Genomic DNA, 57,120 nt, shown 5'->3' on the forward strand with positions numbered 1-57,120 from the left:
GCCCGGATCATCGCAGCCGTTGTTGCCAATGTGACTGGGCGACTCGATGGCGGTCTTTGTGAGCAGCCATCTCACAAGGAGCCGAACCAGCCCATCGCCCCTGCGCCCACTATCGCGATTTGCGCCGCCGCTAGGAGGGCCAGGACTATGATTACGAAGGGAATCCACTTCCTGCTGATATTCATTTCCGCGTCCACTCAAGCTACTGTTATTCTTTAAAGTGAAGGGCCGGACGGCCGCAAAGATCGCGTGGCGACTTTCCCCAGCGTCAGCCCCTGGACCACGATCGTGAAGATCACGACGGCATAAGTGGCGGCAAGCAGAGGCGCCTTGAAGGGCGTTTCTGGAAGGGACAGCGCCAAGGCGATCGATATGCCGCCCCTGAGACCTCCCCATACGAGGATGATCACGGTTCCGCGGACGAAGTCGTATTGTCTGCGCAGAAGGGTCACGGGGATGATGGTCGACGCGAAGCGGGCCGCGAGCGCCACCGGTATGGCGGCGAGGGCGAGCGGCAGGATCGACGCCTCGTAGCGAAGAACAAGTACCTCAAGTCCGATAAGGAGGAAGAGCACCGAGTTCAGGATCTGGTCGACCAACGTCCAGAAGCCGAAGAGATATCGCTGCGTCACGTCGCTGAGCGCGTCCTTCGGTCCGCGGTTGCCAACGAGGATTCCGGCGACCACGACGGCGATCGGACCGCTCATAAGCAGTGCGGAGGCGAGGGAATAGCAACCCATCGCCAGCGCGATGGAAATCAACACCTCGACGGGATAGTCGTCGATCGCCCTCATCGCCCGGTATGCGGCATAACCAGATACCAGGCCAATCACTGCCCCTCCCAGTACCTCGACCACGAAGAGCTCCGCGACCTTCGCCGCGCCGACGTCTGCGCCCCCGCTCGCCATTGCGAGCAGGGCGGTGAACACGACGACGCCGACGCCGTCATTGAATAGCGACTCGCCCGCCATGTCCGTCTCGAGCGCTTGCGGGACCTTGATGGCCTTGAGCGTCGAGAGAACCGCCACCGGATCCGTCGGGCTGATCAATGCGCCGAACACCAGCGCCCACAGGAATGGCAGCTCTAGGCCAAGGAGGGAGGCCAGGGCCCACATCGCGACGCCTACGATCACCGTGGAAAGCAGCACGCCCATGGTGGCCATCGCACCAACAACCGCGACTCGAGACCGAAGAGCGGAAAAGTCGACGTGGAGCGAGCCAGCAAACAGCAGGAAGGCGAGAAGCCCGTTCATGACGGTCGTTTGAAAGTCGACCTGTCGCACAAGAGCTGCGACGTCCGCGTAGATGGAGACATTTGGAACGGAAAGCTCTAGCAGGACCAGCAACGCCGACGCCGCAAGTCCCATCACAAGGATCCCGATCGAGGGGGGAAACCTCAAAAAGCGATGGTTGACCCAGGAGAACCCGGCAGTGAGAACCAGAAGCAGCGAGATGAGATCGAAGACGGACAAGATCGGCGTTCCTCGCAATGTGACGGAAGATCGGCGCTCATCGGCAGCCGCTAGATGGTTGTCTGCAGGCCGAGTTCGACCACTCGCCCCGACGGCAGCCCGAAATAGTCTGTCGCATTGCTGGCATTCTCCGCGAGCGAGATGAACAGCCGGTCCTGCCAGAACGGCAGGCCGCCCTTCTTCGACGGGAGGATCGTTCGGCGGGAAAGGAAGAACGAGGTCGACATGATGTCGAACTTCAGACCAAGCTTGCGGGCGAGAACGAGCGCACGAGGGATGTTTGGCGTCTCCATGTAGCCGAACGTGATCACCAGGCGACTGAAGTGGCGATTGAAGCTTTCGAGAAAAATTTTCTCGTCGTCCGGGACGAAAGGCGTGGTCGAGGTCACGACGCTGAGAATGACGTTCTGCTCATGGAGCACCTTGTAGTGCTTCAGGCTATGGAGAAGTGCGGTCGGCGCGCCTTCGATGTCGCTTGTCAGGAACATCGCAGTCCCAGGCACCGTGGGCGGCTTCTTCCTTGCCAGGTTGTCGATGATCGCCGAAAGTGGGATTTCGTCGGCCTTGGTGCGGGCGGCAAGCAGCCGACGTCCCGCCGTCCATGTCTGCATGATGAGCGCCATCGTTGTCGCCACAGCAACGGGAACCCATCCGCCTTCTGCGAACTTCGCGATGTTGGCGGCTAGAAACCCGGCGTCGATCAGCGTAATCGGCACGATGACTGCAAGAGCCGCCGCCAGCTTCCAGCTCCAGATACGGCGCATCACGATGAACAGGAGGATCGAAGTGATGAACATTTCGCCTGTCACGGCGATGCCATAGGCGGCGGAAAGGCCGCTCGAGTTTTGGAAGAAGAGTACCAGAGCAGCGACGAAGATGAACAGCAGGTTGTTCACCTGCGGCATGAAGATCTGTCCGGATTGTGTTTCGGAGGTGTGGAGGATTCGCAGGCGCGGAAGCAGGTTGAGGTGCATCGCCTGACGGACGAGGGAATAGGCGCCGGAGATCACGGCCTGGCTGGCGATGACCGTTGCCGCGGTGGCGAGACAGACCATAGGAATCCGCGCCCACTCCGGATGCATGCTGAAAAAGGGATGCTCAGCCATCTCCGGGTTCGCGAGCACGAACGCTCCCTGTCCGAAGTAATTCAGAAGCAGACTAGGGAAGACGAGCGAAAACCACGCCGTGACGATCGGGCGGCGTCCGAAATGTCCAAGGTCGACATACAGAGCCTCGGCGCCGGTCACGGCAAGAAAGACGGCCCCGAGCACCGCGATGGCCGAGCCGATGTTGTTTGCGATATATTGGAGTGCGTGTACCGGATTGACTGCGGCCAACACCGACGGATCGTCAAAGATGTGGATCGCCCCGCTGACGCCAAGAACGATAAACCACAGAGCCGTTACGGGACCGAACACCGACGCCACGCCGCTCGTGCCGAATCGCTGGACGAAAAACAGCACGGCAATGATCGTCAGCGTTATAGGCACGACCCAGTTGGACAACGCCGGTGCGACCACCTCGATGCCCTCGACCGCAGACAGGACTGAGATCGCCGGCGTGATGATCGCATCGCCGAGGAACAGCGAAGCGCCGATCACGCCCAGGACAAGCACCCACTTGGGGCGCCCCGTCAGACCTTCGCGGGCGAGAGTCATGAGCGACAGTGTGCCGCCTTCGCCCCGGTTGTCCGCCTTCAGCACGAACGTCACATACTTCAACGTGACGACGATCGTGAGTGCCCAGACGATCAGTGACAAAATTCCAAGCACGTTGGCACGATCCGCTCCCGATCCACCGGTGGCGTGGAGGGCTTCCCTAAAGGCATAGAGGGGGCTTGTTCCGATGTCGCCATAGACGACTCCCAGAGCAGCGAGAACGAGCGATGGCAGTCCTTGCCGGGTCTGGTGTTCCAGTTCCGGATCTGCTGATCGCAGCTTGCTATCGGTCAAATGGCATGTCCTGTTGGGTGGAGCGCTGGAAATTGCCACCGGCTAAGCGTCATTGCAACTCGAACGAACGTGAAAAGGCATAGTTTCCGTCTCACGAACATCGCTGTGGAAGGCCATGGCTTTTCTAGAAACCCGTTGCTTTTCAAGCTGACGGGGCGACACTGCATTTGGCTGGCAGTGCGCGAAATTTCTTTCGACGAGAAGTATTTGGCTGTCCCGCGCGTGCACAATCATTACAGCGTGTGCACAATCGCATGTGGCGAAACGCTGATCGCGAGAATGCGGGATCGAGGCGAGGAGGATCGGTATCTCGCGGTGATCACCGGGAGGCTCTTCGCATCCTCACCCGTTTTTTTGGACCACGGCGGCGGCCGCGCTAAACGCCGCCTTGTCGCTGGCCGACATCGCGAGGGTGAGGTTGCTGCCGTCGGCACGGGGTAGCGTCAAGTCCTCGCCCGGTTAAGACCAACTTTGGGGCCTTTTCGGGGGTGCAAAAGGACATTGTGGAGGAGCGGGGCCACTGCGAACAAACACCCCTTGACGTCTTTCTCTCTTTGAGAAATGCTAAGATGTCAGACCAATTTCAGAGGTCGGCTGCCTGATAAGAAAATGGGGAACCATGAAGGCAAATAGCAGCGACAGGCCGGTGATCCGGCCGCTTCCGGTCATGGACCGCGCGCGTCAGGTGACCGATGCGTTGGCGGATTATGTCGAGGAAGCCAGGTTGAAGGCGGGCGATCGGCTGCCGGCCGAGCGCGAACTGATGGCAGCCCTTGGCGTCGGCCGCTCGACCATTCGTGAGGCGATCCGCCATTTCCAGGCGCTCGGCGTCATCGAGACGCGCAAGGGCAGCGGCACCTATCTGCTGAAGCCGGTTTCCAGGGCGACGATCCACATGCCGCTGTCGCTCGACACGGTTCATCTGCGCGACGTGCTGCTGCAGACGCTGGAGGTTCGTCGCGGCATCGAATGCGAGGCGGGCATGGTCGCGGCACGGCGGCGCACGAGCACGGATCTCGTCGTCATCGAGGAAAAGCTGGATGCGATGGAACGTGTGCACCTGGAGAAAGGCACCTCCGGGCCGGAGGATCTGGCCTTCCATCTCGCCGTCTACGACGCCACCCACAATCCGCTGTTTCGCCAGCTTCTCGAGCAGATGCGCGAGACCTTCGAGCGCTTCTGGGAACATCCGTTCGACCGGCAGGATTTCGCGCGCCGGTCCTTTCCCTTTCACCGCACCCTTTTCGACGCGATCGCTGCCGGGGATCCCGAGGCGGCGCGCGCCGAAACATTGAAAATTCTCGATATCGTCGAGGAAGACATCAAGGAAATGTCCAAATGAGCAACGGCGCAGAACCGTTCGATCTTGCTTCCCTCATCACCGCGCATGACGAAGGCAACTTCGCCGACGCAGTCGTGCCGCCGATTTTCCAGACCTCGCTTTTCACCTTTTCCGATTACGACGACATGATCGCCTCCTATCGCGGCGAGAAGGTGCGGCCGATCTATACGCGCGGGCTGAACCCGACGGTCCGTGCCTTCGAGGAAATGCTCGCCAAGCTCGAAGGTGCCGAGGATGCGTTGGGCTTTGCCAGCGGCATGGCGGCGATCTCGTCGGCGGTCTTAAGCTTCGTCGAGCCGGGCGACCGCATCGTCGCCGTCAAGCATGTCTATCCCGATGCCTTTCGCCTGTTCGGTACGATCCTGAAGCGGATGAAGATCGAGGTGACCTATGTCGACGGGCGCGACGAGGAAGCGGTCGCCCAGGCGCTGCCCGGCGCCAAGCTCTTGTACTTGGAAAGCCCGACGAGCTGGGTGATGGAGGCGCATGACGTCGGCGCGCTCGCAGCGCTTGCCAGACAACACGGCGTCATCTCGATGATCGACAACAGCTGGGCAAGCCCGTTCTTCCAGCGGCCGCTGACGCTCGGCGTCGATCTCGTCATCCATTCGGCCTCGAAATATATCGGCGGCCACAGCGATGTGGTGGCAGGCGTCATCGCCGGCTCGAGGGCGATGATTGCGCGCGTCAAGGCTGAGGCCTATCCCTATCTCGGCGGCAAGCTTTCGCCGTTCGACGCCTGGCTCCTGATCCGCGGGTTGCGCACGCTGCCGCTGCGCATGCAGGCTCATGAGGCATCCGCTCTCGAAATCGCCAGGCGCCTGCAGAAGCTCGACGTGGTGGAGACAGTCTGCCATCCGGGGCTCGCCAACCGCCTGCCCGCCGGCCTCAACGGCACCTCGGGCCTGTTTTCGTTCATATTCCGCGAAGGCGTCGATATCCGCGCCTTCGCCGATCACCTCAAGCTCTTCAAACTGGGCGTAAGCTGGGGTGGACATGAAAGCCTGATCGTACCGGGCGAGGTGGTGCTTCAGCAGAAGGCACAGCCGAATTCCGCACATGCCTTCGGCATCCATGCGCGATCCGTACGTCTCCATGTCGGCCTCGAAGGCACCGAGGCTCTGTGGAGAGACATCGAGGAGGCGCTCGCCGCCGCTTCACAATCCTGAAACCCGAGAGAAACCTAACAAGGGGGAACTGAGCCATGAAAAAACTAATAATCTCGACGCTCTTTGCTTCGATGATGGCGGGCACGGCCTTTGCCGATACCACGCTCAAGCTTGTCGAAGTCATCACCAGCCCGGAGCGCACCGAAACGCTGAAATCGATCGTCGGCAAATTCGAAGCCGCCAATCCCGGCACCAAGGTCGACATCATCTCGCTGCCCTGGAACGAAGCGTTCCAGAAGTTCGCGACCATGGTGTCGGCCGGCGACGTGCCCGATGTGATGGAGATGCCCGATACCTGGCTGTCGCTCTATGCCAATAACGGCATGCTCGAGAGCCTGGAGCCCTACCTCGAAAAGTGGGAGCACACCAAAGAGCTGACGCCGCGCGCGCTCGAACTCGGCCGCGACGTCAAGAACACCGCCTATATGCTGCCCTACGGCTTCTATCTCAGGGCAATGTTCTACAACAAGAAGCTGCTTGCCGAAGCCGGCGTCGCCGCGCCGCCGAAGACGATGGAAGAATTCACCGCCGCTTCGGAGAAGGTTTCCAAACTGTCCGGCAAATACGGCTACTGCATGCGCGGCGGAGCGGGCGGCCTCAATGGCTGGATGATCTTCGCCGCCTCGATGGCCGGCTCGAACAAGTACTTCAACGACGACGGCACCTCGACGATGAACAGCCCCGGTTGGGCCAAGGGCATCGAATGGATGGTCGATCTCTACAAGAAGGGCTATGCGCCGAAGGACAGCGTCAACTGGGGCTTCAACGAAGTCGTCGCCGGCTTCTATTCCGGCACCTGCGCTTTCCTCGACCAGGATCCGGACGCTCTGATCGCCATCGCCGAGCGCATGAAGAAGGAGGATTTCGGCGTCATGCCGTTGCCGAAGGGTCCCGACGGCAAGTCCTTCCCGACGATCGGCTATGGCGGATGGTCGATGTTCACGACCAGCGGCAACAAGGACCTCTCCTGGAAGCTGATCGCCACCCTCGAAGGGCCGGAAGGCAATATCGAGTGGAACAAGCGCATCGGCGCCTTGCCGGCCTATACGGCGGCCGAGAAGGATCCCTTCTATGCCGGTGACCAGTTCAAGGGCTGGTTCGAGGAACTGGCGGACCCGAACACGGTACCAACAGTCATGCCGACCTACCTCGAGGAATTCGCCTTCTTCAAGGATTCGCTGGCGATCAAGACCTCGCAGCAGGCATTGCTCGGCGATATCTCGGCGAAGGATCTGGCCGACCAGTGGGCCGAATACCTCACCAAGGCGCAGCAGAAGTTCCTCGCCAAGAAATAGCGACGGATCGACGGCGGCGGCCTCAACACAGGCCGCCGCCGCTTTTTTGATGACACAGACGGCGCATGAACGCCGCGAACGGGAACTCTTGGCTGATGACTATTTCCGCCGATACGCTCGACATGCGTCGCGACCGCAGGCCATGGCTGCGTCGCGTTGCCGATGCTTCGGAGCCCTATCTCTACAGCGCGCCGTCGCTGATCCTGATCATTGCGGTGATGCTGGTGCCGCTGACGGTCGGGATTTCCTACGCCTTCCGCGATATCCAGCTGCTCAATCCGTTTTCCGGCGGCTTCATCGGGCTCGATCACTTCCGCGAGCTTGCCGGCGACGCCGCCTTCTACGGGGCGCTGAGAAACACGCTGTGGTGGACGGGCGCTTCCGTCGTCCTGCAGTTCGTTTTCGGGCTGATCCTGGCGCTGCTGCTCGACAAGCCGTTCAAGGGCAGGGCAATCGCGCAGGCGCTGGTCTTCCTGCCCTGGGCCGTGCCGTCTTTCCTCGCGGGCCTCAACTGGGCCTGGCTGTTCAATCCCGTCATCGGGCCAATCCCGCACTGGCTCTTCGCCCTCGGGCTGATGCATGAGCCGGGCAATATCCTTTCCGATCCCAATTATGCGATGTGGGGGCCGATCGTCGCCAATGTCTGGTGGGGCATTCCGTTCTTCGCCATCACCCTGCTCGCGGCGCTGCAGGCGATCCCGCGCGATCTCTATGAGGCGGCGTCGATCGACGGCGCGGGCTGGTTCCAGCGTTTCCGCTCGATCACCCTGCCGTTCCTGGCGCCAACGATCGCCATCACCGTGCTGCTGCGCACCGTGTGGATCTCCAACTTCGCCGATCTTATCGTCGTCATGACCAATGGCGGACCGGCGGACCGGACGCAGATCGTCGCCAGCTATATCTTCACGACGGCCTTCCGGCGGCTCGACTTCGGTTATGCCTCGGCGATCGCACTGGTGCTGCTCGTGCTGCTGCTTGCCTATTCGATGCTGATCATCCTGCTCCGGCAGACGCTGCTGAACAAGGATTGAGATCATGAGACGATCCGTCATTCCCACCGTCGCACACCGCCTGGCGATCCTTTGCTATATCGCCTTAGCGCTCTTTCCACTGTTCTGGCTGCTCAAGGTCTCGGTGACGCCGAACGACCTGCTCTATAGCGAGGGCGTGCGCATGTGGCCGTCGCACACGACATGGGATCACTATGCCTTCGTGCTGCGGCACAGCGCCTTTCCGACCTTCTTCAAGAACAGCCTGATCGTCTCGGCCTCGACGGCCATCACCGTGACAATCTGCGCCTCGCTGTCCGGCTACGCGCTGTCGCGCTTCAATTTCCGGGCAAAATACTGGATCGTCGCCCTGATGCTGCTGACCCAGATGTTCCCGCTGGTGATGCTGGTGGCGCCGATCTTCAAGATCCTGTCGCCGCTGCATCTGACCAACAGCCTGACCGGGCTCGTCATCGTCTACACCGCCTTCAACGTGCCTTTCGCCACCTTCCTGATGCAGTCCTTCTTCGACGGCATCCCGAGGGATCTCGAAGAGGCGGCGAAGATCGATGGGGCGACTCAGTTCACGGCGTTTCGCCAGATCATCCTGCCGCTGACGCTGCCGGGGATCGCCGCCACGCTTGGCTTCGTCTTTACCGCCGCCTGGAGCGAGCTGCTCTTCGCGCTGATGCTGATCAACGGCAATGACGCGGCGACCTTCCCGGTCGGCCTTCTCACTTTCGTTTCGAAATTCTCGGTGGATTTCGGGCAGATGATGGCGGCGGGCGTCATGGCGCTCATTCCGGCCGGCCTCTTCTTCCTGCTCATCCAGCGCTATCTCGTCCAGGGCCTGACGGCCGGCGCGGTCAAGGGTTAAACAAATGGCATCGATCGATATCCAGAATATCCGCAAAGCCTATGGCCATGTGCAGGTGCTGCACGGCGTCAACCTGGAAATCCAGGACGGCGAATTCGTCGTGCTCGTCGGTCCGTCCGGCTGCGGCAAGTCCACGCTGCTCAGGATGATCGCCGGGCTGGAGGAGGTCACATCAGGCGAGATCCGCATCGCCGGCAATAGGGTCAATGAGCTACATCCCAAGGATCGCGACATCGCCATGGTGTTCCAGTCCTATGCGCTCTATCCGCATATGAATGTCGCCGGCAATATGAGCTACAGCCTCAGGCTGCGGAAGGTGGCGAAGGAGAAAATCACCAGCGCGGTGGCCGCCGCCGCCGCCAAGCTTGGCCTCGATCCGCTGCTCGAACGCAGGCCGAAGGCGCTTTCCGGCGGCCAGCGCCAGCGCGTCGCCATGGGCCGCGCCATCGTGCGCCAGCCGAAGGCCTTCCTGTTCGACGAACCGCTGTCCAACCTCGATGCGCGCCTGCGCGAACAGATGCGCGCCGAAATCAAGAAACTGCATGGTGACCTGAAGGCGACCTCGATCTACGTGACCCACGACCAGATCGAGGCAATGACGCTGGCGGACCGGATCGTCGCCATGCATGGCGGGGTGGTCCAGCAGGTCGGCAGTCCCCTGGAACTCTACGACCGCCCCGCCAATCTCTTCGTTGCCGGCTTCATCGGCTCGCCGGGGATGAATTTCCTCGAGGCCAGCTACGATGCCGGCGGCGTGAAGCTGAAGGACGGCACGATCGTGCCGCTTGCAAAGCCTCTGCCGCTTGTCGACGGCGCAAAGGTGACGCTCGGCATCCGGCCGGAGCATGTGCTGATGAGCGACGGCGGGGCGGGGCTTGCCGCGGATGTGGAACTCGTCGAACCGACAGGCTTCGGCATCATCCTGCACCTTGCCCTGCATGGCCTGCCATTCAAGATCTTCACGCTGAATCGCGACGCGCTGAAGGCCGGTCCGAAGGTCAATGTCGCCTTCCCGGCCCAGTATCTGCATGTGTTCGACGCCGAGGGAAAACGCGTCGACTGAGAGGGTTGAGGTGGGTTGCTCGCTGCCGCTGTGGTGGCTGAGAGACGGATCGAATGGTGGAACCCTCACGCGCTGCGAGCGGAAAAATCTTTTGCCGCATCGCCCATGAGGGCTATATCGTCCGTGTGATTATGCTGGATTGGATGCCATGACCGACACTGTTCTCGACCGCTTTCTCCGTTATGTCGTTATCGACACGCAATCCGACCCTGCCTCGTCGACGCAGCCGACCACCGGCAAGCAGAAGGATCTCGGCTGGGTTCTGGTCGATGAACTGCTGAAGATCGGTCTGGCGGACGCGCATCTCGATGAACACGGCTATGTCTACGCGACCATTCCGGCCAATAGCGACAAGGCGGTGCCGGTCATCTGTTTCTGCTCGCACATGGATACGGCGCCCGATTTCAGTGGCACCGATGTCAAGCCGCAGATCATCAGGAATTTTGCCGGCGGGGATATCAAGCTTGCCGGCGACACGGGCCGGGTGATCCGGGTCAGCGATCATCCTGAACTGCAGAACCAGATCGGCAACGATATCGTCACGACCGATGGAACGACATTGCTCGGCGCCGACGACAAGGCTGGACTGGCCGAAATCATGACCGCGGCTGCGATGCTCGTCGGCAATCCTGATATCAGGCACGGGACGATCAAGATCCTGTTCACGCCCGACGAGGAAGTCGGGCGCGGCGTCAACAAGGTCGACCTGAAGAAACTCGGTGCCGACTTCGCCTATACGATGGACGGCGAGACGGCCGGCCATATCGAGGATGAGACCTTCTCGGCCGACGGCGTCGAGATCAGCATATCAGGTGTGGCAATCCATCCCGGTTTCGCCAAGGACCGCATGGAAAACGCCATCAAGATCGCCGGCGCCATCATCGACCGGCTGCCGAGGGATCTTGCCCCCGAGACCACGGAAGGCCAGCAGGGCTTCATCCACCCGACCGGCGTGACCGGCTCGATGGAGAAGGCGTCGCTGAGCCTCATCATCCGTGACTTCACCGACAAGGGGCTGACGGAAAAGGAAACGATGCTCGAAGCCATCGTCAAGGACGTGATGGCTGCCTATCCCGGCTCGACCTATCGTTTTGAGGTGAAGGAGCAGTATCGCAACATGAAGGTGGTGCTCGATCGTCATCCGGAGATCGTCGAGAACGCCATCGAGGCGGTGCGCCGAGCCGGCATGACGCCGGTGCGCGGCAGCATCCGCGGCGGCACGGATGGCTCGCGCCTTTCCTTCATGGGACTGCCGTGCCCGAACATCTTCGCCGGCGGTCATGCCTTCCACTCGCCGCTCGAATGGGTGAGCTGCCAGGATATGGAAAAGGCCGTCAAAACGATCGTGGAACTGGCGAAGATCTGGGAAGAGCGCGCCTAAAGCAATTCCAGCAAAAGTGCGCAGCGGTTTTGCGTCCCGGAATTGCGCAGAAACAAAAACGCGCTTCCATCTAACTCTTAAACCGGAAGGGCGGTTGATTAACCGCCGTTCGCCGGAAGGCTTTCACGCAGCATCACGCTGTCATAGGCGGGCCGGGGGGTCGGGATCGCGATGGGCATTCCCGGTTCGGGCTCGACCGATGTTACCGGCAATGTTTCCGGCGCGGTCACCGGCGCCGTTATCCGCATCTGCCCCGTGCTCGCCGTCGCCATGGGGTCCGGAGCCGGCAGAGGAACGGGAACCGCCGAGGGGATCAGGGCTTCGAATTGCGGCGGCAGCATGCTTTCGCCGGGCACATAGTTCATCGCCACCTCGTAGGAGGGCAGCGGCGGCGGCGTTTGAAGCATGCCGTTGGAGTCGCGTTTCTCATAGAAGGCGTTGCCGCCGGCGACCGTCACATAGTGCATGTTGTCGTAGGGGAACTTCAGTCCATTGGTGTGGAAGAACATCGCATCCTTCACCGCAGGATGGCGGGCGCCCTTGATAAGGATCGCATCGGCCGCGCTCGCAAGCTCGGTTTCCGCCTGCGGCTTGACTTCGCGCGTCATCACGCCGGGCGCGAACTGCCTTTTCTGGGCCACGACCCCGCAGATGGAAGGGGGATAGGCGCCGGAGGTGAGCCTGTTCATAACGACGGTCCCGACAGCCATGTAGCCGTCCTCGTCCGAATGCTGCGATTCGAAATACATCGCGCGCTGCAGGCAGTCGCGATCCTTGGCCGTATAATTGAACGTGACTTTTGCCGGTTGACCCTGCTTCGTCTTGGTGTTCGCCGCCGTTGCCGCCGGTTTCGATGTCGTGCAGCTTGCAGCTGCCAGTCCTACGAACAAAATCCCGATCAGGGATTTTCCAAAGGAAATCTCCGCCCTCAACGCCAGGTGCCTCCTATGGGATTAGTCCAGCCCTTTGTAATTAAGTGAAAACGTTTTACTCGTCATATGACTGAAATACAAACAACCTTAGATCACAAAAAGCCCAAGGGACTCTCGCCAAATGCGATTCCGGCGGTGACCTCCTGCATATTCCTTAAATCGGAATTGATTCAAGGATAAAATCATGCAGCAATTCAAAGTGTTACAGCTCCTTTGCTGCTGTCGAAAAGACGCGCGGCGCAGTCGATCGCCGCCCATCTCCATCAACTGCGGAACAGTTTCCAGCGGGTCGGCTTGAACGCCACCCGGTTGCGGTCGAGCCTGTCGGCCTCGCTCGGCGGCAATTCGATCTCGATATGCGGGCGATCGGCGCCGATATCCAATTCGATATGGCGGGTACCAGCCACGCGGCGGCTGGAAACCGGCTGGCCGGCGATACAGTTTTCAGCTGATTCGCAGAGCCTGACGTCATGCGGGCGGAAATAGAGCTGCGCCGTGCCATCCGGCTCGCCTTCGGCATTGAGGCCGAGCGAGCGGCCTTCGAAGCGAATGTCGCCGTCTGATATTTCGACCTCAAGGCAGTTCGACTGGCCGATGAAGCCGAAGACGAAGGGCGAATTCGGATTGTCGTAGACCTGGTCCGGCGTGCCCACCTGTTCGATCGCGCCCTGACTCATGACGACGACGCGGTCGGCAAGTTCCAGCGCCTCATCCTGGTCGTGGGTGACGAAGACGGTGGTATGGCCGGTGCGGTCGTGGATATCGCGCAGCCACTTGCGCAGGTCCTTGCGTACCTGGGCGTCGAGCGCGCCGAAGGGTTCGTCGAGCAGTAGCACGTTCGGCTCGACGGCCATGGCGCGGGCGAGCGCCACACGCTGGCGCTGGCCGCCGGAAAGCTGGGCCGGGTAGCGCTTTTCCAGACCGGAAAGCTGGACGAGGTCGAGCAGTTCCAACGCCCGCCTGCGGATATCGGCCTTCGGCGGCCGCCGCGCACTGTTTCTCACCTTCAGGCCGAAGGAGACGTTTTCGAGCACCGTCATGTAGCGGAAGAGAGCATAGTGCTGGAAGACGAAGCCGATATTGCGCTGCTGCACCGATTTCTTCGAGGCATCCTCGTCGCCGAAGAAGATCAGCCCCTCCGTCGGGCTTTCGAGGCCGGCAATCAGCCGCAGCAATGTCGTCTTTCCGGAGCCCGAGGGGCCGAGCAGGGCGATCAGCTCGCCGGAGCGGATGTCGAGCGAGACATCGTGCAGCGCCGGAAAACGCTCGAATTCCTTGCGTATATTTTGAACGCGTACTTCCATTCCAAATCCTTCAGTGCCGCCGGCTGGCGGCGATTTCAGCGCTGTAGCGCATTTCCAGCAGCGTCTTCAAAACAAGAGTTACGAGCGCGAGCAAGGCCAAAAGCGTGGCGACCGCAAAAGCGCCGGTGAAATTATACTCGTTGTAGAGAATTTCCACCTGCAGCGGCATGGTGTTCGTCTGGCCGCGGATGTGGCCTGACACCACCGAGACCGCACCGAATTCGCCCATGGCGCGGGCATTGCAGAGCAGGACCCCGTAAAGCAGGCCCCATTTGATATTCGGCAACGTCACGTGCCAGAAGGTCTGCCAGCCGCTGGCGCCGAGCGAAAGGGCTGCCTCCTCGTCGGCCGTTCCCTGTTCCTGCATCAGCGGGATCAGCTCGCGGGCGACGAAGGGGAAGGTGACGAACATGGTGGCGAGGATCAATCCCGGCACCGCAAACAGGATCTTGATGTCATGCGCGCTGAACCATTGGCCGAGCCAGGTACTGGAACCGAACAGCAGAACGAAAACCAGGCCCGATATGACGGGTGAGACCGAGAAGGGCAGGTCGATCAGCGTCGTCAGGAAGGCCTTGCCCTTGAACTCGAACTTGGCGATCGCCCAGGCGGCGGCGACCCCGAAGACGAGGTTGAGCGGCACGCTGACGCCGGCAACGATCAGTGTCAGGCGGATCGCCGAGAAGGTCTCGGTGTCTGCGAGCGCCTGGAAGAACGGGCCGGCCCCCTTGCGGAAGGCTTCCACGAAGACGGCCGCGAGCGGCAGAAGCAGGATCAGCAGCAGGAAGACGAGCGAGAGGATGATCAGGGCGAAGCGCGCGATCCTGTTTTCGGTGGTCACCGAACGCAGCTTTGCCGGTTGAGCGGTCGCATCAAGCGCCATAGCCGTACCTCCGCCTGCTCCAGCTCTGGATGAGATTGATGACGAGCAGCATGGCGAACGAGATGATCAGCATGATCGCCGCAATGCCGGTCGCCGCGGCGTAATTATACTCTTCGAGCTTGATGATGATCAGCAGCGGCGCGATCTCCGATTTGAACGGCAGATTGCCGGCGATGAAGATGACCGAGCCGTATTCGCCGACGCCGCGGGCAAAGGCGAGCGCAAAGCCGGTGAGCACGGCGGGCGCCAGCCCCGGCAGCAACACGCGGAAAATCGTCTGGAAGCGATTGGCGCCGAGCGTTGCCGCAGCTTCCTCCACTTCCTTGTCGATCTCCTCCATGACCGGCTGCACGGTGCGCACCACGAAGGGCAGGCCGACGAAGATCAGCGCCACGACGATGCCGGCCGGCGTGAAAGCGATCTTGATGCCGAGCGGCGTCAGGAACTGGCCGATCCAGCCGTTCGGCGCGTAGAGCGTCGTCAGTGCGATGCCGGCAACGGCGGTCGGCAGCGCGAAGGGCAGGTCGACCATGGCATCGATGATGCGCTTGCCGGGGAAACGGTAACGCACCAGCACCCAGGCGAGGATGATGCCGAAGACGACATTGACGATCGCGGCGATCAAGGCGCTGCCGAAGCTGATGCGCAGCGCGTTCAGCGTGCGTGGATCGAGCGCGATCGACCAGAATTTCTCCCAGCCGAGCGCGCTCGACCGGACGGCAAGGCCCGAGAGCGGGATGAGGATCAGAAGGGTGAGCCAGGTCAAGGTAAGGCCGAGCGCCATTCCGAAACCCGGAATGACGCTCGGCCGTTTGAACCGCCACCGCGTGGGGCTATGTGCTTTCATGAAATCTATTATTGGGCCGGCTTGTAGATTTGGTCAAATACGCCGCCGTCGCCGAAGAATTTCGGCTGTGCGTCTTTCCAGCCGCCGAAGTCGTCGATGGTCGCGAGCGTCAGCTTCGGGAAGCGGGCGATGTCAGCCGGATCGGCGGCTTCCGGCTTGGTCGGCCGATAGTAGTGCTTGGCAGCAATCTTCTGGCCTTCGTCCGAATAGAGGTAGTTGAGATAGGCTTCGGCGACCTTGCGCGTGCCCTTCTTGTCGACATTGCCGTCGACGATGGCGACCGGCGGGTCGGCGCGGATGGAGAAGGCCGGGGTGACGATCTCGAACTGGTCGGGACCGAGTTCTTCGAGCGAAAGATAGGCTTCGTTTTCCCAGGCGAGCAGCACGTCGCCGAGGCCGCGCTGGACGAAGGTGGTCGTGGCGCCGCGAGCGCCGGTGTCGAGGACCGGGACGTGCTGCAGCAGTTTTGCAACGTAGTCCTGCGCCTTGGCTTCGTCGCCGCCATTGGCCTGCTTGGCCCATGCCCAGGCGGCAAGGAAGTTCCAGCGGGCGCCACCAGATGTCTTCGGGTTCGGGGTGATCACCTGCACGTCGTCCTTGACCAGGTCGCCCCAATCCTTGATGCCCTTCGGGTTGCCTTTGCGGACGAGGAAGACGATCGTCGACGTATAGGGCGTCGAATTGTTGGGGAACTTGGTCTTCCAGTCGGCCGGGATCTTGCCGGTCGCCTTGGCGATGGCGTCGATATCGCCTTCCAGGGCAAGTGTCACGACATCGGCGTCGAGGCCGTCGATGACGGAGCGGGCTTGGGCGCCGGAACCGCCATGCGAAGCCTGGATCGTCACGGTTTCACCGCTGTCCTTTTGCCACTTGGCGGCAAAGGCGGCATTGAAATCCTTATACAATTCGCGGGTCGGATCGTAGGAAACGTTAAGAATCGTCTGATCTGCGAATGCCGGAGCAATGCTTCCGATCGCGAAGCTGCCTGCCATGACCGCCGCCGCGAGGAGCCGGGTGAGCCGTTGTGTCTGCATGGGGAACCCTCCTGTTTTCTCTCTTAACTCTATCAACTCAGTCGTATAATGAAACAAAGGTTCTTCCGGTTCCGGCATGGCTGTTAGAATGCCATTCCATTTGAGGGGCAATTTGGAAATGGAAGTGCCGAAGTTGGCCGCGGCCAATCGGTCGCCGGCGCTGCCCGCCGCAGGGCCGTGTTTTTTTGGCCACAGTTCCTCCACGAAAACGACATGGTGACGCAGATTTTTGCCAAGATTTTCCCGCGATGACACTTGCGGATTCCTATATGGCCTCCGTTGCGGCCGTATTCGCTGACCGTAACGCGGGGGCAACCCTTGAAGTGCGCCTCGCATTCCAAACCTGTTAAGGGCCATTCAAAATGAATATCAGAACTATCCTTTTTGCCTCCGTTGCCGCCCTTGCCGCGGCCTCCGGAGCCCGCGCAGCCGACGCCATCGTGGCAGCGGAACCCGAGCCCGTGGAATATGTTCGCGTTTGCGACGCCTACGGTACCGGCTATTTTTATATTCCGGGGACGGAAACATGCCTTTCGATCGGCGGTTACATCCGTACCGAAGTGCGCTTCGGTGAGCAGATCTCCGGCGATTCCGACGTAGATTTCTGGACTCGTGGTCAGGTCACCTTCCAGACCAAGAACGACACCGAGTACGGTACGCTCACCGGCGTCATCACCCTGCGTTACAATGTCGACAACGCCTCAGATCAGGAAGCTTTGCTCGACGAAGGCTATCTCGACATTGCCGGTTTCCGCGCCGGTAAACTGTACAGCTGGTGGGATGACGACATGAGCGGCGAGACCGATACGCTCGCCAGCAACGAGACGACCCACAACTCGATCCGTTATCAGTACGAGAATGGTGCTTTCGCGGCCGGCATTTCGGTCGACGAACTCGAAGAAGACTACGCCACCAAGCCGGGCGAAGGCCCGAACAACTTTGGTGTCGCAGGCCAGGTCTCCTACAAGGCCGGCGCCATCAGCGCTTACCTGCTTGCCGGTTATGACACCGATACCAGCGAAGTCGCTGTCCGCGGTATCGTCTATGCCGACATCGGCCCGGGCACGCTCGGCATTGCCGGCGTATGGGCAAGCGGCGCCAACTACTACTACGAAGAGTCCGAATGGACGATCGCAGCAGAATATGCCTTGAAGGTCAACGACAAGTGGTCGGTCACCCCGGGCTTCCAGTACTTCGAGAACATCGCTCTCGAGGCTGACGGCAACGGCTTCACCGGCGGCAGCGCCTACACGACCGGTGTCACCATCGACTACCAGATCGTCGAAGACCTGCGTTCGAAGCTCAGCGTGCAATATCACGATGAGGACGAAGGTGACGACGAAGTGTTCGGCTTCCTGCGCTTCCAGCGCGATTTCTAAGATAGTCTGATTGCAGACGAGCGGGCGCGGCCTTCGGGCCGCGCCTTTTTTACGATGCCGAAAAGTGTGAGCGGTTTTCGGGCGACATCATGCTCTCGCTATTGAATTTGGACGTCACACACGTGAATCGGCGATGAAATCGGAATAGAATTCGTCGACCGTTCTTGCCTTGCGCATGGCGGCAAGCACGCCGTCCGATTGCAGCCGCCTGGCGATGGCGGAAAGCACGTTCAGATATTCGCCGCGATTGTTCTCTCCGAAGAGCAGCACGAAGGCGATGTCGGTCGGGATATCGTCGATCGCCTCGAAATCCAGCGGCTGGGCAAAGCGGATGAGCAGGCCGCGCGGGCTGGTCATGCCGTCGATCGCCGCATGCGGGATGGCAATGCCGTTGCCGATTCCCGTCGAGCCGAGCTTCTCACGCCCTTCGAGCGCCTTCAGGATGGTCTGGCCGTCGACGGAGAAAGCCTTGGCGGCCTTTTCGGCTACGGTCTGCAGCGCGCGCCATTTGGTCGGCGCCGACACGCCGATAAAAGTGTGTTCCGGCCGGATGATGTTGGGAAGGTTCATGTCATTCTCGATGCTGTTCGGGCTCGATACTGTTCGGGCAGCGGGAGGGAAGTAGGTCAGTCCGGTTCCCTGAGCCGGTAGCCGACGCCGGTCTCCGTGGTGATATAGTGCGGCTGGTCCGGAATCTGCTCGACCTTTTGCCGCAGCTGCCGGACATAGACGCGCAGATACTGCACGTCAGCCGCCGGCCCCCATATCTGCTTTAGAAGAAACTGGTGTGTCAGCACCTTGCCGGCATGCTGGGCGAGCACGCGCAGGATGTCGTATTCCTTCGGCGACAATTTTATTTCGTTACCGTCCACCTTGACGATGCGCTTGACGAGATCGATCGACAGCCCGCCGGTCTGGAAGATCGCCTTTTCGCCCTGCTGCTGCAGGCGGTGGCGTAGCGCCACGCGGATGCGGGCGCCGAGTTCGTTGATGCCGAAGGGCTTGGTGACGTAATCGTCGGCGCCGCTTTCCAGTGCCCTGACGATGCCGGCCTCGTCGGTGCGGCTGGACAGAATGACGACGGGCATGGAAAGCCCTTCGTCGCGCCACTCCTGCAGCAGGTCGTGGCCTGATTTGTCGGGCAGGCCGAGGTCGAGCACGATGAGGTCGGGCATGTCATCGGCGACCGACTGACGGGCGGCGCGGGCATTCGCCGCCTCCTGCACCTCGTAGCCCTGCGCGGTCAGGCCGACGCGAAGCAGCTTGCGGATCGGAGGTTCGTCGTCGACGACGAGGATTTTGACGGCTGAACCGGTCATTTGAGTTCATCCAGTTTCGGAATGTCGTTGGGTTTCGGCAGGCGGATGGTGAAGACGGCGCCCGGGCGGCCGGTCCGGTTGCCTGCGGTGATCGTGCCGCCCATCGCCTCGATGAAGCCGCGGCAGATGGAAAGGCCAAGCCCGGTGCCGGCGCGCACCTGATCGCCCTTGCGTACGCGGTAGAAGGTGTCGAAGACGCGGCTGAGATCGGCCGGCGGAATGCCCGGGCCTTCGTCCGAGACCTGCAAGACGACGTTGTCGGCATCGGCCCAGCCCTCGATATGGATCACCGATCCCTCGGGTGCGTATTTCGCAGCATTGTCGAGCAGGTTGAAGATCACCTGCTCGAACAGGACGGGATCGACGCGCACCATCGGCAGGTCGGCGGGAATGCTCATCTCGGTCTTGTGGCGATCGAGGATCTTCGTGGCCCGGCGTAGCGCGCTGCCGACGATATCGCCGGCATAATGCAGCGCGTGGTTCGGTTCCATCGCGCCGGATTCTATCTTGGTCATGTCGAGCAGGTTGGCGATGAAGCGGTTGAGGCGTTCGGATTCGTCGACGACGGTCGACAGCAGGTCGCTGCGATCCTCCTCCGGCATCGAGGCGAAATAATCGCGCAGTGTGCCGGCGGCGCCGAGGATGGCGGCAAGCGGTGTCTTCAGATCGTGCGAGATCGAAGTCAGCAGGGCCGAGCGCAACCGGTCGGCCTCGGCCGCAAGCCTTGCCCGGTCGACATCGGCGACGAGCTGAACGCGCTCGATGGCAAGGGCTGCCTGGTCGGCCAGCGCATCGAGCAGGCGCTGCTGCTCGGGCGTCAGCAGCGGTCCGTCGCGGCGGTCGCTGTCGAGGCCGATGACGCCAACGGCGGCGCGCCCCGTCCGGAGCGGCACGTAAAGGCGTTTGGCGCCGGGCAGGGTGTCGGCGCCACGGCCGGCGGCATGATTGTGCTCCCAGGCCCAGCGGGCGGCGGCGATATCGGCATCGTCGAGCGTATCATCGGGCGGATAACCGGCCTTGACGGCGATGGTGCCTTCCTCCGGCAGCAGCAGCACGACGCGGACCTTCAGCATCGAGGCAAGCTGGAAGGCGGTTGCCCAGAGCACGTCGTCAAGCGTGCCGGTGCCGGCGAGCTTTTTCGAGAAGAGATAAAGGTCTTCGGTCGTGCGCGCCCGCTGGCGGGCGGCGGCGGCCTGGCGCTGCACGGTCGCGGTCAGGTTGCTGGCGATGATCGCGACGCCCAGGAAGAAGAAGAGCGCAAGCACGCTTTCCGGATCGCTGATCGTCAGCGTGTAGCGCGGCGGCAGGAAGAAGAAGTTGAAGGACAGCGCGCTGAGGATGCAGCTATAAAGGGCCGGCCGCAGGCCGTGGAGAACGGCGGAGGTCAACACCGCCATCAGGAAGACGAGGGCAAGGTTGCGCACGTCGAGCACCTGGTCGAGCACGACGCTGACGCCGAGCGCGATTGCGACATAAAAGGTCGCCAGCAGGTAGGCCCTGAAATCCAGTGGCGGCGCGGTGACGGCGGCCTTGACGCCGCGTGTGGTGGTGCCGTCCTTCTCGTTGCCCGATATGACGTGGACGCTGATCTCGCCGGCCCTACGGATCAGCTCGTCGGTGATCGAGCGGCTCCACCAGTCCCGCCATGTCGGCTTCTTCGGGGCGCCGATGACGATATGGGTGACGTTGTTGGCGGTGGCGTGGCGGACAAGCTCTTCGGCGACTTCGCGGCCGGGAAGGGTGATCGCTTCGCCGCCGAGTTGCTCGGCAAGACGCAGCGTGGCGGCGACCGTATCGCGCTCGGCTTCGGTCAGATTGATCGAACGGTTGGTCTCGATATAGACGGCAGCCCAGGGCGCGCGCAGGCGTGAGGCCATGCGGGCGGCATAACGCACCAGCGAGGCAGAGCGCGGATGGTGGTCGACCGAGACGAGAACGCGCTCGCCCGCCGCCCAGGGGCCGGATATGGCATGGGCCTGCATATGGGTGAGCAGCTGGTCGTCGACGCGCTGGGCGGTCTTGCGCAGCGCAAGTTCCCTCAGCGCCGTCAGGTTGCCGGGGGTGAAGTAGTTGGTGAGCGCCCGCTCGGCGGTGCGCGCCATATAGACCTTGCCGTCATGCAGGCGCTTGATGAGATCATCCGGCGTCAGGTCGATGATCTCGACGTCGTCGGCAAGGTCGATGATCGAGTCCGGCACCGTCTCGCGCACGCGGATGCGGGTGATCTGCGAGACGACGTCGTTGAGGCTTTCGACGTGCTGGATGTTCAGCGTCGTATAGACATCGATGCCGCGATCGAGCAATTCCTTGACGTCGAGATAGCGCTTCGGATGGCGGCTGCCCTCGGCATTGGTGTGGGCGAGTTCGTCGACCAGCACGAGATCCGGCCTGCGGGCGAGGATGCCGTCGAGATCCATTTCCTCGAGCGGCCGGCCCTTGTAGCTGATTTCGACGCGGGGGATGATCTCGAAGCCGGCGACGAGCGCCTCGGTCTCCTTGCGGCCGTGGGTTTCGACGACGCCGATGACGACATCGAGACCATCGGCGATCTTGGCGCGGCCGGAGACGAGCATCTCATAGGTCTTGCCGACACCGGGGGCGGCACCGAGGAAGATCTTCAGACGGCCGCGCGTTTCGGCCCGGGCTTTTTCGAGAAGCGCATCGGGCGATGGCCTGCCGGCCTGGTCGCGATTGTCGTCTGGCATGCGTGTGGTCTTTCTGCAAATGCCTGCCGGGACGGGCGCTACCGCGGATGGGAAGGAACGGGTGCGCCCAGCCTGGCAAGGTCACTGAGTCATAGAAGCATCAAGGGTCTGGTTCAACGCCAGAACATTGACCGTGGGTTCGCCGAGAATGCCGAGTTCGCGGGCTTGAACGGCGCCGTCGACCAGTGCCTTGACCTTGGCTTCATCCATGCTGCGTGCCTTGGCGACGCGCGGTACCTGGAAATAGGCGGCCTCCGGCGAGATATGGGGATCGAGGCCGCTGCCCGAAGCGGTGACGAGGTCGGCGGGCACTTCGGCCGTCGGGTTCGCCGCCTTGGCGGCCTCGTAGTCGCCCTTGACGCGGTCGATCAGTTTCTGGCTGGTCGGGCCGAGATTCGAGCCGCTGGAGGCAGCGGCATTGTAGCCGTCGCCGGCGGCCGAGGGGCGGCCGTGGAAATACTTGTCGCTGGTGAAGGCCTGGCCGATCAGCGTCGAGCCGATCACCTGGCCGTTCTTCTCGATCAGGCTGCCGTTTGCCTGGGCCGGGAAAAGGGCCTGTGCAGCACCCGTCATGGCGAGCGGATAGAGAAGGCCGGTGATGGCGGTAGTGGCGACGATCATGACGATTGCCGGACGAAGTTCTTTCAACATTGTCTTACTCCTTGGAGTGTTCTTTTGCGAAGAGCTCCGGTTCCGATCCTCTCGGAACCGGGATGGCTCCAGGCCTTAGGCGAGGCCGAGGGCTGCGACAGCCATGTCGATCGCCTTGATGCCGATGAAGGGGACGATGATGCCGCCGGCACCATAAATCAGCAGGTTGCGCGACAGCAGCGCGCCGGCGCCGATCGGACGGTAGCGGACACCCTTCAACGACAGCGGGATCAGCGCGATGATGATCAGCGCATTGAAGATGATCGCCGAGAGGATGGCGCTTTGCGGCGTCGACAATCCCATGATGTTGAGCACGCCGAGCTGCGGGTAGAAGGTCAGGAACATCGCCGGGATGATGGCGAAGTACTTGGCGATGTCGTTGGCGATCGAGAAGGTCGTCAGCGCGCCGCGCGTCATCAGGAGCTGCTTGCCGATCTCGACGATCTCGATGAGCTTCGTCGGGTCCGAGTCGAGATCGACCATGTTGCCGGCCTCGCGGGCGGCGACGGTGCCGGTGTTCATGGCGACGCCGACATCGGCCTGGGCAAGTGCAGGCGCGTCGTTGGTGCCGTCGCCGCACATGGCTACGAGCTTGCCCTTTGACTGTTCCTCGCGCATCAGCGCCAGCTTCATCTCCGGTGTTGCCTGGGCGAGGAAGTCGTCGACGCCGGCTTCGGCTGCGATGGCGGCTGCCGTCAGCGGGTTATCGCCTGTGATCATCACCGTGCGGATGCCCATGCGGCGAAGCTCGGTGAATCGCTCGCGGATGCCGCCCTTGACGATGTCCTTCAGCTGGATGACGCCGAGCAGCCTGCCGTCGCGGGCAACGGCCAGCGGCGTGCCGCCTGATTTGGCGACGTCGTCGGAGATCGATTGCAGTTCGCGTACGACTTCACTTCCGTTCTTCGAGGATGAGTCGCCGTTGACATAGGTCAGCACGGCATCGACCGCACCCTTGCGGATCGAGGCGCCTTCGAGATCGACGCCGCTCATGCGCGTCTGGGCGGTAAACGGCACGAAGGTCGCCTTGAGGCTTGCCATATCGCGGCCGCGGATCGCGTATTTCTCCTTGGCGAGCACGACGATGGAGCGGCCTTCCGGCGTTTCGTCGGCAAGCGAGGCGAGCTGGGCGGCATCGGCGAGATCCTGTTCGGAAACGCCGCGGACCGGACGGAAGGTCGTCGCCTGGCGATTGCCGAGCGTGATCGTGCCCGTCTTGTCGAGCAGCAGCGTGTCGACGTCGCCGGCGGCTTCGACCGCGCGGCCGGACATGGCGAGCACGTTGAAGCGGACGAGGCGGTCCATGCCGGCAATGCCGATCGCCGACAGCAGTGCGCCGATCGTCGTCGGGATCAGGGTGACGAAGAGGGCGACGAGCACGATGATCGGGATCGAGCCGCCGGCATAAATGGCAAAGCTCGGGATCGTCGCAGTGGCGAGCACGAAGATCAGCGTCATGCCGGCGAGCAGGATGTTGAGCGCGATCTCGTTCGGCGTCTTCTGGCGTTCGGCGCCTTCGACGAGCGCAATCATCCGGTCGATGAAGGTCGAGCCGGCAGCCGCGGTGATGCGCACGCGGATCCAGTCGGAAAGCACCTGCGTGCCGCCGGTGACGGCCGAGCGGTCGCCGCCGGATTCGCGGATGACAGGGGCGGATTCGCCTGTTATCGCCGCTTCGTTGACGGAGGCCACACCTTCGATGACTTCGCCGTCCGACGGGATGATGTCGCCTGCCTCGACGAGCACGAGATCGCCGACCTTGAGGCTGGTGCCCGGAACTATGCGGTAGCCGCTGCCATTGTTGGCGGTGAGCAGTTTGGCCTGGGTTTCGGTGCGCGCCTTGCGCAGCGAATCCGCCTGCGCCTTGCCGCGGCCTTCGGCGACGGCTTCGGCGAAATTGGCAAACAGCACGGTGAACCAGAGCCAGAGATTGATCTGGAACGAGAAGCCGAGATTGCCGTTGCCCGCCACCAGATCGCGCAGGAAGAGGACGGTGGTCAGCACCGAGACCGTGGCCACGACGAACATGACCGGATTTCTGGCGAGCGCGCGGGGGTTGAGCTTCTTGAAAGCGGCCCCCACGGCCGGAATGAGGATGCGAGAATCCATGACGCTCGCGGATTTTGCCTGGCTCATAAGAGACTCCAGCTTTGAAACGAGGATGGCGAACCGGAAGCCGGTCAGCCCTGTAGGATTTTGAAGATGGCGGCGATGACGAGGAGGCCTGCCATCATCACCAGGATGATGTCGGAGGCGCGGACCATCGGGCCATTTCCACGTCCCGGCCTACCAGGACGTGGATGGAGGGCTTTGCGGAGCCTATGACGGAGGATCATGACATTACCTCAGAAGGTCTGCCCCGCGATCGCAACCAGGTGTTCGACGATCGGGCCGAGCGCCAGTGCCGGGAAGAAGGTCAGACCGCCGACGATCAGGATCGTGCCGACGAGCAGGCCGACGAAGAGCGGACCATCCGTCGGGAAGGTGCCTGCCGAGGCCGGAACCGTCTTCTTGGCGATCAGCGAGCCGGCGATGGCAAGTGCCGGGATGATCACGAGGAAACGGCCAGCGAGCATGCCGATGCCGAGCGTCATGTTGTACCAGGGCGTATTGCCCGTCAGGCCGCCGAAAGCCGAGCCGTTATTGGCCGCAGCCGAGGTATAGGCATAGAGGATTTCGGAGAAGCCGTGCGGGCCGGCGGTGCCGATCGAGGCGACAGCGGAGGGCAGCACCGTGGCGATCGCGGTGAACACCAGCATTGCGAGCGGCAGGCAGAGAATGGCGAGAACGGCCATCTTCATTTCCTTCGCTTCGATCTTCTTGCCGAGATATTCCGGCGTGCGCCCGACCATCAGGCCGGCAACGAAGACGGCGACGATGATGAAGAGAAGAATGCCGTAGAAGCCCGCGCCGACACCGCCGACGATGACTTCGCCGAGCTGCATGTTGATCAGCGGGATGAGGCCACCAAGTGCGGTGAAGCTGCCATGCATCGCATTGACCGCGCCGCACGAGGCAGCTGTGGTGATGACCGCAAACAGCGAGGATAGGGCGAGACCGAAGCGGACTTCCTTGCCTTCCATATTGCCGCCGCCAAGACCAAAGGCGTGCATCAGCGGGTTACCGCCAGCTTCCGCCCAATAGGTGACACCAACACCGGCGATGAACAGGATGCCCATCGTGGCAAGGATCGCCCAGCCCTGGCGCTGGTTGCCAACCATGCGGCCGAAGACGTTGGTAAGGGCCGCACCGATCGCGAATATCGAGACCATCTGGATGAGGTTGGAGATCGCATCGGGGTTTTCGAACGGATGGGCCGAATTGGCGTTGAAGAAGCCGCCACCATTGGTGCCGAGCATCTTGATCGCAAGCTGCGATGCAACAGGCCCGACGGCAATCGTCTGCTGCGCGCCTTCGAGCGTGGTCGCATTGACATAGGGCCCAAGCGTCTGCGGCACGCCGAGATAGACGTAAACGATCGTGAGCACGATGCAGATCGGCAGCAGGATGTAGAAGGTGCCACGGATCATATCGACCCAGAAATTGCCGATCGCCTTGCCCGAAGCGCGCGAGAAGGCACGGATGAAGGCGACAGCGATCGCCATGCCGGTCGCGGCCGACAGGAAGTTCTGCACCGTCAAACCGGCCATCTGGGTCAGATAGGACAGGGTGCTTTCGCCGCCGTAGTTCTGCCAGTTGGTATTTGTGGTAAAGCTGACGGCGGTGTTGAACGAAAGCTCCGGCGGGACGGCGGCCATGTTGACCGGATTAAAGGGCAGGATGTCCTGCAGGCGCAGGAGCGCATAAAGCACGAGGATACCGAGCAGGTTGAACAGCAACATCGCGAAGGCATAGGAGGTCCAATGCTGCTCCTCGCGCTCGCTGGTGCCCGCAAGACGGTAAAGCCCCCGTTCGATCGGAACGAGGACCGGGGAGAGGAATGTGCGCTCGCCATTGTAGACACGCGTCATGTAGCCGCCGAGCGGTTTGACGAGCACGAGGACGATCCCGCAGTAAAGCAGGATCTGAAGCCATCCGTTGAGGGTCATGGAGGTAAACTTTCAATACCCGGCTGCTTCTCGGTCGCGCATGCGCGACCCCGGAAGCGCCAGTTCTCTTCAAAAGCGTTCTGGGCGAAGGAGAGCGTAGGTGAGGTAAACGGTGAGAAACACGGTTACGGCACCGCTCAAGACATAATCGAGGGTCATCGTCGGTTCTCCTGTCAAAGCCTGTCGCAGGCTCGGGTGTAGGCAAAGCACAGCGCGAAGAATATGATCGCCGTGGCGAGTAGAATGATATCCATCATGATCGTGACTCCTGTTGTTCTTCTTGGAGTCAGACAAGACAAAGGGCGCTGGGAGGCCGCCTTTCATGCTTTCTGGCGTGGAGATGATCTTTCGATCTCTCGGACAGCAATATGGAGCCGAAGCGCATAAAGGTTCGAGACGGGCGACAGGCCATCAATATAAGAATCTTATAAATGCCCTTACGGGCCACTCGCGTCGGACCAGGCTGGCGCAGTTTTCGGGCGGGCCGCTGCCAGTGCTGTACCCTCCGGCAAATCTGCGTGAGCATTTTATCAATTGTTGAGCAAAAGCCTTTGCAATCTGGTTGAATTGGGAAGGCTTCGGGCCTTATAGTCGCCTTCGACGCTGCCCGATGGAGTCATGGGCAAGCCATTAGGGAAGGAAACCGACGATGACCAAAGTCCGCGCGCTTGTTCTCGAGCGCCAGCATGAGCTTGCGCTCCGCGATATCGATCTGCCGCTCGAAACCGGCCCCGGCGAGGTGAAGATCAGAATCCACACCGTCGGCGTCTGCGGTTCCGACGTGCACTATTACACCCACGGTAAGATCGGGCCCTTCATCGTCAACGCGCCGATGGTGCTCGGCCATGAGGCGGCCGGCACGGTGGTCGAGGTCGGCGCCGGCGTCACGCATCTGAAAGTCGGCGACCGCGTCTGCATGGAGCCCGGCATTCCCGATCCGAATTCCAAGGCAAGCCGGCTCGGCATGTACAATATCGATCCGGCCGTCACGTTCTGGGCGACTCCGCCGATCCACGGCGTGCTGACGCCGGAGGTCGTGCATCCCGCCAATTATACCTTCAAGCTGCCCGACAATGTCAGTTTCGCCGAAGGCGCCATGGTCGAGCCCTTCGCCGTCGGCATGCAGGCGGCCGCCAAGGCGAAGATTACGCCGGGCGATACTGCCGTCGTCCTCGGCGCCGGGCCGATAGGCACGATGGTAGCGATCGCGGCCCTTGCCGGCGGCTGCGCCCGCGCGATCGTCGCCGATCTCGCCCAGCCGAAGCTCGATATCGCCGCGCAGTACCAGGGTGTCATTCCGGTCAATATCCGCGAGAAGAGCCTGGTCGAAGAGGTCGGCCGGCTGACCGACGGCTGGGGCGCCGATGTCGTCTTCGAATGCTCCGGTTCGCCGAAGGCCTGGGAGACGATCATGGCGCTGCCGCGCCCGGGTGGCGTCATTGTCGTCGTCGGCCTGCCGGTCAATCCGATCGGCTTCGACGTCTCGACGGCATCCACCAAGGAAATCCGCATCGAGACGGTGTTCCGCTACGCGCACCAGTATGAGCGCTCGATCGCGCTGCTTGGCTCGGGACGCGTGGATCTGAAGCCACTGATATCCGAGACCTTTAAGTTCGAAGATTCGATCACGGCGTTTGAGCGCGCCGTCGAGGCCCGGCCGAGCGACGTGAAGCTGCAGATCGTGATGGAATAGGGCGCACAGTGCTTCTATGAGTGCCTGGCGCTCAGTTTTATCTTGCGAAAGGCAAGAGCCGCGCCTGCGACGACAGCCGCGGCTCCGATTGCAATCAGCAGATGGCGATGAAGCGGAAGGTGGCCCAATGTCTGTTCGATGCCGTGCCCGAAGAGATAACCAAGCGCCGTGAACAGCTGCCCCCATACAAGCGCAGCCACGGCATTCAGGATGATGAATTTACCGGTCGCTATTTGCGTCGTCCCGATGATGATCGGGCTGATCGTCCGCAACCCGACCAGAAAACGAAACGCAAGGATGAAGCCGGTGGGATATCTTTCCAGAAGCCGGGTTGCGCGTGCCAGAGCCGGCGTTTCCATCAGCCGGCGGACGAGACCCCATCGAGCGGCATAACGGCCGGCGAAGAACCAGAACTGATCGCCGGCGAAGGATCCTGCCGTTGCTGCAAGCGATGCCGACCAATAGGTTAGCAGCCCGCGGTGGGAAATCACGCCGCCAAGGAAGGCGGCTGTTTCGCCTTCGAAGGCCGCGCCCAGAAATATCGCCAACAGGCCGTAGTGCTCGATCAGCAGTTCGATAGACACTCAGCCCGCCTCCAGCTGTCGATTTCGAAGCATCACTTGATAGCTAAACCGGCTTCAAATCCCCAAGTAGCGTCGGGATCAGCTCCGACACCGTTGGATGGATCGGCACCGACCATTGCAATGCGGGATAGGTCGTTCCCGCATTCATCGCGTCTATGATGCCGTGGATCACCTCGTCGCCCTCGATGCCCAGGATTGCCGCACCGAGGATTTTTTTAGTCTCGGCATCGGCGATCACCTTCATGAAGCCCTTGGTCTCGCCGCGCTCGTTGGCGCGGCCGACGCGGCTCATCGGCCGGGTCGAGATCATGATCTTGCGTCCCGAGGCGCGCGCCTGCTTTTCCGTCATGCCGACGCGGCCAAGCGGCGGGTCGATATAAAGCGCATAAGCCAGGATGCGGCTCGAGACCTTGCGGTCGTCGCCGTCGAGCAGATTGGCGGCGGCGATCTCGAAATCATTGTAGGAGGTGTGGGTGAAGGCGCCGTGGCCGTTGCAGTCGCCGAGGGCCCAGATGCCCTCGACATTGGTGGCAAGCCTGTCGTCGACGGTAATGAAGCCGCGTCCGTCGGCGATGACGCCGGCGGTATCGAGGCCGAGATCGTCGGTGTTCGGCTTGCGGCCGGTGGCAATCAGCACATGGCTCGCATCGATCCTCGCTGAATCGGTGGCGACCGTTATTCCGTCGCTGCTCTTGGCGAAGGCGATGTCGCTCGCGCCGGTATGAATGTCGATGCCCTCCGAGCGCAGGACATCGGCGATCGCGTCGGATATATCCTCGTCCTCGCGCGACGCGAGCTTCGGGCCATGCTCGATGACGCTGACTTCGGCGCCGAAGCGGCGATACATCTGCGCGAATTCTAGCCCGATATAACTGCCGCCGATCACGACGAGATGCCGTGGCAGCGTGTCGAGATGGATGATCGAGGTGCTGGTGAGGTAATCGATATCGTTGATCCCTGATAGCTCGGGGATGACCGGCCGCGCTCCGACATTGAGGAAGATGCGCGATGCAGTCAGCGTCTCGCCGTTGACGCTGACGGTCTTCGGGCCCTCGAAGCGGGCATGGCCGTAAATCACAGTCATGCCGTCCATGCCGGCGAACCAGCCGATCAGGCCGTTGCGGGCATTCATGGTCACCGTTTCGGCGCGCGCCCTGACCACCTTCATGTCGATGGCGATCTCGCCCGGGAGATTGACGCCGTAAACGGCGCCGTTTCTAGCGACATGGGCAGCGCGGGCGCTGGCGACCAACGTTTTCGTCGGCATGCAGCCGGCATTGACGCAGGTGCCGCCGAGGAATTTGCGCTCGATCAGCGCCACCTTCATGCCCTTTTCGACCATGCGGGCGGCGAGGAACGGGCCGGCCTGGCCGGCGCCGATAACGATGGCGTCGAAGCTTTTCATGCGACGGCCCCCACGATCAGCACCGCGCCGATGACGGCGACGGCATCCTCAATGAGAGCAGCCGGCAGATCCTTGCCGAAGGAGGCGGCAAGCCTGCCGCGGACGGCGGCGCCACCATATGTGCCGATGACGGCGCCGATCATACCGGCGATCAGCCCGCCGAAAAGCAGGCTGCTGGCGGCTCCGATCGTGGCACCGGCGAGCGCGCCCGTGACGATGCGGGCGCCGAATTGCACCGGCACCTTACGCGACGGCGTCGATGGCAGCTGGTCGGTGATCAGTTCGACGACAGCGAGAAGCGTGAGGATCCACGGCGTCCATTGGTAGCCCATGAAGGCCAGCGGCGTCTGCGAGACATCGAACCAGCCAAGCGCCGCGCCCCAGGCGACGGCGGCGGGTGCCGTCATGGCGCGAAGCCCGGCAATGACACCAATCAGCAATGCAAGAAGCAGAAACATGCATGATCCCCTTTTGCCGGCTCTTGCCGTCGTTAGGGAAGGTTGCACATTGTCAGGCGCGTGGCAATTCGCCCTTTCGCGCCAATGCGTAAAGCGCGTCGCGTCGAATCGGAGTCATGTGACGCGCTTTAAGTCTTTGTTTTATACATGCCGTTGTCCCAAAACCGCTGCACATTTTTGGGCGGCATGCGCTAGTTCGCAAAGGCGGCAATGCCGGTGATCGCCCGGCCGATGATCAGCGCGTGGATGTCGTGCGTGCCCTCATAGGTGTTGACCACTTCGAGGTTGACGAGATGACGGGCGATGCCGAATTCGTCGGAGATACCGTTGCCGCCGAGCATGTCGCGGGCCGCCCGCGCAATCTCCAGCGCCTTGCCGCAGCTGTTGCGCTTGAGGATCGAGGTCAGCTCCACCGGCGGATGGCCGTCCTCCTTCATGCGGCCAAGCCGCAGGCAGCCCTGAAGGCCGAGCGCGATCTCCGCCGCCATGTCGGCGAGCTTCTTCTGGATCAGCTGGTTGGCGGCAAGCCGCCGGCCGAACTGCTTGCGCTCCAGCGTATATTGCCGGGCTCTCGCATAACAATCCTCGGCAGCACCGAGTGCGCCCCAGGCGATGCCGAAGCGGGCCGAGTTGAGGCAGGTGAACGGCCCTTTGAGGCCTGTCACATCAGGCAGAAGGTTTTCCTCAGGGACGAAGACCCCGTCCATCACCACTTCGCCGGTGATCGAGGCGCGCAGTCCCACCTTGCCGTGGATGGCGGGAGCCGAAAGCCCTTTCCAGCCCTTTTCGAGAATGAAGCCGCGGATGAGGCCATCCTCGGTCTTTGCCCAGACGACGAAGACATCGGCGATCGGCGCGTTGGAGATCCAGGTCTTCGAGCCGGTGAGGCTGTAGCCGCCGTCGACCTTTTTGGCGCGTGTCGCCATCGAGCCGGGGTCGGAGCCGTGATCGGGCTCCGTCAGGCCGAAGCAGCCGATCCATTCGCCGGTGGCGAGTTTCGGCAGGTATTTCAGCTTCTGCGCCTGCGACCCGAAGGTTTCGATCGGCACCATCACGAGCGAGGACTGGACGCTCATCATCGAACGATAGCCACTATCGACCTTTTCGACCTCGCGGGCGATCAGGCCGTAGGCGACGTAACCGAGGCCGGCGCCGCCATAATCCGGCGAGATCGTCGGGCCGAGCAGGCCGAGTTCGCCCATTTCGCGGAAGATCTCAGGATCGGTCTTTTCATTGCGGAAGGCGTCGAGAACGCGGGGAGCAAGCTTTTCCTGCGCATAGGCGTGGGCGGTGTCCTGCACCATGCGCTCTTCGCTGGTCAGTTGCTCCACCAGGCGGAACGGGTCGGCCCAGTCGAAAACCTCGCGCGTATGCTGCATGTCGGCGTCTCCTCACCGTTTCTTCAGGCTTGCCTCACTCAAGTTGGCCATAGACCCGCCAGCCGACCGCGTCAACAGAGAGCCGCCATGTCGAAAAGTCGGGCCGCGCCATCTTTTCAAAAGCGTCGGCATGATCCACTTTGCCCGCGATCGATTCTGGAACGAGGAGGCGGAAATGTCGTCAAGCGATCTGTTCGTATCGGCCGAAGGCGCCGAATGGGTCAATCCCGAGCCCGGCGTCGTCAGGCGCATCATGACCTATCTGCCCGAGATGATGCTGGTGGAAGTGGCCTTCGAAAGCGGCGCCGTGGGTGCGGCCCATTCGCATCCGCACATTCAGGCCAGCTACGTCGCCGAAGGCAGTTTCGAAGTGACGATCGATGGCCGGACCGAGGTGCTCAAGCAGGGCGGCAGCTTCATCGTGCCCCCCAATCTGATCCACGGCGTCAAGGCGCTGGAAAAGGGCCGGCTGATTGATGCATTCACCCCGCACCGGGCTGAATTCCTGAAGTAGTCAGGTTTCCACCTTTGCCCGGCGCGTCGGGCCGGCGGGGGTGACGTAGGGTGGCACGAAGCGCGCATCCTCGCCTCGCACCGCCTCGCGCAGAAAATCGATGACGGCGCGCACGCGCGGCGCCTGTTTCAGGTCGCGGTGGCAGGTGATCCAGTAATGGCGCTTGAGGTCGATTTCCTCCGGCAGCACGCGCACGAGCTCGGGATAACGGCTGGCGAAGAAATAGGGCAGGATGCAGAGGCCGAGGCCGTTTCTGGTGGCAGTCAACTGCGCGAAGATGCTGGAGCTCTGGAACTGCGGCTTGATACGAGGGTGCACATCGCCGAGATAATCCAGGCCCGGCGCGAAAATCATCTCCTCGATATAGCTGACGAAGGGATGGCCGAGCAGGTCTTCGCGACAGGTGATCGGCACGGCCTTCGCCAGATAGTCGCGCGAGCCATAGACCTGCAGGTGGTAGTCCGTCAGTTTCTCGGCGAAATAAGCCCCGCCCTTCGGCTCGTCGAGAACGACGGAAAGATCGGCCTCCTTGCGCGACAGCGACATGATCTGCTGGATCGTCACCAGTTCGAGCGAGAGATGCGGATGCTGGGCGGCAAACTGCGGCAGCACGGTTGCGAAGAAGAAATTGGCAAAACCCTCCGGTGCGCTCAGCCGCACCAGGCCGCGCTGCGCCATCGAGCCGGCGGCAAGATCGGCGCGCAGCCGCTCGGTCTCCTGCTCCATCTTCTCGGCCGTCTCGACAAAGCGCGTGCCCATGGCGGTCAACACATAGCCGCGCGGATTGCGCTCGAACAGCTTGACCTTGAGGGTGAACTCCAGCCGGTCGATGCGGCGCGAGACGGTGGCATGGCTGGAACGCAGCTGACGGGCCGCCGTCGACAGCTGCCCAGTGCGGGCGACGGCTAGAAAAAACTGCAGATCGTCCCAAGTAAACTGCGGTGGATTGTTCATCGCGATCCCCTCTGTTCAAAAATGAACAGATACTGTTTGGAATTAGTTGTAAATCACCCGTTGCCTCAGGGCGGAATTTCCGTGATCGTAAGGTGAGGGTCCGTCGTTCTGAGGAGGACGGCTGGCCAAATTTGAACAGATCCGCAATCTGGCCAATCTCTGGGAGGAGAGAATATGCGTAAGAGTCTCATTGCATCAGTTGCATTTCTGCTTGCGAGCAGCACTGCAGTGCTCGCGCAGAGCGCGACCGACGGCAAGGTCAAGATCGGCATCCTGAACGACCAGTCGGGTGTCTATGCCGATTTCGGCGGTAAGTCCTCCGTCGAAGCCGCCAAGATGGCGGCCGAGGATTTCGGCGGCAAGGTGCTCGACGTTCCGATCGAGATCGTCGATGCCGACCACCAGAACAAGCCTGATATCGCCTCCAACATCGCCCGCCAATGGTACGACACCGAGCAGGTGGATGCGATCATGGAACTGACGACGTCGTCGGTGGCGCTCGCCGTGCAGGCGATCGGCAAGGAGAAGAAGAAGATCGACATCGTCACGGGTGCTGCGACGACGGATCTCACCGGCAAGGCCTGCTCGCCCTATGGCTTCCATTGGGCCTACGACACCCATGCACTCGCCGTCGGCACCGGCGGCGCGCTCGTCAAACAGGGCGGCGACAGCTGGTTCTTCCTGACGGCCGACTATGCCTTCGGCTATTCGCTGGAGCAGCAAACCAGCGATTATGTCAAGGCGAGCGGCGGCAAGGTCGTCGGCGCCGTCCGTCATCCGCTGTCGACCCAGGACTTCTCGTCCTTCCTGCTGCAGGCGCAATCATCAGGCGCCAAGGTGATCGGCCTTGCCAATGCCGGCCTCGATACCGCGAATGCCATCAAGCAGGCGGCCGAATTCGGCATAACCCAGGGCGGTCAACATCTGGCGGCACTGCTCTTCACGCTCGCCGAAGTCCATGGTCTCGGCCTCGAGGCGGCTCAAGGGTTGACGTTGACGGAAGGCTATTACTGGAACCGCGACGACGAGAGCCGCGCCTTCGCCAAGAAGTTCTTCGCCCGCACCGGCAAGATGCCGAACATGATCCATGCCGGCACCTATTCGGCAGTGACGCAATATCTGAAGGCGGTGCAGAAGGCCGGCACCGACGAAACGGAAGCCGTCGCCAAGCAGTTGCATGAAATGCCGGTCGATGACGTCTTCGGCCGCGGCGGCACGGTCGGCGCCAATGGCCGCATGATCCACGACATGTATCTGCTACAGGTCAAGAAGCCTTCCGAGAGCAAGGAGCCGTGGGATTACTTCAACGTGCTCGCCACCATTCCTGGCAAGGAAGCCTATATCGATCCCGCCAAGAGCGGCTGCGATCTGGTAAAGTAAGCACGATGGCGGTTTCCGCAATTGAAACTCAGGAAAAGCCGCGGGTGGTATTGTCCGCCCGCGGCCTGCGCCGCGATTTCGGCGGCTTCACGGCCGTCAAGAACGTCGATCTCGACGTGCATGACGCAAGCGTGCATGCACTGATCGGCCCGAACGGCGCCGGCAAGACGACGGTCTTCAACCTGCTGACAAAGTTCCTGCAGCCGACCTCAGGCACCATCAGCCTGATGGGCGTTGACATCACCAAGACGCCGCCCGACAAGGTGGCGCGCATGGGCCTGGTGCGCTCTTTCCAGATCTCGGCGGTCTTCCCGCATCTCAGCGTGCTCGACAATGTGCGCGTGGCGCTGCAGCGGCCGAACAATCTTTCCACACAATTCTGGCGGCCGCTTTCCGCACTCGACCGGCTGAACGAGCAGGCCGAGCAACTGCTCGCCAGCGTCGGGCTTTCCAAGGAGCGCGATCATATCGCCGCCGATCTTTCCTATGGCCGCAAGCGCGTGCTGGAGATCGCCACCACGCTGGCATTGGATCCGAAAGTGCTGCTGCTCGACGAGCCAATGGCCGGCATGGGGCAGGAGGATGTCGGCGTCGTCTCCTCGATCATCCGCGAGGTCGCCCGCGACCGCGCCGTATTGATGGTCGAGCACAATCTCTCCGTCGTCGCCAATATCTGCCAGCATGTCACCGTGCTGCAGCGCGGCGAGATCCTCGCCGAGGGCGATTATGCGACCGTCAGCCAGGACGAGCGCGTGCGTGTGGCCTATATGGGCACGGAGGAGCATTGATGGCCACACTCCTCGAAGTCCAGGGGCTCAATGCCTGGTACGGCGAAAGCCACGTCCTGCACGGCGTCGACATGCGTGTGGCCGAAGGCGAGACGATCACCATTCTCGGCCGCAACGGCGTCGGCAAGACGACGACGCTGCGCACCATCACCGGCATCGTGCGGGCCCGCAAGGGCAAGATCAGCTTTGACGGCAGCGATATGATGCAAGTGCCGCTGCACAAGACGGCGCATCGGGGCATCGGCTTCGTGCCGGAGGAGCGCGGCATCTTCTCGACGCTCACCGTTTCGGAAAACCTGCTGCTGCCGCCTGTCGTGGCAGGGGGCGGCATGACGCTCGACGAGATCTACGAACTTTTCCCCAATCTCTACGAGCGCCGCGCCAGCCCGGGCACCAAACTATCAGGCGGCGAGCAGCAGATGCTGGCGATCGCCCGAATCCTCCGCACCGGTGTGAGGCTGCTCATTCTCGACGAACCGACGGAGGGGCTTGCCCCCGTTATCGTCCAGCGCATCGGCGAGGTGCTGAAGACGCTGAAGGAGCGCGGCATGACGATCCTGCTCGTCGAGCAGAATTTCCGTTTCGCCAGCCGTATTGCCGATCGCTTCTATCTGATGGATCATGGGCAGATGGTGTCGGAATTCCCGGTCGGTGAACTGCCGCAGCGCATGGATACGCTGCACAAGGTTCTGGGAGTGTGACCAGATGACGATGATCTTCGGCATTCCCCTGCAGGCGCTGTTCGGCCAGCTGCTGATCGGCCTGATCAACGGTTCGTTCTACGCGCTGCTCAGCCTCGGCCTCGCCATCATTTTCGGCCTGCTCCGGGTGATCAACTTCGCCCATGGCGCGCAATATATGCTCGGCGCCTTCGTCGCTTACCTGCTGCTGACCTATGCCGGCATCGGCTACTGGCCGTCATTGATCCTGGCGCCCGTTATCGTCGGCCTTGCGGGTGCAATCATCGAGCGGCTGTTCCTGCGCCGGCTCTACGATCTCGACCCGCTCTACGGCCTGCTCTTCACCTTCGGACTGGCGCTCGCGGTCGAGGGCACCTTCCGCTATCTCTACGGCTCCTCCGGCCAGCCCTATGCAACGCCGGTGGCCCTCGCTGGCGGGGCCAACCTCGGCTTCATGTTCCTGCCGATCTATCGCGGCTGGGTGGTGGTCGTCTCGCTCGTCGTCTGCCTCGGCACCTGGCTGCTGATCGAGAAGACCAAACTCGGGGCTTACCTGCGTGCCGCCACCGAAAACGCCGTGCTGGTACAGGTCTTCGGCGTCAACGTGCCGGTGCTCCTGACGCTCACCTACGCGCTCGGCGCGGGTCTTGCCGCCTTTGCCGGCGTGCTGGCGGCGCCGATCTACCAGGTCTCGCCGCTGATGGGCTCGAACATGATCATCGTCGTTTTCGCCGTCGTCGTCGTCGGCGGCATGGGATCGATCATGGGCGCGATCATCACCGGTTATGTGCTCGGCATTGCCGAGGGCCTGACCAAGGTCTTCTATCCCGAGGCATCCAACATCGTGATCTTCGTCATCATGGCGATCGTGCTTCTCATCAGGCCCGCGGGCCTCTTCGGACGGGATGCTTGACATGGCCGACATCACCGAAACCATCCAAACGGAAAAAAGCCGAACCGCCCTTTCGGTGCAGGCGGGTTTTCTGCTGGCGGGGCTGCTGCTCCTGCTGCTGGCGCCGTTCTTTTTCTATCCGATCTTCCTGATGAAGCTGCTCTGCTTCGCGCTCTTTGCCTGTGCATTCAACCTGCTGCTCGGTTATACCGGCCTGCTGTCCTTCGGTCACGCCACCTTCTTCGGCGGAGCCGCCTATTTCACCGCCTATACGGTGAAGGAATGGGGCCTGCCGCCGGAACTCGGCATTCTGATCGGCGTGGCGGGGGCGGCGTTTCTCGGTCTCGTCATGGGCTTCTTCGCCATCCGCCGCCAGGGCATCTATTTCGCGATGATCACGCTGGCGCTGTCGCAGATGTTCTTCTTCTTCTGCCTGCAGGCGGAGTTCACCGAAGGCGAGGACGGCATCCAGTCGGTGCCGCGCGGCCATCTCTTCGGCTTCATCGATCTGAACAGCTCGACCAACATGTATTATTTCGTGCTGGCTGTCTTTCTCGTCGGCATCTTGATCATCTGGCGCTTTATCAATTCGCCCTTCGGCATGATCCTGAAATCGATCCGTGAGAACGAGCAACGGGCAATCTCGCTCGGTTATTCCGTGGCGCGCTACAAGCTCGGTGCCTTCGTCATGTCGGCAGCGCTTGCCGGGCTCGCGGGCGCGGTGAAATCGATCGTCTTCCAGTTCGCGACGCTGACCGATGTCGCCTGGCAGATGTCGGGCGAGGTGATCCTGATGACGCTGCTCGGCGGCATCGGCACGCTGATCGGCCCGCTCTTCGGCGCCGGGCTGGTGGTGGTGCTGGAAAACTACCTCGCCACCTCGGAATTCCCGGTGACGATCATCACCGGCATCGTCTTCATGGTCTGCGTGCTGATCTTCCGCCGCGGCATTATCGGCGAATTCTACGCCTCGCGGCTGGGGCGGAAACTGGGCTTCGTCTATCGCCGCTGAACGGGCGGACCTCTCTCTTCCCGGAAAGAATTGCTCTTTCGGAAAAGAGACGGGCGGCGGCGCTGCGACTCTTCCTCTCCCCGTGCTGCGGGGAGGGGGAAGCGGCAAGCATCTGGAGTCTCATGCGGGGCATGGATCGTTACGACTACATCATCATCGGGGCAGGCAGCGCCGGCTGCGTGCTCGCCAACCGGCTGTCCGCCGATGGCAGGAGCCGGGTGCTGCTGCTCGAAGCCGGCGGCAGCGACAACTATCACTGGATCCATATTCCGGTCGGTTATCTCTATTGCATCAACAACCCGCGTACCGACTGGTGCTTCACGACGGCGCCGGAAGCGGGATTGAACGGCCGGGCGCTGAGTTATCCGCGCGGCAAGGTTCTCGGCGGCTGTTCGTCGATCAACGGCATGATCTACATGCGCGGCCAGGCGCGCGATTACGACCTCTGGCGGCAGATGGGCTGCAGCGGCTGGGGCTGGGATGATGTTCTGCCATTCTTCCGCAAGTCGGAGGATTTTTATCGCGGCGAAGACGAGATGCATGGTGCCGGCGGCGAATGGCGCATCGAGAAAGCGCGCGTGCGCTGGGCCGTGCTCGATGCCTTCCAGCAGGCTGCCAGGGAAGCGGGCATTCCTGAAACCGCGGATTTCAACCGCGGCAGCAACGAGGGCTCCGGCTATTTCGACGTCAATCAGCGTTCTGGCATTCGCTGGAACACCTCGAAGGCCTTTCTGCGGCCGGCGATGAAACGCTCCAACCTGACCGTCCTGACCAAGGCGCAGGTTCGGCGGCTGCTGGTGGAGGAAGGCGCCGTTGCCGGCGTCGAATTCCAGCATCGGGGCGTGGCGAAACGCGCCTACGCGGCGAAAGAAACCGTCCTGTCAGCCGGATCGATCGGTTCGCCGCATATCCTGGAACTGTCAGGCATCGGCAGGGGCGAGGTTCTTCAGCGGGCCGGCGTCGATGTCGTCACCGAGGTCAAGGGTGTCGGCGAGAACCTGCAGGACCATCTGCAGCTGCGTCTGGCCTACAAGGTCACAGGCGTTCCGACGCTGAACGAGAAGGCGACGAAGCTGATCGGCAAGGCGGCGATCGGGCTCGAATATCTCGTCCGCCGCTCCGGGCCGATGGCGATGGCGCCGAGCCAGCTTGGCATCTTCACCCGATCGGGCCCGGACCGGGAAACGCCCGACCTGCAATATCACGTGCAGCCGGTCTCGCTGGAGAAGTTCGGCGATCCCGTCCATCCTTTCCCGGCAATCACCGCGAGCGTCTGCAATCTGAGGCCGGAAAGCCGCGGTTCGGTGCACCTGTCCAGCCCGGATTTTGCCGCTCAGCCGACGATCAGTCCGAAATACCTCTCGACGCAGCGCGATCGTGACATAGCTGTCCGTTCAATACGGTTGACGCGCAAGATCGTCGCGCAACCTTCGTTTGCCTGTTTCAGGCCGGAGGAATTCAAGCCGGGCCCCGCCTATCAGACGGAGGCCGATCTGGAGCGGGCGGCGGGCGAGATTGGCACGACGATCTTCCATCCCGTCGGCACCTGCCGCATGGGCGCCGACAGGGACAGCGTTGTCGACCCCAGGCTGAGGTTCCGGGCACTCGGCAAGCTCAGGATCGCCGACGCCTCGGTGATGCCGTCGATCACCTCGGGCAACACCAATTCGCCGACGATCATGATCGCCGAAAAGGCGGCAGCAATGATCCTCGAAGACAATCGATAGGAGAAGACCATGGCAAGGATCGCATTCATCGGCCTCGGCAACATGGGTGGGCCGATGGCGGCCAATCTAGTCAAATCAGGTCACGAGGTCCTCGGCTTCGATCTCGCGGCTTCGGTGCTGAAGGCGGCCGAGGAGAGCGGCGTCAAGCCGGCAAGCCATGCCAGCCAGGCGGTCAAGGACGCGGACATCATCATCACCATGCTGCCGCAGGGCAAACACGTGCTGACCGCCTGGACCGATATCCTGCAGTCGGCCGCGCAAGGCACGCTGGTCATCGATTGCTCGACCATCGATGTCGAAAGCAGCCGCAAGGCGCATGAGATGGCCAAGGCCGCAAGCTGCCTGTCGCTCGACGCCCCGGTCTCCGGCGGCACGGGCGGAGCGACCGCGGGCACGCTGACCTTCATGGCCGGCGGCACGGAGGACGCCTTCGCCAAGGCAAAACCAATCCTCGAGGCCATGGGAAAGAAGATCGTCCATTGCGGTGAGGCCGGCGCCGGCCAGGCGGCGAAGATCTGCAACAACATGATATTAGGCATTTCGATGGTGGGGGTCTGCGAGGCCTTCGTGCTTGCCGAAAAGCTCGGGCTCTCGCATCAGGCGCTGTTCGACGTCGCCTCGACCTCGTCGGGCCAGTGCTGGTCGATCAATACCTATTGCCCGGTGCCCGGACCGGTGCCGACCTCGCCTGCGAATAATGACTACAAGCCAGGCTTCGCCGCGGCTCTGATGCTGAAGGATCTCAGGCTCTCCCAGGAAGCGGCGCTGGCGAGTGGCGCCTCCACGCCACTCGGCGCGGAAGCAGCGCAGCTTTATGCGCTCTTCGACAAACTGGGACATGGCGGAAGGGACTTTTCCGCCATCATCGAGATGTTCCGCGAGAAGGCGTAAGCGGCACTCAGCGCTCCCAATAGGCTCCGATGCTCATCCTCTGGCGGTCGTGGCCGCGCTCGGTCTTCAGGAAGTCGCGAATGCGCTTGGCTTCCGCCCTTTCGCAGCCGGCCCATACGAAGGTGTCGGCATCGGCGTCGAGCAGCGCTTTCTTGACGGTTTTTTCGATCAAGCCCAGCGTGCCGGCAGGTTTGCCGTTTCGATGCATCCAGGTGACATCGAGAATGCCCGCCGAGGGCAAGGGCTGTTCTTCCGCGACGCTGTCGATTTCAAGGAAGATCTTGAGCTGCCTTCCGGCGGGGATCTCGGCAGCGATGCGGGAGATGGCGGGCAGCGCCGTCTCATCACCGGCAAGGATTATCGCCGTTGCGTCGGGAACGCCGCCGCCGCCCGGCCCGAGGGCGCCGGCGATGTCGCCCGGCTTGGCGTTGATCGCCCATTCGGCGCCGGGCATGTTCTCGCCCTCATGCAGAACGAAATCGATCTCCATCTCGCCCCGCTCCACATCGATGCTGCGGATCGTATAGATGCGCACGGTCACTGCGTCCTCGCCGCTCGCCCAATGGATGCGGCCGTCGGTGCGCAACCGCGGCCAGACGGGCGGGCGTCCCTTCGGCGGAATGAGCAGGCGGAAATGCAGACCGCCATCGGCAAAATGCCTGGTGTCGTCGCAGGCGACGGTGACCCGGCGCATATGCGGGGTGACGTTTTTGGCGCCGATGACGCGGATTTCGCGCAGATCGGGCAGGCGGTCTGCCTTTGGAGCATCGGACCAGGTGAGCTCCAGCGTCTCCTCGCCGGCAAAGTCGAAGAGGTGTTCGGCAAGGATGGCCCGCACATTCTGCAGCGCTCGCGCGCTCCGGCAGGAGAGATCGATCGCGAGTGCCCGGCCATCTCGACTTATATCGGCCTTGCCGATCATCGTCTCGACTGTGACGGCGTCGCCGTTTCGGGTGACGGTGCCGTGCTCGACGAAATGCGTGCAGATCTCGTTGAGCATTCTGCCGGGGTCGGCGGTGACTGCGACGCCGGATACTGTAAATCGTTCAGCCATCATTGCTGAACCTCCTTTCGCGAAAGCAGCCAGATGAGATAGGGGCCGCCGATCAGGGCCGCGAAGAGGCCGACCGGCACCTGGTAGGGATAGATGACGACGCGCGACAGCCAGTCGGCCGCCATCAGCACGCCGGCACCGAAGAGAAGGCTCGCCGTCAACTGGTGGCCCGGGGCGCGGAATCCGGCAAGGCGGGCAAGATGCGGCGCAATCAGGCCGGTGAGGCTGAGTGGTCCAACGAGGAATGAGGCGATCGCCGTCATCAGCGCGGCGAGGATGGCAAGCGCCAGTCGGCTGGCCCCGACATGGAGGCCGGCAGCGCGGCTGGGGCCGGCGCCAAGCGGCAGGATCGTCAGCCAACGGCTGAGGAAGGGCAAGGGCGCTGTCAGCACGACGAGCGAGATGATGGCCGTCCAGGCTTCGAAGGCGCCGGCGCGGTTGGTCGAGCCGGAAAGCCATGTCAGCAGGATATAGCCGCGCATATCGCCCTGGGCGAGCACCATGGTCACGATCGCCATGGCGAAGGCGCCGACGCCGACGCCGGCTAGCAGCATGCGTTCCGGCGAGAATTGGGCGCGGGCTGATATGGCGATCATCGCAAGGAAGGCGGCCAGCGCGCCGAGCGCCATGGCAAGCAGCATGATGATGGGCGAGGGGAAGCCGAAGAGGAAGAGCGCCACGGTCAGACCCGCACCAGCACCGCTGCTGACGCCCAGGACCTCGGGGCTGGCGATCGGATTGCCGGTGACGCGCTGCATGATGAAGCCGGCTGCCGCCAGCATGGCGCCGGCCCCGGCCGCGACGATCGTTCGCGGCAGTCGGAAGGGCAGGAGATCGGCCAAGAGCGAGCCAGTCGCGACATGCCAGCCGTCCTCGGCAGGGCCGAGGGTGAGGACGACGGCAAAGATCAGCGCGAGGGCAGTAAAGAGCGCGCCAAGGGCCAGAAGCGGCTTAGCGAGCCTGTTCAGCGCTGCCGTCGACTGGGCGGCAACGGCGGAAACCGAATGCACGCTGGGCAGGAGGCAGAGCAATAAGGGACCGCCGAGTAGGGCGGTCGCGGCTCCCGTCGGCGCAAGATCGGTGAAGCCGGGGCCGAGGATCTGGGTGAGGCAATCGGTCAGGAACAGCAGGCCGGCGCCCATCAGCGGCGCTGTCAGCATCAGTTTGCCGGTGCTGCGCGCGCCGGCAAGCCTTGCGATCGCGGGCGCTGCGAGCCCGACGAAACCGATCACGCCGACCTCTGATATTACCGAGGCGGCAAGCCAGACGGCGAGCGCGACGATCGCCAGGCGGGTCGAATGCAGGGCAAGGCCGAGGCTCCTGGCGCCGCTATCGTCGAGCGCAAGGATGCGGAGCGGCCGCACCAGCAAAAGAGCGGCGGCAAAGCCGAGAATGAGCCGGGGCCCGAGCGAGAGCGCGCCGTTCCAATCCTGCTGACTGAGCGAACCGGCGCCCCAGATATAGATCGACATGGCATATTCGCCGCGCGAAAGGACCAGCGTGACGCTGAGGGCCGAGGCGATCAGGCTGACGATCAGGCCGGAGAGTGCGACGGTCACCGGATCGAGCCCGCGCCGCCAGCTCGAAGCCAGCACGATGGCGACAGCCGCGAGTCCGCCGCCGAAGGCGGCCATCTCGCGCGAAAATCCGATGAGCAGGGGCGAGAAGCCCATGGCAGCCGTCATTGCCAGTTCCGCCCCAGAGGCAATGCCGAGCGTCGAAGCATCGGCGATCGGGTTGCGCAGGACACGCTGCAGCAATGTGCCGGAAAGGCCGAGTGCCGCGCCGGCGATCAATGCCAGCATGGCGCGGGGCATGATGCTGTTCCAGAGCAGCACGCTGTTCAGCATGGCTGCATCGGCATTGCCGTGCGGAACCTCAGGGCGCGTTACGATGAGGACTGCGAAGGCCGTGACGCAGAGTACGGGCAGTAATATCGCGAAGACGGGCGTGCCCGCGCTTCCTGCGGGCTTGGCGCGGCTAACCATTCCATGCATGCGCAAACCCCTCCGCCAGAAGATCGGCAAAGCGGCCGGCCGCCGGCAGTGCTCCATAGGGATTGATCGAGCCGAGCATCAGCACACGTTTTTCGCGCACGGCCGGCAACGCATTCCAGAAGCTGCTGGTCGCGAGCGTGGCGAGAGCATCGGCTGGGTGTGGCGGGATCATCACGATCCAGGCGTCGGGCATCGATGCCAGTATCTCGATGCCGACGGGAGCGGCGGCCGAGTAGCTGGTCTGAGCCTGCCAGGCATTTCTGAGACCGACGCGTTTCAGCACCTCGCCGAACATGCTGTCGGAGCCGAAGACGCGGAAATGCCTGGCATCGCCGAGATTGATCGGGATCACCGGCCGCCCGTCGCCGGCGGCAAGGAAGGCCCGGTAGCGGTCGAGCCTGGCTGCAAGCTCTTCGGTCAACTGTCTGGCAGCGGTAAGCTGCAGGCGCTCGCCGATTGCAAGTGTGGCCTGTTCGGCCAGCGCAAAGGGGCTTTCGCCGGGTTTGTAGATCGCATGGCTTTCCACAGGCGCGACCCCGCGCATGCGTTCGTCTGCCCAGGCATAGAAGTTCGAGTTGAAGATCAGGTCCGGACGAGCAAACCGCAGCACCTCGAAATTCGGCGTGCCGCGCAGGCCGAGATCGGCGGTCGTGGCCGGCACGTCAGGCGTGACCGCCACCTCGCGGAATTGCCGCAGTTCCGTCGCCGCAACGACATTCGCGCCGATTGCCAGCAGCGTTTCGAGCAGCGCCCAATCGAGCGTCGCGACGCGCAAGCCCTCTGCCGCCCGCGATAGCGCGGGGGCGGAGAGCGAGGCCGCCGCACCGGCCAGAAACTGCCTGCGGGACAATAAAGCCATGGCCTACAACAGATAGCTGACCGGCTCGTTTCGAACCGGATGCGGGAAGACGCCCATGCCAACGCCGAAGATCGACTGCAGCGTGTCGGCCTGCATGATCTCGGAGGGCGTGCCCTCGGCAGTGATCCGGCCGCGGTTGAGCGCGATGATCGCGTCACAATAGCGCGCGGCGAGGTTAATATCGTGCAGCACGATGATGACGGTCAGCCCGCGTTCATGGCTGAGTTCCTTGACCAGCGAGAGAACGCTGGCCTGATGGGCGAGGTCGAGCGCCGATGTCGGCTCGTCGAGCAGCAGGCAGCGGGCATCCTGGGCGAGCATCATGGCGATCCAGGCGCGCTGGCGTTCGCCGCCGGACATGCTGGCGACGAGACGATCGGCAAATTCCTCGAGCTCGGTGCGGACGATCGCCTCCTCGACCATGTTGCGATCCGTCGCGGTGAAGCGGCCAAGCGTGCCGTGCCAGGGAAAACGGCCGAGCGCCACAAGTTCCCGCACGGTCATCCCGTCGGTCGCCGGCGTGAATTGCGGCATGTAGGCGACGTGCCGGGCAAAGGCCCGGCTGCCCCAGTCATCCGCCGGCTTGCCGTCGAAGGTAATGGCGCCGGATTTCGGCCCGACCTGGCGGGCGACGATCTTCAAAAGCGTGCTCTTGCCGGAACCGTTCGGCCCCACCAGTCCGTAAATGCGGCCGCGCTCAAGCGTCAGGTCGATGCCGGACAGGATGGATTTCGGCCCGATGGCATAATCTATCGCCGACAGGGCAAGGAAAGGCGAAGGCATGGTCTGCTCCAGGTTCGGCGCTGCAACGGGTTCGGGAGGGCAGGCCCTCCCTTTCCCCACAGGTTCCTGCAAAACTAAACTAAGATTGTCAACTTACCACTTCCTGCTGAGCTTGAAGGTGACGGTGCGGGCATCGCCGTAACCGCAGACGGTCAGCCCGCCGCAGCCCTTGACGTACTCCTTGTCGAAGAGGTTCGCGACGTTGAGCGAGGCGCCCCAGTTTTCCTTCTCGTAGCGGATCGCAGCGTCGAAGATGGTGGCGGCCGGCACCTTCTCGGTATTGGCCTCATCGGCCCAGGACCAGCCCTGATGGCGGACGCCGGCGCCAAAGCTCATGCCCTCGAAAGTCCCTGTCGTCAGCGTGTAGTCGACCCAGAGAGAGGCGGTCACCTTTGGGACGATATAGGGTGAATTGCCGACCAGCGCCGGATTGGCGTCGTTCTCCATCACCTCCATGTCGGTATAGGCAAGCGATGCGAGAACCTTCCAGTTCTCGTTGATATTGACCTTGCCTTCGAGTTCGGCGCCGCGCGAAACCACCTCGCCGAGCTGGCTCTGGGCGAAGGTCAGCGGATTGGTCACCGTGTTGTTGCGCTTGGTGATGTGGAAGACCGAGGCGGTCAGCGAGCCGTCGATGAAGGCCGGCTCATACTTGATGCCGCCTTCGAACTGCTCGCCCTCTTCCGGCTTCAACGCGCCGGAAACACCGGTGCCGACGAGCGGGTTGAAGAAAGTCGCGGCGCTGACATAGGGCGTCAGGCCGTTATCGAACTCATAGGCAAGGCCGATACGGCCGCTGAGCGCGCTGTCGTTGGTGCTGTAGGTCGTGCCGATTACGGCGTCCTGGTCGATATCGACATAGTCGTAGCGGCCGTTGAGCGTCAGCAGCCAGCCATCGCCGAAATGGATCCGATCCTGGGCGTAGACGCCGATCTGGTTCTTGGTCACGACGCCGTCCGCATAGACGAAATTGGCGCCCTGTGTCGTGCCATAGATGGGATCGGTCGCGCTGATCGAATTGGAGCCGCAGCAGGCCTGCCAATTTTCGAGACGGTAATAGGTGTAGTCGAGCCCGACGAGAAGATTATGCGTGGCGCCGCCGATTTCGGTCTCGCCTTCGAGCCGGTTGTCGACCGAGAAGCTATCGACCCCGGAGCGGCCTTCGAAGCCGATGCGCGCCAGCTGGTAGTCCGGACCCGTCGGCACGCCGCCGATCCAGCCGTTCAGGTAGGGGCCGATCTCATGCTTGTCGAGATGGCCGTAGCGCGCATTCTGCGAGAACTTGATGCCATTGTCGAATTCATGCTCGAATTCGTAACCGACCATTTTCTGCACATAGCTGCCGTTGTCGATATCGGGCTCGCCATAGAAGGCGTCGCGGTCGATCTTGCCGAAAGGCGCATCCTCGACAGTGCCGACATAGGGAAAGAAGCCGTTGCCGGTATGCACCTGGTCGAGCCCGGCGAGGTAACCCCAGACCGTGAGACTCGTGCTGTCATCCGGCGAAATGGTAAGCTGCGGCATGATGAAGCCGCGCAGATCCTCGGAAAAATCCGAATAATTGTCGCCGCCGGCAACCTTGCCGGTGATGCGATAGCTCATCGTTCCGCTGGAGCCGACCTTGTCGGAGACATCGAAGCCGGTGAAGGCGTTGCCGTTGCTGTTGATGCCGATCTCGGTATAAAACAGCGGCTCGTCGAGCGGGCGCTTGCGGACGAGATTGACGATACCGCCGGGGTTTGCGCCGCCGTAAAGCACGGAGGCCGGACCCTTCAGCACCTCGACGCGCTCGAGCATGAAGGGATCGAGCTGGAAGCCGCCGAAGCCATAGCTGAACAGCGTCAGATTATCGAAGTAGACGCCGGTCTGCGTCGCGTCGAAGCCGCGGATATAGAACCAGTCGGTATCGCCGTCGTTGCCGAAGGGCTGCGACGTGACGCCAGGCGTATAAAGCAGCGCCTCGTCGATCTTGTTGGTAATGCCGCGATCGTCCATTTCACGGGTGCCGATGACGGAGACGGATTGCGGGATTTCGTTGAGCGGGGTGTCGCTCTTCGAGCCGGCGGAGGAGTTCTTGGCGACATAGCCCTTGACCGGGCTGGTGGCGGTGTCGCCGCCGCCCTGGATGACGATCGGCGCGAGCTCAGTCGAATTCGCTTCCTGTGCCGCGGCGGAGCCCGCGATCAGGCCGGCGACCGCAATGCCTGCCAATAGATTTACCTTGAAAATGAGACCCCTGGTCTGCCCGCTCATATGTCCTATACCCCACTCGTGCCGCGCGATGCTTAGCGTGCGGCGAAGCCCTGAATAAGATGAGTGATTAACTCAGTTTTACCGGGGTGGATTGTCGCGATCGGGGAAAATTGAACGTTTTTGGGCAATTCTCCGCGTTGCAAACAATTGCCCGCCAAGCGTTGCAATCAGGCAACTTGTGCCTTCTTCCAGCTCGCCGGCGTGATGCCGACATGCTTGCGGAAGACGCGGGTAAAATGCGCCTGATCGGCAAAGCCGGTTTCGGCGGCGATTGCGGTCAACGCATTTTCGCTTTCGACAAGCAGCCGCTTGGCCTTGTCGAGCCGGGCATTGGTCTGCCATTGATGCGGAGCGATGCCGGTCGAGGCCTTGAAGGCATGGCTGAAATGCGATTGCGACAGGCCGGTGAGGCCGGCGAGTTCCTCGAGGCGGATATTGCGCAGGCAGTTTTCCTCGATGAATTCGGTGGCGCGGCGAAGCTGCCAGGAGGCCAACTTGCTGCGTTTGCGCGGCATCGCCTTGGCAATCTTCAGGACATCGATGATCAGCGCCAATGCCAGGCCGTCGCCATAGAGATCGTGCAACGGCTCCGGATTAAGGCATTCGGCGGCGACCAACTGTGCCAGCGACAACACCCGCTCATCGGAAAACAGAAGCTGCGGGCTTTCGAGACGGCGCGGATCGATATCCTCCATCAGCCGGCGGCTGACGGTCTCGGTGTCGAAATGGATGTCGAGGTGGCGCACCGAATGCACGTCGGTCAGATCAGCCCAGACTTCCATGCCGGCCGGCACATAGGAGATCGGCCGTATCTCCGTGTCCTGGACGGTGCCCTGCGCCTTCGGCGAGAGCTTGATACGCGAATTGCCCGGTCCCCGCTTGTCGAGCATGATGAACAGCCGCGGATCGCGCGAGACGTAATAGCCGCCGGCATAGGAGGCGCATTTCACGTCCCAGACATCGGCGACGATGCCGTTCCACAGGCGGCGATGCACGCCACCGATGACGGAAAAGCCCTGGATCTTGTTCTGCATCCGCGGTTGAAACGTCATTTCCACTTCCGCCTCCGGCCATGCGCCGAAAGTAAACCTTCAATTTGCACTCAAGTTTATTAGCGCAGGCGGAACCGGATGGCAATTGCCAAATCCGGCACCAAACCGGGGAAAACCCGGGTCAAATCAAGCCTTCGACACCGAGAAGCTGAGCCTGATGTCGCCGAGCAGGATGTCGATCTCGCCGGGCTCGGTCAGTTCGATCGCGCCGCTCAACGTGCCTGTCGTGATGAGTGCGCCTGATTTCAGCGATGTCTCGGGGCGCAAGCTGTCATTGGCGTAATCGACGAGCCAAGTGAGGACATCGCCTTTCGGATGCTGCGCCGGACCATCATAGATCGTGTGGCCGGCATGGGTGACCTTGAGCGGCGTTCCACCAACGGTGTCGACAACGCTCTTTTCAAGCTTCGGGCCGAGCACGTAGCCGCTATTGCCGAGGCGGTCGGCGACGAACAGCAGAAACGAAACGCTGCCGCTTTCCTTCACGGCGCTGACCAGCAGCTCGGCGCCGAGATAGACAGCAGAAATCGCCTCGACCACCTCAGTGCGGCTGTACCGAATGCCCGCGCGGACCGGCAGGTCGCTGCCGAGGCGGACGGCGATCTCGGTCTCGAATTTCAGGCCCGGATACCAGGGAATGTCAGCGCCCGAGACGGCTTCGGCATAGGGATGCAGCGGAGCGGTGACCGCCTGGCCCTGCGGCGAGACCGTCACCTTCCAGGCATTGCTGGAAATACCGTCTGCAGCAGTGAGCAAATTCTGCGCTTCCATCGCCTGATGGAGATCGGCTGGCAGCGCGAAACTGTCCGTTGCCTCCTGCCGACCGGCCTGTCGCAGGCTGTGAAGCCTGGCTGCAACCGTGCGCGGATCGAATGTCTCTGTCATGCTATCTCCTCGACATGATTTTCGAGGTGCCACACTAGCGGCAAGGCAGGGACGAACAAGGCCGCTTTTGGAAAAGGTCCTATTCCATCGCCGCGTGCCAGCGGGTGCGATAGGCGGTCAGTCCGGGGGTAGCGGTCGGCGGAACATGCGTCTCGGCACCCGATATTGGCCGGATGCCGGTGAGAAGCGCCGCCCCCTGGCTGGTGCCGGTCGAACCCGGAAGGGCCATGACCTCGCGGCCGGTCAGGGCGGCAAGCAGCTTGAGATAGGTCCCATTCAGCGCAAAAGGCCCTTCGACGATAACAGGGCCTTTGGAGCCGACCAGTCCGAGACAGGCATCGGTCATCAAGGCGAGATAGAGGCAGGCGGCTGCAGAGCGCTCCTCGCGGCTTGCCTTTTCGGCGCCGATCCAGCGGCTTGCCTTTCCCGGAAAAGGCCCGGAACCGGGGGCGATATTCGGCAGCAGCATCATGCCCTTGCCGATAACCGGGCCGATTGCCGCCTGAGCGGCTTTTTCGTCGACAGGGCCGATCTCGGCCGACAGGATCTCGAATTCCCGCCCACCCATGAAACGCGAGGAGGGAACGGCACGGCCATAGGCATCGACATTGGCGAGCGCATCGCGTTTCGGATCGAGATGATCGAGATCGCCGCCGACGCCGAAATTGATGACCCATGTGCCTGTGGAGACGACGGCGAAGGGTGCGGCCCGATGAACCAGATGGGGCAGCAGCGAGGCATTGGAATCGTGAATGCCGCAATAGACCAGCACGGGGGACGTGAGGCCGAGCTCCGCGGCTATATCCGGTAGGACCGGGCCGAGCGTATCGAAGGCAGAGCGGATCGGCGCCATGAGGTCGCGGATGGCGAGCCTGTCGACGAGCGATGAATAGCGGCCGGCCCTCGGGTTCCAGAGGTCGGTGTGGCAGCCGAGCGAGGTCAGCTCATTGGCGGCAACACCCGTCAGCCGCGCCGTCCAATATTGCGCATAGGTGAGGACGGTCGCCACCGCGGCGAATTCCTCGGGAAAGGCGGTCTTCTGGTAGTGCAGCTGCGCGCCGACATTGAGACCCATCGCGAGGTGCGGCGAGAAGGTTTCGTCGAAGGAGGGGCGCAGTGCCGTATAGGCGTCGCGGATGTCCTGCGGATATTCGTGTTCATAGTCAATGACAGGCATGGCAAGCGTGCCGTCCCGGGCAAGCAGTGCTGCGGAGGCGCCATGCGTGGTGATCGAAATGGCGTCGAAGCCGGGCTCGCGCGCAAGGCTCTTCAGCGCATCGAGCGCAAAGGACCAGAGAGCCTCTACGTCGTAATGCGGATAGAGACCGGTTTTGATCGCGATATTCGGCCGTTTCAACACGGCGATCTCGGCGCCCGTCTCGCTGTCGAGGACGACGACCTTGGCATTGGTCTTGCCGATATCGAGGACGGCGATGCGGCGGTAGGAGCTAGCGTTCATGGCATATGGAAGACGGTGACCAGGTCGCTCTGGACCGGTGAATTATCGGGATTGGTCGCCATGATATCGGCCATATAAGCCCACCATTTTTTCACGACGGGATGCTCCGGCAGGCTCGCCATCGTGTGGTCGGCGGGTCGCGTCAACACGCCGAACAGCGTGTTGGTCTCGCGGTCGAGATGGATAGAATAGTCGCTGGCGCCTGATTTATGCAGGAGATCGACCAGTTCCGGCCAGATCTCGTCATGCCGCCTGCGGTATTCGGCTTCCATGCCGGGATTGAGCTGCATTTTGAATGCGTGTTTTTCTAAAGTCATCGGGAGCTCATGACCTTGATGCGGCGGGCGATGATCGGGATGGCGATGGTGATGATCAGAAGTAGGCCGATGAAGATCGACATGACGATGCCGGGCACGTTCAGCAGGCCGAGGCCGAAGGTGACGAGGCCCATGACAAAGGCGGCGATGACGACGCCGATGATGGTGCCGGAGCCGCCGAGGATCGAGATGCCGCCGAGCACGACCATGGTGACGACCTCGAGTTCCCACCCTTGCGCGATCGACGGCCGGGTCGAGCCGAGGCGTGAGGTCAGGCAGACGGCGGCAACGCCGCTCATGACGCCGGTCAGCAGGAAGAGGATGAATTTGACGCGTTCGACCGGAATGCCGGAGAAGCGGGCGGCGAAGTCATTGTTGCCGATCGCATAGACCTGCCGGCCGAAATTCGTCGCGTGCAGCAGGATGGCGAAGAGGATCGCCAGCACGATGAAGAGCACGAATTCGAAGGAGAATACCCAGACGACATAACCTTGGCCGAAATAGGCGAAATCCGCAGGGTATTTGCCGTAGGCCTGGTCGCCGAGCACGATATAGGAGATGCCACGGAAAAGGCTCATCGTGCCGATGGTGACGACGATCGACGGCAATTTCAGCACCGAGACCAGGACGCCGTTGAAGGTGCCGCAGGCAAGGCCGGTGCCGATGCCGATCGCGACCAGGCCCGGTGTGCCGATGCCGACCTGCGCTGCCGCGCCCATTGCCGTCGAGGCGAGCGCGATGATCGCAGCCACCGAAAGGTCGATCTCGCCTGATATGACGAGCAGCGCCATGGCGAAGGCGATCATCGCCTTTTCGGTAAAGTTGAAGGTGGCGTCCGAAAGGTTCCAGGCATCGAGGAAATAGGGCGAGGCGAGCGAATTGAAGATGAAGATCAGGATGGCGACGGCAAAGAGCAGCACTTCCCAGCTCGCGAGGATGCGGCGGAAGGGTGTGCCGAGGCGGTCGGGGATGATCCGCCTTTCGTGTGTGGACACGGTGCTCATGCTGCGGCCTCCGTTCTGATCTCGGCTGCGGCGCGGTCGCGCAGGATGATGCGGCCGCGGTTGCGCTCACGCCTGGCGTTGAAGGCGACAGCGAGAATGATGACGGTTCCGGAGATCGCCATCTGCGTGAAGGGTGAAATGCCGATCACCGGCAGCGCATTCTTGATGACGCCGAGGAAGAGCGCGCCGAGCACGGTGCCGGCGACCGAGCCGACGCCGCCGGCAATCGAAATGCCGCCGATGACGCAGGCCGCAACGCTGTCGAGCTCGAAGCCGTTGGCGATATCGACATAGGCGACGGCATAACGCGATACCCAGAGATAGCTCGCAAGGCCGGCCAACGCGCCCGACAGAACGAAGGCCAGGAATTTCGTCCAGCCAGTATCGATACCGGCATAGACGGCCGCGGTCGGATTGCCGCCGGTCGCATAGGCCGAGCGGCCGAACTGGGTGTATCTGAGCAGGACATACATCAGCAGCACGATGACGATGCCCACCCAGCCGAGAACCGGCAGGCCGAGGATCGGCGTGCGCGGCACAGACAGGAAGACCGGCGTCATCTGGTGGGCGTTCACCCACGCCCCGCCCGACAGCACGAAGGCCATGCCGCGATAGATGGTGAGCGTGCCGAGTGTCACGACGATCGGCGGGATTTCGAGCGCCCAGACGAGAAAGCCGTTGATGGCGCCGAGGCAGGCGCCGATGACGATCGCGGCAAGGATCAGCACGACGAGCGGCAGGTCGGGATAGGCGGCATTCATCATCGCGATCGCCATGCCGGTAAAGGCGAGATTGGCGGCAACCGACAGGTCGATCGATTTCGTCAGGATGACCGTCATCTGCGCCAGCGCCAGGATGATCAGAATGGAGGTATCGTTGAAAATGCCGGCGAGATTCTCCGGCGTTGCGAAATCGGCAGCGCGCGTCGAGAAGATCGCGATCATCACGACGATGATGAGGAACAGCAGGGTTTCGCGTTTTCTGATCAGTCTTGCCATGCTCTTACCTTATGCATTGCCGGTGGCGGCGCGCACCAGCGCTTCCGGCGACAGATCGGCGCGTTCGAAAATTCCGGCGGCGAGACCCTCCTTCATCACCAGGACGCGGTCCGACATGCCGATGATCTCGGGCAGTTCGGAGGAGACCATGATGATCGACAGGCCCTCGGCAGCGAGTTCGCTGATGAAGCCGTGCACGGCTGCCTTCGAGCCGATGTCGATGCCCTTTGTGGGTTCATCGAGGATGATGACCTTCGGCGCCGTCGCCAGCCATTTGCCGATTACGACCTTCTGCTGGTTGCCGCCCGACAGCGTGCCGACCGGGACGGAAAGGGCTGCGGCACGCAAGTCCAGCCGCTCGGCATATTTGCGGGCGAGGGCGAATTCTTCTGCCGCCCGGAGAAAGCCCCGGCGCGAGGTGCGGGTAAGCGAAGGCAGCGTCATGTTCTGGAAGATCGGCATCGGCAGCGCCAGCCCGTGGCGGCCGCGTTCCTCCGGCACATAGACGATGCCGGCCCGGATCGCGTCCTGCGGCGAATGGATGGTGATCTCGCGGCCTTCGAGCATCATGGTGCCGGAGAGCGGCCTGGTGATGCCGAAAAGCGATTGGGACAGTTCCGAACGCCCGGCGCCGATCAGGCCGTATATGCCGAGAATCTCGCCCTGGCGCAGGGTGAAGGAGATGTCGCGGAATTCGGTGCGATGGCTGTAGTTGCGGATCTCCAGAACCGGGCCGCCGATGGCGACGTCGACCTTCGGAAAAGCGTTCTCGACGTCGCGGCCGACCATCATGCGGACGATCTCGTCCTGCGGTGTCTCCTTGAGCCGGCCCTGGCCGACGGCGCGGCCGTCGCGGAAGACGACGAAATCGTCGGCGATCTCGTAGACCTCGTCGAACTTGTGGCTGATGAAGAGGATGGCCTTGCCCTTTTCCTTCAGGCCCCGGACGATGCGGAAGAGATCGTCGATCTCCTTGCGGGAAAGGGCTGCCGTCGGTTCGTCCATGATGACGATGCGGGCCTCGATCGACAGCGCGCGTGCAATCGCCACCAGATGGCGCTGCGCGATCGAGAGGTCCTTCAGCCGGATCGTCGGATCAATATTGCTTTCAAGGGCGGTCAGCAGCGCCTTTGCGCGGCTGTTCATCGCCTGCCAGTCGATGGTGCGCAAACGCGTGCGCGGCGCATGGCCGAGGAAAATGTTTTCGGCAACCGTCAACTCGTCGAACAGCACGGTTTCCTGATGGATGGCGGTGACGCCGGCATCGATTGCGGCCTGGGCGCTGGCAAAGGTCACCGGCTGGCCATCGACGAGGATCTCGCCTTCGTTCGGCCTGTAGATGCCGGTCAGGATCTTGACGAGCGTCGATTTGCCTGCGCCGTTTTCGCCGATCAGCGCGGTGACCGTGCCGGGATGCAGCGCGATGCTGACATTGTCGAGCGCCTTCACGCCCGGGAAGATCTGGGAGATGCCGCGCATTTCCAGAATGGCGGGCGCATCACCGGTTTTGCTGTCCGTGGCGGTTTGTTGAAAGGCAGCGTTCATCGAGCTTCTACCAGTGTCGAATGAGAATCCCGGCGGCCATCAGGCCGCCGGGCTTTTATGCGTCGGCTCCGGATCAGAAGACCTTGGAGAACTGGTCGATATTCGTCGCATTGTAGACGAAGGGATCGGCCATGGCGGCTTCACCATTGTCGCCGACCTTGATCTTACCCATGCGGCCGGCTTCGATCTCGCTGCCCGGCTTGCCGTCGGTCTCGCCCTTGACGAGGCGATAGGCGATCTGCGTTGCGGAATAGCCGAGATCGATCGGGTTCCAGATGGCGAATTCCTTCGTGGCGCCCGACTTGATCGCACCGGCCATTTCGGACGGCAGGCCGAGACCGGTGACGTAGACCTTGCCGACCAGACCCTTGTCTTCGACGACCTTGGACGCGGCGAGAACGCCGACCGTCGTCGGAGCGACGATGACCTTGATGTTCGGGTTTGCCTTCAGCAGGCCTTCGGCTTCACGATAGGACTTGTCCGAGAGGTCGTCGCCATAGACGGTGGTGACGAGGTTGAGGCCCGGGAAATCCTTGAGCTGCTTCTTCATCTGGTCGATCCAGATGTTCTGGTTGGTCGAGGTGGTCGTGGCCGACAGGATGGCGAAGTCACCCTTGCCGCCGTCGAGATGATCCTTGACGAGCGTCAGGCACATCTTGCCGATCAGCTCGTTGGACGACGGGTTGAGCTGGAGGATACGGCCTTCAGGCGCGACGCCGGAATCCCAGGAGATGACCTTGATGCCGCGCTGTGCAGCCTTCTTCAGCGCCGGAACGAGCGCGTCGGGATCGTTGGCCGAAACGGCGATGGCGCTGACGCCCTGGGCGATCAGCGAGTTGATGACTTCGATCTGGCCTTCGGCCGTCGTCGTCGTCGGACCGGTATAGATGACCTCGACGCCGCCGAGTTCCTTGGCGGCTTCCTGCGCGCCCTTGTTGGCGGCATCGAAGAAGCCGTTGCCGAGCGACTTGACGACGAGACCGATCTTGATGTCGGCGGCGCTGGCCGTGCCGGCCATCATGGCGACGGCAAATGCCACGCCGATTGCGAGTTTCTTTGCGAGTTTCATGCTTTCATCCTCCCACTTGATTGACACTCTTCACACCTCCCCGGCGCCTTATGCGACCGACGAGGAATCCTCCTTGATTGCCTGGGCGGCCGGGCTCGCGACAATGAGCCTGATGCCGGCATTCTCGATCATCCTGACGGCTTCCTCTGGAATGCCGTCATCGGTGATGATTGTAGACACACGCTCGAGCGGGCACAGAATGAGGCTCGACCGGCGATGGAACTTGCTGGAATCGGCCATGACGACCAATTCGTCGGCCTGATGCATCAGCTTCTGTTCGCTCTGGATGATCAGCGCGTCGGCTTCCATGATGCCGAGCGGGCCGATGCCCTGCGCGCCGATGAAGAAGCGGCGGGCGTAGAAGTTGCGGATCGCGTCATTGTCGAAGGGGGAGAGGATCAGGCTCTGCTCGCGATAGATCGCGCCGCCCGGCACCGTCACCGTGTTCTTCGAATGTTTGACCAGATGTTCGGCGATCGCGAAAGAATTGGTCATCACCTGCAGGCGGTGCGCCGCCATGAAATGCACCATCTGGAAGGTGGTCGTGCCGCCGTTGATGATGATCGCGTCGCCCGGATCGCAAAGCTCGACGGCCTGGCGTGCGATTGCGCGCTTCTTGTCGATATTGACCGATTCCGAAACGCGGAAGGGGCGCCCGGCGAGATTGCCGAGCTGCGGCGGATGCACCGCTTCGGCGCCGCCGCGCACGCGGCGGATCTTGCCCTGAACATGAAGAGCCGCGATGTCGCGCCGGATCGTCGCCTCGGAAGCCTCGGTCAGTTCGGAAATATCCTGAACCGTCACGACGGACTTTTCCTGAACGGCGCTCAGAATGATGCGATGGC

At 62.3% G+C, this 57,120-nt stretch carries 51 protein-coding genes (1 of these 51 only partly in view); 18 read left to right on the forward strand and 33 right to left on the reverse strand.

The window, feature by feature from the left end; all coding sequences use genetic code 11:
- A partial coding sequence (locus OLZ32_RS03810; RefSeq protein WP_264419608.1) for a hypothetical protein occupies window positions 1-219 on the forward strand: 219 nt, incomplete at its 5' end.
- On the opposite strand, the gene OLZ32_RS03815 is transcribed toward OLZ32_RS03810, so the two are convergent.
- Window positions 216-1,472, reverse strand: a complete 1,257-nt coding sequence (locus OLZ32_RS03815) for a cation:proton antiporter (protein ID WP_264419610.1) — start codon at window positions 1,470-1,472, stop codon at window positions 216-218. The genes OLZ32_RS03810 and OLZ32_RS03815 overlap by 4 nt on opposite strands.
- Before the next feature lie 50 nt (window positions 1,473-1,522).
- Window positions 1,523-3,424: a potassium transporter Kup gene (locus OLZ32_RS03820; protein ID WP_017992106.1), complete on the reverse strand. Its 1,902-nt coding sequence runs from the start codon at window positions 3,422-3,424 to the stop codon at window positions 1,523-1,525.
- 619 nt (window positions 3,425-4,043) lie between these two features.
- Between OLZ32_RS03820 and OLZ32_RS03825 the strand changes: the two genes are divergently transcribed.
- The 7 genes from OLZ32_RS03825 (at window position 4,044) to pepT (ending at window position 11,540) form a co-directional block, all read left to right on the forward strand.
- On the forward strand, window positions 4,044-4,766 hold the full coding sequence (locus tag OLZ32_RS03825) for a FadR/GntR family transcriptional regulator (protein ID WP_264419614.1): 723 nt from the start codon (window positions 4,044-4,046) through the stop codon (window positions 4,764-4,766).
- Window positions 4,763-5,935, forward strand: coding sequence for a PLP-dependent transferase (locus OLZ32_RS03830; protein WP_264419616.1), 1,173 nt, complete (start codon window positions 4,763-4,765; stop codon window positions 5,933-5,935). Before OLZ32_RS03825 ends, OLZ32_RS03830 begins: the two co-directional genes overlap by 4 nt.
- A gap of 35 nt (window positions 5,936-5,970) precedes the next feature.
- Window positions 5,971-7,230 carry an ABC transporter substrate-binding protein gene (locus OLZ32_RS03835; protein WP_003547731.1) on the forward strand — a complete coding sequence of 420 codons (1,260 nt, stop codon included), beginning with the start codon at window positions 5,971-5,973 and terminating at the stop codon, window positions 7,228-7,230.
- Window positions 7,231-7,325: 95 nt separating this feature from the next.
- Window positions 7,326-8,261 (forward strand): carbohydrate ABC transporter permease, encoded by a 936-nt coding sequence (locus tag OLZ32_RS03840; RefSeq protein ID WP_011655107.1) that lies wholly within the window; start codon window positions 7,326-7,328, stop codon window positions 8,259-8,261.
- A gap of 4 nt (window positions 8,262-8,265) precedes the next feature.
- Window positions 8,266-9,096 (forward strand): carbohydrate ABC transporter permease, encoded by an 831-nt coding sequence (locus tag OLZ32_RS03845; protein WP_264419619.1) that lies wholly within the window; start codon window positions 8,266-8,268, stop codon window positions 9,094-9,096.
- A gap of 4 nt (window positions 9,097-9,100) precedes the next feature.
- Window positions 9,101-10,159, forward strand: a complete 1,059-nt coding sequence (locus tag OLZ32_RS03850) for an ABC transporter ATP-binding protein (RefSeq protein WP_264419621.1) — start codon at window positions 9,101-9,103, stop codon at window positions 10,157-10,159.
- A 148-nt stretch (window positions 10,160-10,307) separates the two neighbouring features.
- On the forward strand, window positions 10,308-11,540 hold the full coding sequence (gene pepT, locus OLZ32_RS03855) for a peptidase T (RefSeq protein ID WP_264419624.1): 1,233 nt from the start codon (window positions 10,308-10,310) through the stop codon (window positions 11,538-11,540).
- Window positions 11,541-11,638: 98 nt separating this feature from the next.
- On the opposite strand, the gene OLZ32_RS03860 is transcribed toward pepT, so the two are convergent.
- The 5 genes from OLZ32_RS03860 to OLZ32_RS03880 all read right to left on the reverse strand — a co-directional run bounded on the left by OLZ32_RS03860 (window position 11,639) and on the right by OLZ32_RS03880 (window position 16,540).
- On the reverse strand, window positions 11,639-12,472 hold the full coding sequence (locus tag OLZ32_RS03860; RefSeq protein WP_017992100.1) for a cell wall hydrolase: 834 nt from the start codon (window positions 12,470-12,472) through the stop codon (window positions 11,639-11,641).
- A gap of 263 nt (window positions 12,473-12,735) precedes the next feature.
- Entirely contained in the window at window positions 12,736-13,776 is a 1,041-nt protein-coding gene (locus OLZ32_RS03865) for a sulfate/molybdate ABC transporter ATP-binding protein (protein WP_011655113.1), read from the reverse strand.
- 10 nt (window positions 13,777-13,786) lie between these two features.
- On the reverse strand, window positions 13,787-14,659 hold the full coding sequence (gene cysW, locus OLZ32_RS03870) for a sulfate ABC transporter permease subunit CysW (RefSeq protein WP_017992098.1): 873 nt from the start codon (window positions 14,657-14,659) through the stop codon (window positions 13,787-13,789).
- Entirely contained in the window at window positions 14,649-15,506 is an 858-nt protein-coding gene (gene cysT / locus OLZ32_RS03875) for a sulfate ABC transporter permease subunit CysT (RefSeq protein WP_264419626.1), read from the reverse strand. The genes cysW and cysT overlap by 11 nt, the downstream gene beginning before the upstream one ends.
- Window positions 15,507-15,514: 8 nt before the next feature.
- A complete protein-coding gene (locus OLZ32_RS03880) occupies window positions 15,515-16,540 on the reverse strand; it encodes a sulfate ABC transporter substrate-binding protein (RefSeq protein WP_264419629.1) in 1,026 nt (341 codons plus the stop codon).
- A gap of 362 nt (window positions 16,541-16,902) precedes the next feature.
- Between OLZ32_RS03880 and OLZ32_RS03885 the strand changes: the two genes are divergently transcribed.
- Window positions 16,903-17,919 carry a porin gene (locus OLZ32_RS03885; protein ID WP_221955889.1) on the forward strand — a complete coding sequence of 339 codons (1,017 nt, stop codon included), beginning with the start codon at window positions 16,903-16,905 and terminating at the stop codon, window positions 17,917-17,919.
- 114 nt (window positions 17,920-18,033) lie between these two features.
- Here OLZ32_RS03885 and OLZ32_RS03890 read toward each other — a convergent pair whose 3' ends face one another.
- The 7 genes from OLZ32_RS03890 to OLZ32_RS03920 form a co-directional block, all read right to left on the reverse strand.
- Window positions 18,034-18,489 (reverse strand): PTS sugar transporter subunit IIA, encoded by a 456-nt coding sequence (locus OLZ32_RS03890; protein ID WP_264419634.1) that lies wholly within the window; start codon window positions 18,487-18,489, stop codon window positions 18,034-18,036.
- A 56-nt stretch (window positions 18,490-18,545) separates the two neighbouring features.
- Window positions 18,546-19,238, reverse strand: a complete 693-nt coding sequence (locus tag OLZ32_RS03895) for a response regulator transcription factor (protein ID WP_003547754.1) — start codon at window positions 19,236-19,238, stop codon at window positions 18,546-18,548.
- Window positions 19,235-21,943 carry a sensor histidine kinase gene (locus OLZ32_RS03900; protein ID WP_264419636.1) on the reverse strand — a complete coding sequence of 903 codons (2,709 nt, stop codon included), beginning with the start codon at window positions 21,941-21,943 and terminating at the stop codon, window positions 19,235-19,237. Before OLZ32_RS03900 ends, OLZ32_RS03895 begins: the two co-directional genes overlap by 4 nt.
- An 81-nt stretch (window positions 21,944-22,024) precedes the next feature.
- Window positions 22,025-22,594, reverse strand: a complete 570-nt coding sequence (gene kdpC, locus OLZ32_RS03905) for a potassium-transporting ATPase subunit KdpC (protein WP_264419639.1) — start codon at window positions 22,592-22,594, stop codon at window positions 22,025-22,027.
- 75 nt (window positions 22,595-22,669) lie between these two features.
- A complete protein-coding gene (gene kdpB, locus OLZ32_RS03910) occupies window positions 22,670-24,730 on the reverse strand; it encodes a potassium-transporting ATPase subunit KdpB (protein ID WP_264419641.1) in 2,061 nt (686 codons plus the stop codon).
- A 209-nt stretch (window positions 24,731-24,939) separates the two neighbouring features.
- Window positions 24,940-26,643: a potassium-transporting ATPase subunit KdpA gene (kdpA, locus tag OLZ32_RS03915; RefSeq protein WP_264399215.1), complete on the reverse strand. Its 1,704-nt coding sequence runs from the start codon at window positions 26,641-26,643 to the stop codon at window positions 24,940-24,942.
- A gap of 69 nt (window positions 26,644-26,712) precedes the next feature.
- The gene (locus OLZ32_RS03920) at window positions 26,713-26,802 is read right to left on the reverse strand and encodes a K(+)-transporting ATPase subunit F (protein WP_003547774.1); all 90 of its coding nucleotides are present in this window, start codon (window positions 26,800-26,802) and stop codon (window positions 26,713-26,715) included.
- Window positions 26,803-27,292: 490 nt separating this feature from the next.
- Between OLZ32_RS03920 and OLZ32_RS03925 the strand changes: the two genes are divergently transcribed.
- Entirely contained in the window at window positions 27,293-28,336 is a 1,044-nt protein-coding gene (locus tag OLZ32_RS03925; protein WP_264419664.1) for an NAD(P)-dependent alcohol dehydrogenase, read from the forward strand.
- Window positions 28,337-28,350: 14 nt separating this feature from the next.
- On the opposite strand, the gene OLZ32_RS03930 is transcribed toward OLZ32_RS03925, so the two are convergent.
- The 4 genes from OLZ32_RS03930 to OLZ32_RS03945 all read right to left on the reverse strand — a co-directional run bounded on the left by OLZ32_RS03930 (window position 28,351) and on the right by OLZ32_RS03945 (window position 32,162).
- Window positions 28,351-28,920, reverse strand: coding sequence for a DedA family protein (locus OLZ32_RS03930; RefSeq protein ID WP_264419666.1), 570 nt, complete (start codon window positions 28,918-28,920; stop codon window positions 28,351-28,353).
- Between the two features lie 43 nt (window positions 28,921-28,963).
- Window positions 28,964-30,325 carry an FAD-containing oxidoreductase gene (locus OLZ32_RS03935; protein ID WP_264419668.1) on the reverse strand — a complete coding sequence of 454 codons (1,362 nt, stop codon included), beginning with the start codon at window positions 30,323-30,325 and terminating at the stop codon, window positions 28,964-28,966.
- Window positions 30,322-30,783 (reverse strand): DUF4126 family protein, encoded by a 462-nt coding sequence (locus tag OLZ32_RS03940; protein WP_264399219.1) that lies wholly within the window; start codon window positions 30,781-30,783, stop codon window positions 30,322-30,324. Before OLZ32_RS03940 ends, OLZ32_RS03935 begins: the two co-directional genes overlap by 4 nt.
- A gap of 191 nt (window positions 30,784-30,974) precedes the next feature.
- Complete coding sequence (locus OLZ32_RS03945) at window positions 30,975-32,162, reverse strand: acyl-CoA dehydrogenase (RefSeq protein ID WP_264419670.1); 1,188 nt, start codon at window positions 32,160-32,162, stop codon at window positions 30,975-30,977.
- Window positions 32,163-32,337: 175 nt separating this feature from the next.
- On the opposite strand from OLZ32_RS03945, the gene OLZ32_RS03950 reads away from it, so the two are divergent.
- Entirely contained in the window at window positions 32,338-32,676 is a 339-nt protein-coding gene (locus OLZ32_RS03950; RefSeq protein WP_003547785.1) for a cupin domain-containing protein, read from the forward strand.
- Here OLZ32_RS03950 and OLZ32_RS03955 read toward each other — a convergent pair whose 3' ends face one another.
- Window positions 32,677-33,630, reverse strand: coding sequence for a LysR family transcriptional regulator (locus OLZ32_RS03955; protein WP_264399220.1), 954 nt, complete (start codon window positions 33,628-33,630; stop codon window positions 32,677-32,679). It abuts the gene before it with no gap.
- A gap of 174 nt (window positions 33,631-33,804) precedes the next feature.
- On the opposite strand from OLZ32_RS03955, the gene OLZ32_RS03960 reads away from it, so the two are divergent.
- The 7 genes from OLZ32_RS03960 to mmsB all read left to right on the forward strand — a co-directional run bounded on the left by OLZ32_RS03960 (window position 33,805) and on the right by mmsB (window position 41,000).
- Window positions 33,805-35,010, forward strand: a complete 1,206-nt coding sequence (locus tag OLZ32_RS03960) for an ABC transporter substrate-binding protein (RefSeq protein WP_003547793.1) — start codon at window positions 33,805-33,807, stop codon at window positions 35,008-35,010.
- A gap of 5 nt (window positions 35,011-35,015) precedes the next feature.
- Entirely contained in the window at window positions 35,016-35,798 is a 783-nt protein-coding gene (locus OLZ32_RS03965; RefSeq protein ID WP_003547795.1) for an ABC transporter ATP-binding protein, read from the forward strand.
- Window positions 35,798-36,499: an ABC transporter ATP-binding protein gene (locus tag OLZ32_RS03970; protein WP_003547796.1), complete on the forward strand. Its 702-nt coding sequence runs from the start codon at window positions 35,798-35,800 to the stop codon at window positions 36,497-36,499. Before OLZ32_RS03965 ends, OLZ32_RS03970 begins: the two co-directional genes overlap by 1 nt.
- A gap of 4 nt (window positions 36,500-36,503) precedes the next feature.
- Window positions 36,504-37,391, forward strand: coding sequence for a branched-chain amino acid ABC transporter permease (locus OLZ32_RS03975; RefSeq protein ID WP_264399221.1), 888 nt, complete (start codon window positions 36,504-36,506; stop codon window positions 37,389-37,391).
- A gap of 1 nt (window position 37,392) precedes the next feature.
- On the forward strand, window positions 37,393-38,382 hold the full coding sequence (locus OLZ32_RS03980) for a branched-chain amino acid ABC transporter permease (RefSeq protein WP_003547798.1): 990 nt from the start codon (window positions 37,393-37,395) through the stop codon (window positions 38,380-38,382).
- Between the two features lie 131 nt (window positions 38,383-38,513).
- A complete protein-coding gene (locus OLZ32_RS03985; RefSeq protein ID WP_264399222.1) occupies window positions 38,514-40,109 on the forward strand; it encodes a GMC family oxidoreductase in 1,596 nt (531 codons plus the stop codon).
- Between the two features lie 9 nt (window positions 40,110-40,118).
- Window positions 40,119-41,000, forward strand: coding sequence for a 3-hydroxyisobutyrate dehydrogenase (mmsB, locus tag OLZ32_RS03990; RefSeq protein WP_003547802.1), 882 nt, complete (start codon window positions 40,119-40,121; stop codon window positions 40,998-41,000).
- Window positions 41,001-41,007: 7 nt separating this feature from the next.
- On the opposite strand, the gene OLZ32_RS03995 is transcribed toward mmsB, so the two are convergent.
- The 14 genes from OLZ32_RS03995 to OLZ32_RS04060 form a co-directional block, all read right to left on the reverse strand.
- The gene (locus OLZ32_RS03995; protein WP_003547804.1) at window positions 41,008-42,057 is read right to left on the reverse strand and encodes a DUF2218 domain-containing protein; all 1,050 of its coding nucleotides are present in this window, start codon (window positions 42,055-42,057) and stop codon (window positions 41,008-41,010) included.
- On the reverse strand, window positions 42,054-44,042 hold the full coding sequence (gene fhuB, locus OLZ32_RS04000) for a Fe(3+)-hydroxamate ABC transporter permease FhuB (RefSeq protein WP_264399256.1): 1,989 nt from the start codon (window positions 44,040-44,042) through the stop codon (window positions 42,054-42,056). Before fhuB ends, OLZ32_RS03995 begins: the two co-directional genes overlap by 4 nt.
- Window positions 44,035-44,910: an ABC transporter substrate-binding protein gene (locus tag OLZ32_RS04005; protein WP_264399223.1), complete on the reverse strand. Its 876-nt coding sequence runs from the start codon at window positions 44,908-44,910 to the stop codon at window positions 44,035-44,037. The genes fhuB and OLZ32_RS04005 overlap by 8 nt, the downstream gene beginning before the upstream one ends.
- A gap of 3 nt (window positions 44,911-44,913) precedes the next feature.
- Window positions 44,914-45,693: an ABC transporter ATP-binding protein gene (locus tag OLZ32_RS04010; protein ID WP_264399224.1), complete on the reverse strand. Its 780-nt coding sequence runs from the start codon at window positions 45,691-45,693 to the stop codon at window positions 44,914-44,916.
- Between the two features lie 93 nt (window positions 45,694-45,786).
- Entirely contained in the window at window positions 45,787-47,946 is a 2,160-nt protein-coding gene (locus tag OLZ32_RS04015) for a TonB-dependent siderophore receptor (protein ID WP_264399225.1), read from the reverse strand.
- Window positions 47,947-48,113: 167 nt separating this feature from the next.
- Window positions 48,114-48,998, reverse strand: a complete 885-nt coding sequence (locus OLZ32_RS04020) for a helix-turn-helix domain-containing protein (protein WP_264399226.1) — start codon at window positions 48,996-48,998, stop codon at window positions 48,114-48,116.
- Window positions 48,999-49,124: 126 nt separating this feature from the next.
- On the reverse strand, window positions 49,125-49,883 hold the full coding sequence (locus OLZ32_RS04025; RefSeq protein ID WP_264399227.1) for a fumarylacetoacetate hydrolase family protein: 759 nt from the start codon (window positions 49,881-49,883) through the stop codon (window positions 49,125-49,127).
- 79 nt (window positions 49,884-49,962) lie between these two features.
- On the reverse strand, window positions 49,963-51,342 hold the full coding sequence (locus OLZ32_RS04030; protein WP_264399228.1) for an FGGY-family carbohydrate kinase: 1,380 nt from the start codon (window positions 51,340-51,342) through the stop codon (window positions 49,963-49,965).
- A complete protein-coding gene (gene rhaM / locus OLZ32_RS04035) occupies window positions 51,339-51,659 on the reverse strand; it encodes an L-rhamnose mutarotase (RefSeq protein WP_003547822.1) in 321 nt (106 codons plus the stop codon). The genes OLZ32_RS04030 and rhaM overlap by 4 nt, the downstream gene beginning before the upstream one ends.
- Window positions 51,656-52,663 carry an ABC transporter permease gene (locus tag OLZ32_RS04040; RefSeq protein WP_264399229.1) on the reverse strand — a complete coding sequence of 336 codons (1,008 nt, stop codon included), beginning with the start codon at window positions 52,661-52,663 and terminating at the stop codon, window positions 51,656-51,658. The genes rhaM and OLZ32_RS04040 overlap by 4 nt, the downstream gene beginning before the upstream one ends.
- Entirely contained in the window at window positions 52,660-53,661 is a 1,002-nt protein-coding gene (locus OLZ32_RS04045; RefSeq protein WP_003553868.1) for an ABC transporter permease, read from the reverse strand. The genes OLZ32_RS04040 and OLZ32_RS04045 overlap by 4 nt, the downstream gene beginning before the upstream one ends.
- Before the next feature lie 9 nt (window positions 53,662-53,670).
- A complete protein-coding gene (locus OLZ32_RS04050) occupies window positions 53,671-55,206 on the reverse strand; it encodes a sugar ABC transporter ATP-binding protein (RefSeq protein ID WP_264399230.1) in 1,536 nt (511 codons plus the stop codon).
- 73 nt (window positions 55,207-55,279) lie between these two features.
- Window positions 55,280-56,275: a rhamnose ABC transporter substrate-binding protein gene (gene rhaS, locus OLZ32_RS04055; RefSeq protein WP_003547828.1), complete on the reverse strand. Its 996-nt coding sequence runs from the start codon at window positions 56,273-56,275 to the stop codon at window positions 55,280-55,282.
- 48 nt (window positions 56,276-56,323) lie between these two features.
- Window positions 56,324-57,120: the 3' portion of a DeoR/GlpR family DNA-binding transcription regulator gene (locus tag OLZ32_RS04060; protein ID WP_003547829.1), read on the reverse strand. The gene runs 16 nt beyond the window's last position; only the last 797 of its 813 coding nucleotides appear in the window; its start codon lies beyond the right edge, outside the window; it ends in the stop codon at window positions 56,324-56,326.

The sequence above is a fragment of the Rhizobium acaciae genome, assembly GCF_025941625.1.
GTDB lineage: Bacteria > Pseudomonadota > Alphaproteobacteria > Rhizobiales > Rhizobiaceae > Rhizobium > Rhizobium acaciae.

What these genes read in the sequence shown, in the direction of transcription:
- kdpC (WP_264419639.1), bottom strand. Translation starts at nt 22,594, where the DNA reads ATGTTGAAAGAACTTCGTCCGGCAATCGTCATGATCGTCGCCACTACC.
- OLZ32_RS04010 (WP_264399224.1), bottom strand. Translation starts at nt 45,693, where the DNA reads ATGCCTTCGCCTTTCCTTGCCCTGTCGGCGATAGATTATGCCATCGGG.
- pepT (WP_264419624.1), top strand. Translation starts at nt 10,308, where the DNA reads ATGACCGACACTGTTCTCGACCGCTTTCTCCGTTATGTCGTTATCGAC.
- OLZ32_RS03850 (WP_264419621.1), top strand. Translation starts at nt 9,101, where the DNA reads ATGGCATCGATCGATATCCAGAATATCCGCAAAGCCTATGGCCATGTG.
- OLZ32_RS04045 (WP_003553868.1), bottom strand. Translation starts at nt 53,661, where the DNA reads ATGGCAAGACTGATCAGAAAACGCGAAACCCTGCTGTTCCTCATCATC.
- OLZ32_RS03835 (WP_003547731.1), top strand. Translation starts at nt 5,971, where the DNA reads ATGAAAAAACTAATAATCTCGACGCTCTTTGCTTCGATGATGGCGGGC.
- OLZ32_RS03895 (WP_003547754.1), bottom strand. Translation starts at nt 19,238, where the DNA reads ATGACCGGTTCAGCCGTCAAAATCCTCGTCGTCGACGACGAACCTCCG.
- OLZ32_RS03865 (WP_011655113.1), bottom strand. Translation starts at nt 13,776, where the DNA reads ATGGAAGTACGCGTTCAAAATATACGCAAGGAATTCGAGCGTTTTCCG.
- OLZ32_RS04030 (WP_264399228.1), bottom strand. Translation starts at nt 51,342, where the DNA reads ATGAACGCTAGCTCCTACCGCCGCATCGCCGTCCTCGATATCGGCAAG.
- mmsB (WP_003547802.1), top strand. Translation starts at nt 40,119, where the DNA reads ATGGCAAGGATCGCATTCATCGGCCTCGGCAACATGGGTGGGCCGATG.
- OLZ32_RS03900 (WP_264419636.1), bottom strand. Translation starts at nt 21,943, where the DNA reads ATGCCAGACGACAATCGCGACCAGGCCGGCAGGCCATCGCCCGATGCG.
- OLZ32_RS03845 (WP_264419619.1), top strand. Translation starts at nt 8,266, where the DNA reads ATGAGACGATCCGTCATTCCCACCGTCGCACACCGCCTGGCGATCCTT.
- OLZ32_RS03950 (WP_003547785.1), top strand. Translation starts at nt 32,338, where the DNA reads ATGTCGTCAAGCGATCTGTTCGTATCGGCCGAAGGCGCCGAATGGGTC.
- OLZ32_RS03995 (WP_003547804.1), bottom strand. Translation starts at nt 42,057, where the DNA reads ATGATGGCTGAACGATTTACAGTATCCGGCGTCGCAGTCACCGCCGAC.
- cysW (WP_017992098.1), bottom strand. Translation starts at nt 14,659, where the DNA reads ATGGCGCTTGATGCGACCGCTCAACCGGCAAAGCTGCGTTCGGTGACC.
- OLZ32_RS03965 (WP_003547795.1), top strand. Translation starts at nt 35,016, where the DNA reads ATGGCGGTTTCCGCAATTGAAACTCAGGAAAAGCCGCGGGTGGTATTG.
- OLZ32_RS03825 (WP_264419614.1), top strand. Translation starts at nt 4,044, where the DNA reads ATGAAGGCAAATAGCAGCGACAGGCCGGTGATCCGGCCGCTTCCGGTC.
- OLZ32_RS04015 (WP_264399225.1), bottom strand. Translation starts at nt 47,946, where the DNA reads ATGAGCGGGCAGACCAGGGGTCTCATTTTCAAGGTAAATCTATTGGCA.
- OLZ32_RS03890 (WP_264419634.1), bottom strand. Translation starts at nt 18,489, where the DNA reads ATGAACCTTCCCAACATCATCCGGCCGGAACACACTTTTATCGGCGTG.
- OLZ32_RS03885 (WP_221955889.1), top strand. Translation starts at nt 16,903, where the DNA reads ATGAATATCAGAACTATCCTTTTTGCCTCCGTTGCCGCCCTTGCCGCG.
- OLZ32_RS03830 (WP_264419616.1), top strand. Translation starts at nt 4,763, where the DNA reads ATGAGCAACGGCGCAGAACCGTTCGATCTTGCTTCCCTCATCACCGCG.
- OLZ32_RS03980 (WP_003547798.1), top strand. Translation starts at nt 37,393, where the DNA reads ATGGCCGACATCACCGAAACCATCCAAACGGAAAAAAGCCGAACCGCC.
- rhaM (WP_003547822.1), bottom strand. Translation starts at nt 51,659, where the DNA reads ATGACTTTAGAAAAACACGCATTCAAAATGCAGCTCAATCCCGGCATG.
- OLZ32_RS03920 (WP_003547774.1), bottom strand. Translation starts at nt 26,802, where the DNA reads ATGACCCTCGATTATGTCTTGAGCGGTGCCGTAACCGTGTTTCTCACC.
- OLZ32_RS03940 (WP_264399219.1), bottom strand. Translation starts at nt 30,783, where the DNA reads ATGTTTCTGCTTCTTGCATTGCTGATTGGTGTCATTGCCGGGCTTCGC.
- cysT (WP_264419626.1), bottom strand. Translation starts at nt 15,506, where the DNA reads ATGAAAGCACATAGCCCCACGCGGTGGCGGTTCAAACGGCCGAGCGTC.
- kdpB (WP_264419641.1), bottom strand. Translation starts at nt 24,730, where the DNA reads ATGAGCCAGGCAAAATCCGCGAGCGTCATGGATTCTCGCATCCTCATT.
- OLZ32_RS03935 (WP_264419668.1), bottom strand. Translation starts at nt 30,325, where the DNA reads ATGAAAAGCTTCGACGCCATCGTTATCGGCGCCGGCCAGGCCGGCCCG.
- OLZ32_RS03945 (WP_264419670.1), bottom strand. Translation starts at nt 32,162, where the DNA reads ATGCAGCATACGCGCGAGGTTTTCGACTGGGCCGACCCGTTCCGCCTG.
- OLZ32_RS03960 (WP_003547793.1), top strand. Translation starts at nt 33,805, where the DNA reads ATGCGTAAGAGTCTCATTGCATCAGTTGCATTTCTGCTTGCGAGCAGC.
- OLZ32_RS04020 (WP_264399226.1), bottom strand. Translation starts at nt 48,998, where the DNA reads ATGACGTTTCAACCGCGGATGCAGAACAAGATCCAGGGCTTTTCCGTC.
- OLZ32_RS03925 (WP_264419664.1), top strand. Translation starts at nt 27,293, where the DNA reads ATGACCAAAGTCCGCGCGCTTGTTCTCGAGCGCCAGCATGAGCTTGCG.
- OLZ32_RS03880 (WP_264419629.1), bottom strand. Translation starts at nt 16,540, where the DNA reads ATGCAGACACAACGGCTCACCCGGCTCCTCGCGGCGGCGGTCATGGCA.
- OLZ32_RS04005 (WP_264399223.1), bottom strand. Translation starts at nt 44,910, where the DNA reads ATGGCTTTATTGTCCCGCAGGCAGTTTCTGGCCGGTGCGGCGGCCTCG.
- OLZ32_RS04040 (WP_264399229.1), bottom strand. Translation starts at nt 52,663, where the DNA reads ATGAGCACCGTGTCCACACACGAAAGGCGGATCATCCCCGACCGCCTC.
- OLZ32_RS03955 (WP_264399220.1), bottom strand. Translation starts at nt 33,630, where the DNA reads ATGAACAATCCACCGCAGTTTACTTGGGACGATCTGCAGTTTTTTCTA.
- rhaS (WP_003547828.1), bottom strand. Translation starts at nt 56,275, where the DNA reads ATGAAACTCGCAAAGAAACTCGCAATCGGCGTGGCATTTGCCGTCGCC.
- OLZ32_RS03840 (WP_011655107.1), top strand. Translation starts at nt 7,326, where the DNA reads ATGACTATTTCCGCCGATACGCTCGACATGCGTCGCGACCGCAGGCCA.
- OLZ32_RS03985 (WP_264399222.1), top strand. Translation starts at nt 38,514, where the DNA reads ATGGATCGTTACGACTACATCATCATCGGGGCAGGCAGCGCCGGCTGC.
- OLZ32_RS03970 (WP_003547796.1), top strand. Translation starts at nt 35,798, where the DNA reads ATGGCCACACTCCTCGAAGTCCAGGGGCTCAATGCCTGGTACGGCGAA.
- OLZ32_RS04050 (WP_264399230.1), bottom strand. Translation starts at nt 55,206, where the DNA reads ATGAACGCTGCCTTTCAACAAACCGCCACGGACAGCAAAACCGGTGAT.
- OLZ32_RS03975 (WP_264399221.1), top strand. Translation starts at nt 36,504, where the DNA reads ATGACGATGATCTTCGGCATTCCCCTGCAGGCGCTGTTCGGCCAGCTG.
- kdpA (WP_264399215.1), bottom strand. Translation starts at nt 26,643, where the DNA reads ATGACCCTCAACGGATGGCTTCAGATCCTGCTTTACTGCGGGATCGTC.
- OLZ32_RS04025 (WP_264399227.1), bottom strand. Translation starts at nt 49,883, where the DNA reads ATGACAGAGACATTCGATCCGCGCACGGTTGCAGCCAGGCTTCACAGC.
- fhuB (WP_264399256.1), bottom strand. Translation starts at nt 44,042, where the DNA reads ATGGTTAGCCGCGCCAAGCCCGCAGGAAGCGCGGGCACGCCCGTCTTC.